This window comes from Chryseobacterium cupriresistens (assembly GCF_046614675.1).
Lineage (GTDB): Bacteria > Bacteroidota > Bacteroidia > Flavobacteriales > Weeksellaceae > Chryseobacterium > Chryseobacterium cupriresistens.
Genome location: NZ_JBKKJT010000002.1, coordinates 692057 through 749727, shown reverse-complemented (window position 1 = coordinate 749727; position 57671 = coordinate 692057). Strand labels below are relative to the sequence as shown.

Below are 57671 nucleotides of genomic sequence, written 5' to 3'. Positions count from 1 at the left end.
TTCTCTCAAGGCAGGGGTTTTAAATTTTCCTACATCTTCATTTTTATGGGTAACGATATATCTTCCCAGATCTTCATATGGTGTTCCATAATAAGTAAGCCCCAGATTGTGAAATTTCCGGTCAGAGAAATAAGGTGTATTGTGGCAGTTGATACAATTAGCTTTGGTTCTGAATAGATGAAGACCATTGATTTCGGAATCCGTTAAAGCATCTTTCTTTCCGGTAACAAACTGATCAAACCTCGAAGGCGGACTGGTCAGTGAACGTTCAAATGCGGCAATCGCTTTTGCAATCTTTTCTTCTGTTACGTCTTCGTTTCCGAAAGCTTTCAGAAAAAAAGGTTTATATTCTTTAATCTTACTGATGTTTTTTGTTGCCATAGACATATGAAGATTCATTTCTACCGGATTTTCAATAGGGGCTTTCACCTGCTCTTCCAACGTTGCGGAACGGCCATCCCAGAAAAGTGTTTTAGCATATCCTATATTTACCAAAGCAGGAGCATTTCTGGTTCCCGTCTGCCTGTTATGACCAAAAGAGACCCTGCTTCCGTCTGACCATCCTGTTTCGGGATTATGACAGCTGGCACAGGAAATTTGTCCGCTTCCTGACAATCTCGGATCAAAGAATAACATTTTTCCCAGTTCCGTTTTATCTTCGGAATAGGGATTATCTTCAGGAAAACTCATTTTTGGCAACGGTCCGATATCCTGAAACCCTTCTTTAGCTTCATCAAATAAATGAGGTGCCGGCCATTTACTCTGGTCCCCGCTGCTGTACAGTGTGCGAAGCTCTTCCACAGTATATCCTGCAGGATCATTAGAAGTATAACTTAGTAAACATAGTACTCCGGCAACTGCCAGAAAAGCAATATATCTTTCTTTCATTTATTTCAATAAAAATACTGAACCGTACAAAGATAGCTTTATTAGCATGCTCATTGCAAAAGTTTTTCAACGCTGCAACTATGGCGACTGAAAAACATGCTGAAAATTAAATGCATAAGAAGAGGAACCGTGTTCCTGCAAATATTCTAGCCGTTTCAATGCTTCATCTATACCAGGATATTCATTATTTTTAATCCACCACATCGCATAGTGAGCTTTTCCGTATTTTTGGAACCATTCTCTTCTTCTTCTCAGAAAATCAACGTGGAATGTTTTATAAGTAAAATGTTCCAGGGATTCTATGTTTTCCCACACCGATAAATTGATGATAACCTGTTCATCGTTTAGTGGATTAAAACTTGTAGCATTGTTTTCATCATCTTTGAGTCTCCAGATAAATCCGTCGCTTTTCTCTGCCAATTGGTTTACTGAATCCAAATGACTGACAAACTCATTCATCACCGGATCTTCTATGTTGGTTCCTATCATTCGGGCAACATTAATTTGGGCTAGCTGATACATTTTTTTATTTCTTTTATTCTGATTAATATTGTGTAAAAATAGCTCCTGTACTATTATCATAAAATAACTATCAATTTAGATACTATAGAAAAGATGGAAAAAAAATGTGAGTCCTTATTCGTTAATGTTGATCAGAAATCTTATCCCTGTGCTGTAAGTTTCGTCATGGATCTCATTGGAGGAAGATGGAAAGGGGTTATTCTCTGCCACTTAAAAAATGGGGATAAAAGGTTTGGCGAGCTCAAGAAAGACCTTTCTTTTATTACAGAAACAACTTTAAGTATTCAGTTGAGGCAATTGGAAAGAGATCAGCTGATAACACGAACGGTATTTGGAACAAAGCCTCCGGTAAAAGTTGTATATAGTCTTTCAGATTTGGGATTGTCATTTATTCCTTTATTGGATCACATCAATGATTGGGGTAAAATGATTCTGAAGGATAAAAAAGGTACTTAAAAACTGTAACCCTATTTCTGAGGGCAGTAAATATCCTGTAAATAAAACCCGGCAGCAAACTTTGTTTGCTGCCGGGTTGATTTATAATTAAATGTTAGTGTTTACATTTATTATTTTACTTCTTCGAAGTCTGCATCCTGTACATCTTCAGCTCCGGCGTTTCCACCAGCATTCTGAGCTCCTGCACCTGCATCAGCACCTGGCTGTTGACCCGCTGCGTATAATTCTTCAGAAGCGGCCATCCAGGCTGCATCTAACGCTTCAGTTTTAGCTTTTACGTCATCAGCATTTTTAGCTTCGAAAGCTGTTTTTAATTCTGCGTGAGCTGCTTCAATAGCTGCTTTTTTGTCAGCAGAAAGTTTCTCACCGAATTCTTTCAATTGTTTTTCAGTCTGGAAGATCAATCCGTCAGCTTTGTTGAAGATTTCAACTTCTTCTTTTCTCTTAGCATCAGCCGCAGAGTTTTCCTGAGCTTCTTTCTTCATTCTTTCGATTTCTTCGTCAGAAAGACCTGAAGAAGCCTGGATTTTGATAGACTGCTCTTTACCAGTTCCTTTATCTTTAGCAGATACGCTTAGGATACCGTTCGCATCAATATCGAATGTTACTTCAATCTGAGGAACTCCTCTTGGTGCTGGTGGAATATCTGTAAGGTCAAATCTACCGATTTCCTTGTTATCGTTGAACATTGGTCTTTCCCCCTGTCCTACTCTGATGCTTACAGCCGGCTGGTTGTCAGAAGCTGTAGAGAATACTTCAGATTTTTTTGTTGGGATCGTAGTGTTCGCTTCAATTAATTTTGTGAATACAGAACCCATTGTTTCGATACCTAAAGAAAGTGGCGTAACGTCAAGTAGTAATACGTCTTTTACATCTCCTGTCAATACACCTCCCTGAATAGCTGCACCAATGGCTACAACCTCATCCGGGTTTACTCCTTTGGATGGTTTTTTACCGAAGAATTTTTCTACTTCTTCCTGGATAATCGGGATTCTTGTAGAACCACCTACCAGGATTACTTCGTCGATATCAGAAGTTGATAAACCAGCATCTTTTAATGCTTTAGCAACAGGCTCCATAGATCTTCTTACAAGATCAGCAGATAATTGCTCGAATTTAGCTTTTGTTAAAGTCTTCACTAAGTGCTTAGGACCTGTAGCAGTAGCTGTGATATATGGTAAGTTGATTTCAGTCTGAGGAGAAGAAGATAATTCAATTTTAGCTTTTTCAGCTGCTTCTTTCAATCTTTGAAGAGCAATGGCATCAGCTTTCAAGTCTACCCCTTCTTCAGCTTTGAACTCGTCAGCCATCCAGTTGATGATCACATCATCAAAGTCATCACCTCCCAAGTGGGTATCACCGTTTGTAGACAATACTTCGAATACACCGTCTCCCAAATCAAGGATAGAGATATCGAAAGTACCACCACCAAGGTCATATACTGCGATTTTCTGATCTTTATGGTTTTTATCAAGACCATACGCTAACGCTGCAGCGGTAGGTTCGTTGATGATTCTTTCTACTTTAAGACCTGCAATTTCACCAGCTTCTTTAGTAGCTTGTCTTTGTGCATCGTTGAAGTATGCAGGAACAGTGATTACTGCTCTTGTTACTTCCTGACCAAGATAATCTTCAGCAGTTTTCTTCATTTTCTGAAGAGTCATTGCAGAAATTTCCTGTGGAGTATATTCTCTATCGTCGATTTTTACTTTTACTGTATCGTTTGGTCCGGCAACTACTTTATAAGGTACTCTTGTGATTTCAGAAGCATCATCTTTAAAGTGTGTTCCGATAAATCTTTTGATAGAGTAAACAGTTTTTGTTGGATTCGTTACAGCCTGTCTTTTTGCAGGATCACCTACTTTTCTTTCTCCATCTTCCGTAAAAGCTACGATAGAAGGAGTAGTTCTTTTACCTTCTGCGTTAGGAATAACAACAGGGTCTTTCCCCTCCATTACAGCAACACAAGAGTTGGTTGTTCCTAAGTCAATTCCAATTATTTTACTCATAATATTTTATATTTTTTCTATTTTTAATTTTAATTTACACTCTCAATTTCTCAATATCTGTACCATTCAAAAAAATATGACAAAATGACACAATAAAAATAAAAGCCCCGATAAAATCGAGGTTTTGAAATTATATTCAGGAAAAAAAATCATTTTTTATGTATGAAGATATGTCAACTTCTCCTTATGAGGTGAAAGATACTATTTACTTTCTTTTAAAACCCGGATTAAAAAATACCCAAGGTCAGGATCTACGGAATATATCCTTCCTGTATTAATGCCAACTCCCATTCCATTAGCTCCAAAACCTGCACCGTCTATTCCGATGCCTGAAAAGCTGTAGAATTTATTAAACTGCTCCGGCTTCCATTTTACCCATACTGCCATTCCTGTAATTCCTCCTTTTACTATTTTCACTTCTTCATTTTCCTTTAAAGTAATCGTTATAAATGTATTGTCTCTTATTTCTTTTTTCTCTCCGTTTAATTTAAACTTTGAAGTCTTTTCGCTGTTTATAACGGGCTCACCGATGATATAAATTTTATTTTTTTCAATAAGTGTACTTTGATGCCTGATGTCGGGATCCTGTATATAGTAAGTATCTATTACCAATTCGGATTCATTTTGATGATCTCCTTCTTTAAAACTCACAATGTGATAAGCATTAGCCCCTGTATTCTTTGCTTCATCAGCAATAGCTGTAAATAAATGTCCTAGATAAGTATTGGGATAATGCGCTTTGTACCTTCCTACAAATGCAGATTTATAGTTTTCCTGCTGCTGTAAAGGAATCATAAATTTCCGGGGAGACAGGTTGTCCAGATTTCCTTTTTCCAGAACCTCTACATATTGACTGCGCCCCCAACCAAATAACTGCAGCAGAAGTATGATTATCAATTTTTTCATGACTAAAAGTTTTTATAATTCCGGGAAATATTTTCAAATAATGAATAAATTTTTGATAATATCCTGATATAAATATAGCAAAAACAACTGATAACCAGATCTTTTACAAGAAGGCCCAATAAATAGAAGGAATTCTACATTCAATCTTCAAAAATTAATCAAAGTTTAACCTAAGAAATAGAGGCAGAATCTTTGTGAATTATTATTTTTGATAAAATATACACATTTAGAATGTCAATACACTTTAATCCCCGAGATATTACATGGCTTGCATTTAATGAAAGAGTTTTGCAGGAAGCCATGGATGAAAAAGTTCCCTTACATTTAAGAATACGTTTCCTCGGAATTTTCTCTAACAATTTAGATGAATTTTTCAGAGTGCGTGTTGCCGGATTAAAGCGCGCCATGGATTTTAAGGAAAAAGTGATTGCTGAATCTTTTTATCAGCCGCCATCCAAGATCCTTCAGAGAATCAATGAAGTTGTGATGAGACAACAGCTGAATTTCGATAAAACCTGGAAAAAAATCCAGACCGAAATGGCTGATCATAAAGTTTTTATTAAGAATGCCAAAAACCTGACAGCCAACCAAAAAGAATTTGTGAGACAATATTTCGATGAAGTGGTAGAATCCAATGTGATCCCGATTCTCCTTCACGAAAATACTCCTATGCCTTATTTGCGTGATAAAAGTCTTTATCTGGGAGTAGCCATGAGAAAAAAAGACTGGCAGTATTCCAGTAATTATGCCATTATTGAAATTCCTTCCCGTTTTGTAGGAAGATTCGTATTGCTGCCAACAGAAGATCCGGAAGAAAAAAATGTAATGCTTCTGGAGGATGTAATCGCCTTCAATCTTCCGCACATATTTTCTTATTTTGGATATGATGAATTTGCAGCCAATGCATTTAAAGTAACAAAGGATGCCGAACTGGATCTGGATAATGATATCAGAACCAACTTTGCAGAAAAAATAGAAAAAGGACTCAAAAACAGAAGAAAAGGAAAGCCTACCCGTTTTGTTTTTGATAAAGATATGGATAAAGCTCTGCTGGAACTCCTTATCAGAAAGCTGAACTTAACCAAGAAAGACAGCATCATTCCGGGAGGCAAAATTCATAATTTCAAGCATTTCATGGATTTTCCCGATGTTTTTGAAAAGTATGAAAGACCTGTAGAAAGAACCTCTTTTACGCATCAGGCGTTTGAGCATGGGGAAAGAGTGACAGATGTCATTTTAAAAGAAGATGTACTCCTTACCTTCCCTTATCACAAGTACAATCCGGTGATTGATCTTCTCCGTGAAGCCGCTATGGATCCGGATGTAAAATCCATACAAATTACAGCGTACCGTCTGGCAAGCAGTTCAAAAATTATCAATGCTCTGATTTACGCTGCCAGAAATGGTAAAGAAGTGACTGTGATGCTGGAGCTTCAGGCAAGATTTGATGAAGAATCCAACCTGGAATGGAAAGATATGCTGGAACCGGAAGGAATTACTGTGCTTGTAGGAATCCCTAATAAAAAAGTACATGCCAAACTTTGTGTCATCAAGAAGAGAGCCCACAATAAAACAATCCAGTATGGCTTCGTAAGTACCGGAAATTTCAACGAAAAAACAGCCAGAATATATGGTGATCATTTGCTGCTGACTGCTGACCGAGGCATCATGGCAGATATCAATAAAGTCTTCAATGTGTTGAAAAAACCGAAAGATGACTTTATTTCCATTTTGAAAACTTGTAAAAATTTATTAGTTTGCCCTCAGTTTATGCGTGAAAAGATTGTTCACCATATCGATAAGGAAATCGAAGAAGCTAAGGCAGGACGAAGAGCAGAAATCATTGTCAAAGTAAACTCAATGAGTGACCGCGCACTGATTGAAAAAATATATGAAGCTGCTAAAGCCGGAGTGGTAACCAGAATGATTGTAAGAGGTATCTATTGTGCCGTAAATCAAAAGGAATTCAAAGAAAAAATAAAAGCCATCAGTATTGTAGATGAATACCTGGAACACGCCAGAGTTATGTATTTTTACAATAAAGGGGCTGAAGACATGTACATTTCTTCCGCAGACTGGATGACAAGAAACCTTGACTACAGGATTGAAGCAGCCGCTAAAATCACTGATAAGAACCTTAAGAAGGAATTAAAGGATATTCTTGATATCCAGCTTAGAGATAACGTAAAAGCAAGGATTTTAGACAAAAAACTGAGCAATGAATACGTAAGAAATGATAAAAAAGAATGCCGATCACAAATAGAAACCTATAAATATTTAAAAGCTAAAACAAGCAAGAAATGAAGATAGCAGCGATAGACATAGGGAGTAATGCAGCCCGCCTTCTTATCAATGAGGTAAAGATCAATAACAGAAAGCCTGAATTTATTAAGCTGAACCTTCTCAGAATTCCTCTGAGACTGGGAATGGATGTTTTTACCATCGGAAAGATAGGTCCGGAAAGAGAAAAAATGGTCATTGATTCTATGAAAATCTTTAGTGACCTGATGAAAATATACAAAGTAGACCACTACAGAGCCTGTGCTACCAGTGCCATGCGTGATGCTGCCAACGGTAATGATATCATCAATCTGGTAAAAGACACATCAGGAATCAATATTGAAATTATTTCCGGTGATGAGGAAGCTACCCTGATTTATGAAAATCATGTTGCAGAAGGTCTTGATAAAGAATTTGCCTATTTATATATCGACGTGGGCGGAGGTTCTACAGAACTGACCTTCTACGAAAATGGCAAGATGGTTTACGAAAAATCTTTCAACATCGGAACAATCCGTCTTCTCAACAATCTTGTTACGATGGATAACTGGAAAGAAATGAAGGAGGAAATCAAGAAAAATATTGTCAGCAAAAAGCCAATTGTTGCCATCGGTTCGGGTGGAAATATCAACAAAGTATTCTCTATGAGCAAGACCAAAGATGGAAAACCAATGTCTCTGTCTCATCTGAAAAAGGTTTACAAAGAATTCAATGAACTTTCTGTGGAAGAAAGAATGACCAACTACAACCTTAGAGAGGATCGTGCCGATGTATTGGTACATGCCCTGGGAATTTTTAACAATGTCATGTCATGGTCTGATATCAATAAGATCTTTGTTCCTAAAATTTCCGTAGCAGACGGATTGATCCATAATATTTACAGTCAGCTGCGACATAAAAAGTAAAGCTTATAAAGATATTGAAGGCCAGCGCAAAAATGCGCTGGCTTTTATTTTAAAAGTTTTCCCCATTGTCATTGCGAGAAGCATAGCGACGAAGCAATCTGTATAATTAAGTTTTAGCTAAATCCAGTACAAGGCGGCTCATTTTTAAGGCGGGCTAAAGCCCATCCCTATTGAATTATTGAATCCAGACATTTAAGACAACATCTTTTATCTTTTATCTAAAATTTTAAAGTAAAACCCTATCCCTATCCGTCATATCCAATATCAATAGCAAAGCAATGAACCCAATCAAAATAATTCTTACAGGAGCTACGGGAATGGTAGGCGAAGGTGTTTTAATGGAATGTCTTGAAAACCCGGATGTTTCCGAAATCCTGAGCATAAGCAGAAAACCCTCCGGGAAAACGTATCCTAAGCTGAAAGAATATCTCGTCCCTGACTTTCTTTCGCTCGATCTGAATGATGAAAAACTAAAAGGTTATGATGCCTGCTTTTTCTGTGCAGGAATTAGCAGTATAGGCATGAACGAAGAAGAATACACCCAAATCACTTATGATACAACCCTTCATTTTGCAAAAGCTGTTTTGAACCAAAATCCTGAAATGGTGTTCAACTATGTTTCCGGGGCAGGTACAGACAGCACAGAGAGTGGAAAAATGATGTGGGCCCGTGTAAAAGGAAAAACAGAAAATGATCTGAAAAGAATGAATTTCAGAGGCGCTTATAATTTCCGTCCGGGATTTATGAAACCTGTTGAGGGTCAAATCAATGTAAAATGGTTTTTTAAACCTTTTATTTGGATTTTTCCTGTATTTTTTCAGTCAAAATCATTAACTTTACACGAAGTGGGTAGAGCAATGATCAATGTGACACAAAAGGGATACCCTACATCTACTTTAGAAATTAGAGATATTAAAAATTTAGCGCTATGAGAGACATGTTAAAAAGAATTGTTCTGGTTATTTTTGTACTCTTGCTTGTGACTGCTGTTTCAGGATATTTTTATATGCAGAAACATCCTTTGGAAGGAAATAAATCAGGTACAATTTTAAACTTTTCGGGAAAATCAGGAAAATAATTTCACTATAAAGTTTCTTATTCACATAATTTTTATCTTTTATTGGAAATAAACCTATTTTTTAAACATTTCTTAAAGTTCCATTAAAATAATTGCAAGGTATAAAGTTCATTTTTGTATTTATCTAATTGAAATAAAAAATGATCAACAACTACCTATTAAAAGGGTCTGTGATTGCCGCATTCTTCTTTCAGAGCGGTCTTTTCGGGCAGACACTGATTCATTACTGGAATTTTAATGATAATGCTTCTGCAGCCACAATTACGACCCCTACTTCTACGATGGTAAATGGTTCTCTTGCACCTATAACAGGAGGAACGAGTGTTATTGATTTTGCCGGAGGTACCGGACAAAATTTTAGTCTGCAAAATTTAAATGCAAGAAACGGTGATGGCTCCGGAGCCCATTTAAGATTCAACAATCCGATTGGAGGAGCTTTACAGTTTAATCTTCCTACAACGGGCTATAATAACATCATTGTTAAGTTCACCACCAGAAGATCCGGTCAGGGAGCAGGAACACAGACCTGGTCTTATTCAACAGACGGAACTACTTTTGTACAGTTTCAGACCGTGAATCCTCAGGATGCAGATCCCCAGCTGATAACACTCGATTTTTCTGCTGTACCGGGTGCTAATAACAACCCTAACTTTAAATTAAAGGTAGAATTTTCGGCAACAGGAGGAGGAACAGGCGGGAACAACCGTTTTGATAACTTTACAGTAGATGCCGTTCCTGCGGGAGGCCCTGATACTACTCCACCAACGGTTACTTATTTACCTGCTCACAATACCAATAATGCTTCGACGGCTTTAAATCCGACCTTATCTTTTAACGAAAATATAAGGCTAACAGATAATTCTGCGATCAACGATTCCAATGCACAGAACCTTATTGATTTCCGTCTGGGAAATTCTTCAGGTACCCCAATTCCTTTCACTACAACATTCACTAACAATACCATCACTGTAATTCCTGCTTCCGGACTTGTGCCGGGGCAGACCTATTATTTAGCTCTTAAGCCCAATGTGGTTGAAGATTTCAGTGATAACGGAATTACAACTGTCACTTCCACTACTTTTACTACTGCCGGAACAACAGTTGCTTTAGAAAAGAATTTTATTAAGGTTAATGAAAATGCGGGAAATCTTGCATTTAAAATCAATATTACCAATCCTTCGGCTTCTGCGGTAAACCTTGTTGTAAAACCCGCACCTTTCAGTACAGCTGACAACAATGATTTTACTTTAGCCAATCAGACTATTAACATTAGTCCATCTACAACGAGTTACACCGTCAATATTCCGATTATTGATGACACAGTGGCAGAACAGCAGGCTGAATATTTTGTAGTAAGTCTTGAAAATCCTGTGGGAGCTACTATTTCAGGAGACAATTCTGCAACCGTTTATATCGTAGACAATGATAAGCAGGCTCCGGTTCCTTCCCATCAGATTCAGCTGAATTATCTTCTAAGTTTTGACCCGTCAGGAAATAATAACAGTTCTACGGAAATTGTGGTTCATGATCCGTCAACACAACGCTTATTCACGATCAGTTCGATTACTGATGTATTTGATATTATTGATTTCAGTAATCCTTCAATACCTTCAGTCATAAAAACAGTGAATATGGCTCCTTATGGCGGTATCACAAGTATCGCTGTGAAAAACGGAATCATTGCAGCCGCCTCTCCCAATACTGATCCCCAGCAAAATGGATCTGTAGTATTTTTTGACATCAATGGAAATTTCCTGAAGCAGGTAACTGTAGGAGCTTTACCGGATATGGTGACATTCTCCCCTGACGGAACAAAAGTAGTTACCGCCAATGAAGGAGAACCTAATGATGCCTATACGGCAGATCCTGAAGGAACCATCAGCATCATTGATATTTCCGGAGGTATCGGAAATCTTACCCAAAGTAATGTAGCGACACTTAATTTTAATAGTTTTGATAATCAGGTAGCAGCATTAACCGCTACCGGTTTAAGAAAAGTAAGAACGAATAATACCCTTTCTCAGGATCTGGAACCGGAATATATAACCATCAGTGCCGACAGTCAGAAAGCATGGGTAACTCTTCAGGAAAACAATGCCATCGCTGAGATTAATCTGGTTACAAAAACCATCACAGGAATCTGGGGATTGGGAAAAAAAGACATGAGTATTCCGGGTAACGGTTTTGATGCCTCAGATAGTAATGGAGAGGTTTTAATTGCCAACTGGCCGGTAAAAGCTTACTATGTTCCGGACGCTGTACAGAATTATAAAATAGGAAACACCAATTATATTATAACCGCTAATGAAGGTGATGAAAAAGATCTTTCAGGATTCAGCGAAAGAACTACAGTAGGTGCTAACAGTTATACTTTAGATCCTGTATTGTTTCCGAATGCAGGTATTTTAAAAGCGGCTTATAATCTTGGCAGATTCAGGGTTTCATCTGCTACAGGAAATACGGATGGAGATTCGGAGTTTGAAGAAATGGCGGCTTTAGGAGCACGTTCTTTCTCTATTTTCAATGCTGATACTAAACAGATTGTCTACGACAGCGGAGATCAGTTTGAAAGATATATTTCAGCTTACCATCCTTTAATTTTCAATGCTGATAATGAGTCTAACGGTATTAAAAACAGAAGCCGCGCCAAAGGTCCGGAACCGGAAGGAGTTGCTTTAGGAAACATCAACGGACAGACGTATGCTTTCATCACACTGGAAAGAACCGGAGGTGTTATGGTTTATAATATTACGAACCCTAATAACCCTACGTTTACAGATTACAAACATTCCCGTTCTACTTCAGCATACGGAGGAGACAATGGTCCTGAAGGAATCATTTACATTGCCCCTGAAAATACAACAACCAATAAAGGGTATGTGATCGTTGCGAATGAGATCAGCGGAACTTTATCCATGTATGAAGTAGCCATGCCTGCTACGCTTGGAACAGGTGAGATAAAATCTGAACAGGCAACCTTCAATGTATTTCCAAACCCTGTCAACAAAGGAAATACACTTTATTTCAACAGAAAACAGGATTACGAATTGTACGATATGTCCGGAAAATTGATCGGAAAAGAAAAGAATGCTTTAACAATCAATACTTCTACGCTTTCTACCGGTGTTTATCTGGTAAAAACTTCAGAAGGACAGATCAAGAGAGTTATTGTAAAGTAAATATATATATTACAGCATACCATTCCATTGTAAAGCTTCGGATTTCCGGGGCTTTTTTGTTATTGGAATATACAATATGCCATATGAAGACTCTTTATTTAAGATGATTTAACTTTTGAAATACTTGGAAGAAAGCATTTTATATCTATATTTATCCCGAATAAAAAACCAATTCGCATGAAGAATATTAAAACCGCAGGAATTCTTACTTTCCTGTTGCTGGGAACAGCTACTGCTTTCTCACAATCAAGAAAAACAGAATCTACAAAAGGTGTGGAGAAAACCGAAGGCAATAAAGTGGTACATGTAGAAGGTGTAGGACATACACTCAATTATACACTCAGCGGAGGCGTTGTTGAGGTAGAAGGTGGTGATAACAAGCTTACGGTAAAAGGGAGTGCAAAAAAAGTTACAATCTCAGGAACAGGTAACAAAATATACATCGATAAAGTAGACAAAATATCCATGGAAGGTGGTGATAACACCGTTTACTACAGAACTTCAGGAACAAAATCAGGGAAACCGGATGTTTCTATTACTGGAGTGGGAAATAAGGTTGTAAAACAATAAAAAAACATTTTTCGGAATCTGAAAAATCTCATCCTAGACCTAAAGTATAAATTAATTAATAAACCTGACGGGTTTTAAAAACCCGTCAGGTTTGGTTCAGCTTGGTGAACCAAACTTCTTGCTATTAATACAAATAAAAGACAGTCCTTAAAAATTCCTGCTTATAAAGTATCTCCTTATGACCTTTTTCAAATAAAAATTTCAATCAAATTTATTATATTATTTGTATATTTAAATAACATTTTAATATTTAACAGTAAAACCATTTTACAGTTAAAAAACACAAAACCAAAAGAAATCATGAAAAAAGTACTATTGTTCTCATTAAGCTTATTTTTCAGCTTATATTTTGCTCAAGTAGGGATAAACACAAGCTCTCCCACTGCAACTCTTGATGTAAAAGCATTAACAACAGCCACAGCTCCTGCTATTGCTGAGGGATTAATCACTCCTAGATTATCAAGAGCTGACCTTATTGCTAAAGACGGGGCTTATAATTCCCCGCAAACAGGTACCTTAGTATATGTATTAGATACAACAGGTACCCTTACAGTAAAAACAAACAATGTTACTACACCCGGCTACTATTATTTTGATGGAACGATCTGGCAAAAAGTAATTACCTCTGTTCCCAGCGATACCAGTATATATAATACAGATGGTACGATACAAGCAAATCGTACTGTCGCCATGACTAATAAAACATTATCTTTTACGGCAAGTACCCCCAGTGTCAATCAATTTAATATTGACGGCACTACTTTTTCTGTAGATACACAAAATGACAGAATAGGAATCGGGACTTCCGCACCTACTACTAAATTGGATATTAATGGTAATGTGAGAATTGGGACTGCTGCAAGTTCCAATTCATCAACTAATGTTTCTACCCTTGTGAGAGACAACACAACAGGAGAAGTGAAAATTGCTGTTTCATCAACCGGAAATACATCACCGCTAAATTATATTGTTTATACAATTTCTAACGTTAATGGAGACTGGGTTGCTAATTATGACACTAAAATAAGCAGCACAGATTATACTGTGACAGTAGTAGGAAATAGTTTTAACACCTCTTTAAATACTAATACAGGAACAACACCTCCTACTTATGCTCCCGCAAATGTGTTTGCATTTACTTCTGCCGGAACATGGCGTTTATCAGCTGACTATTTAGCCACGGCTACTCCAGGTGGAGTGAATGGAACATGGACAATCTACTGCCTTGTTATCAATAATAGTGTACTTAAAACGCTTACACCAGTGTCTCAAAACTTAGGAGGATTAAATAGTGGAGCAGCAGCTGCACCTCCGGCAGGATTATAATTTTCATTTATTTCGTGAAAATATACCTAGAAATTAATAAACCTGACGGATTAAAAACACGTCAGGTTTGGTTCACCAAACTTATTGTTATTAATGCAAATAAAAAGACAGGCCTTAAAAAAAGCCTGTCTTTTTAAAAATATCTCAGATATAATTTACTCTACGTTGATTACCTTTTCGATTTCCGGAGCATGTTGTTTGATTGTATTTTCAACACCCAGTTTTAAGGTTGAAAAATTCAATGAACACCCGGAACAGTTACCTAACAGTTTTACAAACACCTGATTATCTTTCACATCAATAAGCTCAATATCACCTCCGTCTTTATTCAAAAACGGTCTGATGCTTTCCAGAGCTTCCATTACTCTTGTTACTGTATCTTCGTGCGTTATGTTTGTTTCCATATTTTTTCAGTTCAATTCGGTTTCTTCAAATTTTATTGAAATTATTATTATTTTGCTTTTGGCGAGCATCCTGCCATTGTGGAAATCTTCACTGCTTCAGTGGGAGGAAGATTTTTATTTCTTTCCACTAAGCTTTCTACCATTTTTCTGGCAGTTTCTGTGTAGATATCTTCAATTTTAGATCCTTCCTGAAGTGCTGCCGGTCTTCCAACGTCACCTGCTTCTCTGATGCTCTGGATTAGTGGAATTTCACCCAATACCGGAATTCCAAGATCTTCCGCTAAATATTGTGCTCCCTGGTTTCCAAAGATATAATATTTATTGTCAGGAAGTTCTTCCGGTGTAAAATACGCCATATTTTCGATCAAACCAAGCACAGGAATGTTAATACTTTCTATCTGGAACATGGCAATTCCTTTTCTTACGTCTGCCAATGCAACATGCTGAGGTGTACTTACGATGACCGCTCCTGTTACTGGTACTTCCTGGATAATTGACAAGTGAATGTCACCTGTTCCCGGAGGAAGGTCAATTAGAAGGAAATCCAGTTCTCCCCATGCTGCATCTCTGATCATCTGGTTCAAAGCTTTTGAAGCCATAGGACCTCTCCATACTACTGCCTGATTGGCTCCTGAGAAGTATCCTATTGAAAGCATTTTTACTCCATAATTTTCGATAGGCTTCATCAGATTCTTACCATTCACTTCTACAGAAATTGGTTTTTGTCCCTCTGTATCAAACATGGTAGGAACTGAAGGACCGTAGATATCAGCATCCAGTAATCCTACTTTAAAGCCCATTTTAGCTAATGTTACTGCCATATTTGCAGAAACTGTAGACTTCCCTACTCCTCCTTTACCGGAAGCAATAGCGATAATATTTTGAATTCCCGGAATTTGTTTTCCTTTGATCTGACTTTGCTGAATTTCACTAGGCTCCGGAGAAACGATTTTAAGTTTTAAATGAATGTCTTCTCCAAACTCACTGGCAAAAGCCTGTTTCATGGCAGCCTCCAGTTTTTTCTTTTCGTGCATTGCAGGCGAATGGGCAGTCATATCAATATAAACATCGTTACCCATAATCTGAAGATTATTCACCAAATCGTCTACTTCTATTTCTTTAAGGAAATCCTGAACCTTTTCTTTCGTCAACATATAAATATAAATTGTTTACAAATTTACGCATTTTTTCGGTAATTTAGAATCAATAAAATCTATAATATCAGGTGATAAATCAGATCGTTAAAAATTTCTTATTCTGTTTTTTTATTCTGATACCACGTCCAACCTCAGAAAGCAATTGATATGAAAACGACCTCCTATCCTTCCAAATATGCACAGCCAAAAGGAATTTTTATCGTTGGAAAAACAAAATTCAAATGGTATGACCTGGCCAATGATCCTGCAGAAGTTTTACAACAGGACATTGAAAATGCCCAAAAGTGTATTGAAAGTGCTGAAGAAAACTTTAAAAACATTGATGATCTTGGATTTGTCATTATGCACCGCTGCGGAGAAAACTATCTTTTACTGGTGTGTACATGGCGAAATGAAAACGAATTATGGGAAAGCGTGTATTATGATGGTTCCGGACAATTTGAAATATGGGACAGGAACAAAACCCACCGCCCGACGTATTGTGTCTGGGAAATGGGCATTGTATATCATGAATCTCAGTCCTGGAAAAAATATCTGGGCTCCGGAAGAGAAGACAAGGATAAAGAGACCTATCTCAATCATTTTTTTGAAGGAGAAGTGTAATTTTAATTGGCTCTGTCTTCTTAATGAATGAGATCGTTTTTAACAGGACAAACGGTAATGATCTTTTATTGCATCACTTTTACTGTTTTTCAATATCTTCGTCTGATAAAATCAGAACATGAAAAAAGGGCTTATTGCATTTTCTATATTTATTACTCAGATCATTTCTGCACAGAGCTATTCCCAATATGTCAATCCGTTTATAGGAACCGGAGGACATGGCCACACTTTTCCCGGGGCAATCGTTCCATTCGGAATGGTACAGCTTTCTCCCGATACAAGAATTGATGGAAGCTGGGACGGATGCAGCGGATATCATTATTCGGATTCTGTGATCTATGGTTTTTCTCATACCCATCTGAACGGAACGGGAGTTTCCGATTATGGAGATATCATGCTGATGCCTACGATGGGAAATCCCAGTCTGAACAGCAGGGATTATTCTTCAAGGTTTTCGCATAAAAATGAGAAAGCAGCAGCAGGATTCTACGCTGTCAAATTAGATAAGAATAATATTGATGTCCGCCTTACTACTACCAGAAGAGTCGGCTATCACGAATATACGTTCAACAACGCAGGCAATGCCAATATTATCTTAGACCTCAATCACAGAGACAAACTTCTGGAAGGGGAAGTAAAGATTATTGATGATAAAACCATTGAGGTTTTCAGAAGAAGTGAAGCATGGGCCACCAACCAGTATATTTACGCCAGAATTGAGTTTTCAAAACCCATGAAAATTTCAAAAGAAGAAGTTAACGGAAAGCAGGAAAACAATCTTTTTACCGGAACAAGACTTGCTCTGGCATTTTCAGCCACCGTTAAAAAAGGAGAAAAGATCGATATAAAAGTCTCTGTTTCTCCTACAGGCTACGAAGGAGCAGAAAAGAATATGCTGGCAGAAGGGCAGTCGAAAGATTTCGACGCGGTAAGAAAGCAGGCTCAATCTGACTGGGACAAAGAGCTTTCAAAAATTGAGGTGAAATCTGATGATAAAAACAAATTGGCCGTTTTTTACACTGCTCTATATCACGTTTTCACACAACCCAACATCAATATGGATGTAGATGGAAGATACAGAGGCAGAGATAATAAGCTTTATACCGCCAATGGCTTTGATTATTATACGGTATTTTCACTTTGGGATACCTTCAGAGGTGCTCATCCGCTGATGACTTTAATCGACAGAAAAAGAACTGCTGATTTTATCAATACTTTCATTAAACAATATGAACAGGGAGGAAAACTTCCGGTATGGGAACTGGCTTCCAATGAAACAGAATGCATGATTGGCTACCACTCCGTTTCTGTCATTGCAGACGCAATGGCAAAAGGAATTCAGGGATTTGATTATGAAAAGGCATTTCAGGCAGCAAAAAGTTCAGCCATGCAGGATATTTTTGGATTGAATGCTTATAAACAGAATAATTATATCAGCATAGACGACGAGCATGAAAGTGTTTCCAAAACAGTAGAATATGCCTATGACGACTGGTGTATTGCTCAGATGGCCAAAATTTTAGGCAAAAAAGAAGAGTATCAGGAGTTCATGAAGCGTTCTCAGAACTGGAAAAACCTTTACAATCCAAAAACAGGCTTTATGCAGCCGAGAAAAAACGGAAACTGGTATGAACCATTTGACCCGAGAGAAGTCAACAACAATTATACGGAAGGAAACTCATGGCATTATTCTTATTCTGTACAGCAGGACATTCCGGGACTTATTGCGGCTCATGGAGGAAAAGAAAAGTTTGAACAGTTCATTGATGCTATCTTTACTGCTCCTGATAAAACTACGGGAAGAGAACAAGTGGACATCACAGGATTGATGGGACAATATGCCCAGGGAAATGAGCCAAGCCATCATATTGCCTATCTGTACAATTTTGTGGATAAGCCGGAAAAAACAGATGCCAAAATCAAATACATCCTTGATAACTTCTATAAAAATACTCCTGACGGATTGATCGGAAATGAAGACTGCGGCCAGATGAGTGCCTGGTATGTTTTAAGCTCAATGGGAATTTATTCTGTAACCCCGGGATTACCGGAATGGGAAACCACCACTCCTTATTTTGACGAAATTAAAATTCACCTTGAAGACGGCACTACAAGAACGATTACAAAAACTACAGGCAGAGCAGAGCTCAAAAAATTAGGTTTCGAAAATGTAAAACCTGCTAAAGATTTTAAATATCCTGAACAGACAGCCTCTCCGGTAATTGCTGCCGACAGAATCTTCGACTTTTCTACCAAAGTTGAAATCACTCCATTAAACCCAAGCGACAAAGTATATTATATGACAATGGATGAGAGTGACAGCAATAAAAGAAAAACATTCTCTACTTATAAAGGCCCGATTTCCATCACCAAAACTACTCAGGTAATGGCTTATGCTGAAAGAAACGGCGAAAAAAGCTCTGTGACAACCGCTCATTTCAACAGAAGACCAAACTATTGGGATATTAATATTCTGTCAAAAGTGACTCCGCAGTACAGTGCTACCGGAAACTTGGCACTTATTGACGGAATCAGAGGAGATGTTAATTGGAGAAAGGGTGAATGGCATGGTTATCAGGGACAAAATTTTGAAGCTATTATTGATCTTAAATCCCCTCAAAACATTAAATATTTATCTTCAACGTACCTTCAGGACAGCAAAGCATGGATTCTGATGCCTAAAAAGGTGGAATATTACGCTTCCATGAACGGAAAAGATTTTGTCCTTCTGAAGACCGTTGACAATACTATTGATCCTAAGGATGAAAAAGTACAGATCAAAGATTTTTCTACAGAAATTCTTCCTACCGAAGCACGTTATATCAAAGTAAAAGCCTACTACTTCGGAAAACTTCCGGAATGGCATCAGGGAGCAGGCGGTGATGCTTATATCTTTATTGATGAGATTGCTGTGAAGTAAAAAAACAAAAACAACACCTATGAAAAAATTATCATTACTACTCTTTTTACTTTTAAGTATTATAAAAGTTTCAGCTTGTAAATGTGTATATGAAACCTTAGCACACAATTATCAAAATTCTGAATTTGTAGGTATTATCAAAATTTTGAAAGTATATGACGAAAATACTGAGCAAAGATCCTATAAAGCAGATATTGAAATTGAAAAAGTATATAAGGGAGCTAAAACATTCAAAACAATGAATGTGAGAGGACTCATTGGAAATTCCTATTCCGGAGCTTGTGAAATTGATGTCCTGGTCAATGAAAGATATCTGATCTTTTTAAACCAATACAATAACACCTATTCCATTTCATCCTGTACTCCAAAATCAAAACTGGAAAATAAACCAACAAAAGATGAAAAATCGTGGCTTAAAAATCTGGAAAAAGCCTTTACTTATTTAAATAATAATACATTCAGGTTTATAGGCTTACAGTTTACCCGTTGCTATGATGAATTCCAAACTGAATATAAATCTGATTTGTCAAAGATCAGTGGATTCAAGCCTAAGCAGCCTTTTGCTATCTATAAAATAAAAATAGATGATACATCAAAAATTCAGGAAATTACTCCTGTTACAACTTTTGGAAGTAAGGATAATATGATCGAAAATATACTGAAAACAAAGATGAAAGTCTCCACACCGACATCTTTCTGGAATGCCAACCCAAAAGAAGGTCTACTATTTCTCTCCTATCATAAAGAAAATATAGACAAGCCTTATGGTGAAGTCATCTCCTGTGATTAATACTAAAATAAACCCTTCTTCAGAATGTGAAGAAGGGTTTATTTATCAATTCATTCTTTCCGACCATTGCAGAACTTCCGGAAGTTCGATATCAGAAAATTCGATGTGTATGACTCTTCTTTTCTTTCCGTTCGTTGTTCTGTTAGAGCCGTGAAGCGTTAAAGGTTTCATCAGCATAATTCCCCCTTTTTCTACGTTGCAGATTTCTTCTGTTTCTACAGTCCAGTCGATGGTTTCCGGTCTGTAAATGCCTTTTGTGTGGGATTTTGGAACTACTTTCAATGCTCCGTTATTTTCATCGGTATCATCCAGATGGATTCTGATGGTATAGATATTTTCCAAAACGTTGAGTGGAGGCTGTACCGCAAACTGATTTTGTTTGGTGGTCCAAGGTCCGAAATTAGCGAGTTCCAACTTCTTATCCACAGAAATAGTAAGATCCTGATGATAGGCCACGTACCAGTTGGAGGTTTCAGGCTTATCAAAATAGATACTTTTAACCACAAAATATTTTTCACCGAAGATTTCTTTCACCACTTTCCGGATGTTTTCATTAAACACAAGATCTTTGATTTCCGGAACTTCTTTTAAGAACTGCCTGATAGCAAAAAGGTCTTCAGACTTTCTAAAATTTTCTTTTGAAGTGTCTATATTTTGCAGAACAAGGTTGATGTCTTCCAGTTCTTTCTGCGAAAACACATCATTGATAACAGCAAAGCCATATTTTTCAATATGGCTTTTATGATTTTCTAAGTTGTTTAAACTCATTGATATTTAAATTTTGTCTAATGGTTCAGTTAACTGTCCTTCCCATTTTGAAACTGCTGTGGTTGCCAGTGTATTTCCAAGTACGTTCGTCATACTTCTACCCATATCACAGAAATGGTCAATTGGTAAAATCAAAGCAATACCTTCCGGCGGGATACCAAACATTGAACATGTTGCCACAATAATTACCAGAGAAGCTCTTGGAACTCCTGCAATCCCTTTTGACGTAAGCATTAGTACCAAAAGCATAGTGATCTGCTGTCCAAGGGTCATTTCGATTCCGTAGATCTGTGCAATGAAGATTGAAGCAAATGTCATGTACATCATACTTCCGTCCAGGTTGAATGAATATCCTAAAGGTAAAATAAAAGATACTACTCTACTGTTACACCCAAATTTCTCCAGTTCTTCCACCAATTTCGGGAATACTGCTTCTGAACTTGTAGTAGAGAAAGCAATCAGTAATGGTTCTTTAATTCTTTTTAAAAGGTCAAAAAGACGGTTTCCTAGGATGAAATATCCTACCAGTAAAAGGACCAGCCAAAGAACTCCTATAGCAAAGAAGAAGTCTCTTAAATAAATAGCATATACTTTAAAAATTTCAAAACCATTGATGGCCACTACGGCTGCAATAGCTCCCAGTACTCCAAGAGGAGCAAACCACATGATATAGCCTACCATTTTAAGAATAGCATGCGCAATAATATCAAATAGTTTCACAACTGGTTTAGCATATTCTTCTCCCAGATTAGCCAAAGCAACTCCAAACATTACCGCAAATACAACAATCTGCAGTACTTCGTTGGTAGCGAAGGCTTCAAATAAACTTTTAGGAATCATGTGTTTTACGAAATCTTCCATGGAAAAACTTTTGCTGCTTTTAAGAAGTTCGTCAGCAGAAGCGACATCCTGAATTGGTAATTTGGTAACATGTCCTGGCTCCAGCCAGTTAACAAGGATCAACCCGATAAAAAGGGAAATCAGAGAAGCTGAAATAAACCAAAGCATGGCTTTTGTACCTACTCTTCCAATCATTTTGATATCACTCATTTTGGCAATCCCTACTACTAATGTCGTAAAAACCAATGGAGCAATAATCATCTGTACCAATCTGATAAAAACCGTTCCCAACAGTTTTATGTTTTTAGAAAAGGGTTCTGCACTATCCGGATAGCTCACGTGTACAATACCTCCGATTCCTACTCCCAGAAGAAGGGCAATGATAATTGCTATAAAAAGTTTATTCTGTCCTTTCATATATATAGTTCAATTTGCGCAAATATAATGGTTTTTCAATTGGCAGACGATTTTCTTCTATAGCGTTGAATTTTGCATTAAGTTTTTAATCCCTGAAAATTAAAACCCTGGTTTAGAAAATATTGTAAAAAAATTAAGAAACATTTATTGACTTTTTATTCTTTTGGTACAAATTTTATTATTACATTTGAGTGTATAACAACATTAATAAATATACAATATGAAAAAAACTATTGCAATGGCTGCATTAGCTGTAGCTGTATCTTTCGGTGCTATTTCTTGTAAAAAGAAAGTTTCTGATGCCGACCTTCAGACTCAGGCTACAACTATAGTAACTTCTAATCCCAATGCTTCTGTTGAAGTAAAAGAAGGTGTAGCTCACTTAAGTGGTACTTTCGCAGATCAACAGTCTAAAGACGCAATGATTGCTAAATTAAAAGCCATCAGCGGAGTAAAAGACGTAATGGATATGTCTACCGTAGCAGCTCCTGCACCTGCAGCACCAGTTGAAACGGCATCTGCTGTAGATCCTGCTGTTCAGAAAAAAGTTCAGGATGCAGTGAAGGATTTCCCTTCTGTAAAAGTAGAAGTTATAAACGGACAGCTTACGCTTACAGGAAATGTTTCTGCTCTACAGGCCAGAAAAATCAAAGAATCTGTAGATGCTTTGAAAATCGGAAAGTATAACAACAACCTAATCGTAAAATAATTAAAGATGAGCGAATTACAAGATAAATATTCAAGTGTAGTTTCAGCGGCACAGTCTGCAGGGATTTCCAATCTTCAGGTTCAGGAGCAGGACGGAATTCTTTATGTTTCCGGAAATGCTTCCAATACTGCGGCTAAAGATGCTGTATGGAATGCTTTAGGAGCTATTGATTCTACTTATTCTGCTTCAGATATCAATATTGATGTACAGGTTGCAGGTCTTGCTGCAGGAGCTTCTTTAACAGTGGCTACTGAAGAATCTAACCTTAATATCAGACAGGAACCTTCTACTGAAGCCGCCGTTGTAGGTAAAGCTGCAAAAGGTTCTTCTGTAACGCTTATTGAGCAGACTTCTGATGACTGGTGGAAAGTGAAAAATGCAGACGGCCAGGAAGGATATGCTTACTCAAGATATTTAAGAGCATAATTTTTATTAAAAAATAATAAATTTTCACAAAAAAAGCATAGAAACATCCCAACTTTGGGATGTTTTTATATTTTTACGGCTCTGAAAAAAAAACTAATGAAGAAAACTCTGTTGCTATTGACTTTGATGTTCACTGTCATTATTCTGCACGCCCAAAAGTTACACATTGACGGAAAAATATCCGATTCCGAAAAGAAAGCGATAGAAAATGCCACCGTCTATCTTTTGAAACAAAAAGATTCATCCATTATCAATTATACGGCAACCAATAGGGAAGGGAAATTCTCGCTGAAGATTGATGATATGAAAGAACCTTCCATTCTTAAAGTAGACGCTGATAAATTATCTTCCTATTCGAAAAAATTTGAAAAAATAAACCAGTCATTATCACTGGGGGATATTCAGCTCGAGAAACAAGGCATTGTGAATACGATTGATGAGGTAAAAATTACGGTTTCTCCGGTAAAAATTAAAAAAGATACGATTGAATTTAATGCAGCCGCTATCAAAGTACGGCCTGACAGTAAAATTGAAGAGCTTCTGAAGCAGATTCCCGGTGTAGAAATCAGCAATGAAGGAAAGATTACTGTGAATGGAAAAGAGGTGGATCAAATTATGATCAACGGAAAACCTTTCTTTGATAAAGATGGTAAAATCGCTCTTCAGAACTTACCGGCAGATATCATCAAGAATATCCAATTTACCACCACCAAAACAAAGGAGGAGGAACTGAGCGGAAAAGCAGCCAAATCTCAGAATACGACCATCAATTTTAATATTGATGAAAAGAAAAATAAAGGTTTACTGACAAGACTTACCGTCGGTTATGGATCAGACAAACGGTATGAAGCAAGCGGATTGGCCAGTTATTTTAAAGGGGATACGAAAATAAGTCTATTGGCTTCTTCCAATAATATCAATTCCCAGGGATTTTCCAGAGATGAGGTTTTTGACAGCATGGGTAATGGCCGGAATGCCTGGATGATGCAGGGAGGATCTGTCTCAACGGTAGGAAATGTAACTTACTTTAACCAGGGAGGTGGTACGAAAGGAATTCAAAGGTCTACGACCATTGGCTTAAACTACAGTGACAAACTGGGAAAAGATGCCGATCTGGATTCCTTCAGCCTAATGCATTCCGATTCCAATACGGAAACAAAATCCAAAGTCTCAAGGTCTACTCTTCTCCCTGCTTACACGCTTCAGACCAATTCTGAAAGTAACGGAGAAAATGAATCCAAACAATACAGTTTTGATACTTCAGCTAAAATCAAGCTGGATTCTATGACAAGTATCTACCTTTCTCCGAGATTTACAAAAAACAGCAGTTTCAGTTTCAATAACTCAAGATCCTCTTCTTTAAGGAATGGCAGTCTTCTGAATGAAAGTAATGCGTATTCCAGTAATGATTCGGAAAGCAATTCATTTAATCCATATCTCTATTTTTCAAGAAAATTCAGAAAAAAAGGCCGTTCAATTTCCGCCAATATGAACAGTTCCATTTCAGAATCCAGAAGGGATAATCTGAATCAATCTCAAAACACGTTCTATCAATCCAATGGAATATCAACAGACAATAGGGATCAATTAGCCAAAAATAAAAATCAGAACAGCAGTTTCAATTTCAATGCCGGATATACAGAACCTGTTTCCGATTCGTCCAGTGTAAGTTTTGAAGTGAAATATGAAACCCGATCTACTAGAGACTTGAGGAATGTAAATGATTTTGATAATACAACCGGAGATTACACTAAATACAATCAGCTTTTATCCAACAATATGAAGCAAAGAATCAATCAGATCTCTCCTGAGCTTACATATCAGATTAATAAAAAGAAACTGAATTTCTGGGCTTCCATGAATCTTGATATTTCAGATATGAATGTAAATTCTATCTATAACGGACAGCAATATGATCTGCAGAAAAATTTTGTACTCCCCCAATATAATGTCAATCTTTACTACCAGCTGAGTGAAGGAAAAACCTTAAACATTTACAACTATTCCAACTTCACCATTCCCACCGCAGAACAACTGACTCCTTATAAAGATGAATCCAATCCTCTGATTACCTATCAGGGAAACCCTAACTTAAAAAACACCTGGACCAACAATCTTTATCTGTATTTCAACAATTATAATAAAGTAAAAGATCTCAGCTACTATTTCAATATTGGCTTTACGTACAGAAATAATGATATTATCAATTTTTCCACCTATGATAATGCAGGGAAACAGGTGATTACTTATGACAACGTAAGCGGAAATAAAAGCATCAATGCCGGCGGAGGTTTCAGTAAAGTATTGAAATGGAAGAATAATAAACTTATTATCAATCCAAGACTCACCATGAATTATGCTTACAATAACGGTTTCATTGATGGACAATCTTTCACCAGCAATTCTTATAATCTAAACCCAGGCCTTAATCTTACCTATGAAATCAAGGATAAAATGACCATCAAACCTTCTTACAGACTTGGATACAGTTTTTCAAATTATACCAATTATAATATAACGAATGTAAATACAGCCAATCAATCCTTAAAACTGGAACTCACCAATTATATGCTGAAAGGCAATTTCGTATTTGGAAACGATTTTGAATACAATACCAATTCCAACATTGCTCCGGGCTTTAAAAAAGATTTCTACTTCTGGAATACCAGCCTTGGATATTCGTTCTATAAAAAACAGTTTACGGCAAAAGTAAAGGTCTATGATGTTTTAAATCAAAATCAAAGCGTAAGAAGAACGATCACCGATTCTTATTTTGAAGATCGTGAAGATCTCATCCTGAAACGATACATCATGTTTTCCATCAGCATGAAACTGAATAAGTTTGCAGGAAAAAAGAAGTAATAATCACACCATACTTTATATATAATTTTTGATAATGGCCGGATCTTTCCGGCTATTTTTATAGACAACCTGAAATATAATACTGAGCTCCATTACAAGTGAATACGTAATATTCCCCTCCTCCGGAGGGGTGGCGAAAATTCAAAGAATTTTTGACGGGGTGGTTTCCAAGAAATATCATCATATTACACAGATTAGTAGTAATCACAACAACCTTTTAAACAAGATTTACGAATAAACCTGTTTTTATTTTTAAATTAGCATCAAATTTTTTTTATGAAAATCCATATTTCAGTATTATGTATTCTTTTTTTCATTCTTGGAAAAGCTCAGAAAACGGAACAGAAAGATACTTTCGTTAAAGACAATTTCACCAAGAAAGAATTTTATATTCCAATGCGTGATGGCGTAAAACTTTTCACTGCGGTATATATCCCGAAAGATATATCGAACAAGAACAAATATCCGTTCCTGATGCAGAGAACCTGTTACAGTATCGCACCGTACGGAGAAAGTGAATATAAAACAAAGGTAGGTCCCAACACGTATCTTATGAAAGACAAGTATATTTTCGTGTATCAGGACGTACGCGGAAGATATATGAGTGAAGGCACTTTTACCAATATGACTCCGCAGGTGGAACGCAAGACCAAAAAAGATGTTGATGAAAGTACTGATACTTATGACACCATCGAATGGCTTTTGAAAAATGTGAAAGATAACAATGGTAAAGTAGGCCAATTCGGAACATCATACCCGGGATTCTATACTGCTGTAGGAACGTTGTCACAGCATCCTGCTTTGGTAGCTTCTTCACCACAGGCACCTATTTCTGATTTCTGGAATGACGACTTTCTTCACAACGGAAGATTTATGCTCGGCTATTTCAGAACATTCCCTGTTTTTGGGGTTCAAAAAACGCAGCCGGAGAAACAGGCCTGGTATATGGATTCTTTCATCAAACAGACTTCTGAAGACGGTTTGAAATTCTACAGAGATATGGGTACTCTGAAAGATGGATATGAAAAATATTACAAGAATAATTTCTTCATGACAGAGATTATGAATCATACCAACTATGATGAATTCTGGCAGAAAAGAGGTCTTCTTCCTCACTTAAAGAATATTAATCACGCTGTAATGACTGTCGGAGGATGGTTTGATGCAGAAGATCTTTCAGGACCATTGAATATTTATAAAACCATAGAAAAAACAAGCCCTAAAGCAAAAAATACTATCGTTATGGGACCTTTCTCCCATGGCGGCTGGTCTCAGGAGCAGGGAAAACATTTCCACAGTGAAACGTATTTTGGTGACAGCATTGCTACATACTATCAGAAAAATATTGAAACAAGGTTTTTCAATCATTATCTGAAAGGCAATACCAAAGAAGATGCAGGACTTCCTGAAGCACTGATGTATGACACCGGTGCTAAAGCATGGAAGGAATTCGCTTCTTACCCACCGAAAAATGCTCAGAAAGTGAATTTCTATCTTTCTGATAAAACCCTGAAAAAATCATCCGGACAAGGCTATTCTGAATATTATAGTGATCCTAACAATCCTGTTCTAAGCTCAGATCATTTAAAAGACTTTAACGGTTTCACTCCAAAAAATTATATGTCGGAAGACCAGAGATTTGCTGTAGGAAGACCAGATGTATTAACATTCACTACCGATGTATTGACTGATGATATTACATTTGCAGGAGAGATTGTGGCTAAACTGAATATTGCATCCACGTCTACAGATGCCGATTTTGCAGTAAAACTGATTGATGTTTATCCTGAAGATTTCAAACCTGCAGAAAAGAAAGAAGGCGTTATCTATGGCAACTACCACCAGATGGTAAGAAGTGAGATCATGCCTGCAAGATTCAGAAATACCAAAGAAAAGGGAGAAGCTTTGGTTCCGAACCAGAAGACGGCTGTTAACTTCAGACTTCAGGATGTAGTTCATACGTTCAAAAAGGGACACAAAATCCAGATTCAGATCAGCAGCACATGGTTCCCGCTTTTCGCCATCAATCCACAGAAATTTATGGATAACCCGAATTTTGCCAGCAAAGAAGATTACACCAAAGCATTCATCAAAGTGTATGGTGACAGCTCCATTGAAGCTGATGTTTTAAAATAAATTGGAAAAGCTGTTCGTTTGAACAGCTTTTTATTTTTTGAAGATCTGAAGTTTTATTCTAGGTTTTGGCTAAGCCGGATGATTTTGTTCTTTTGGTTTAAGTGGGCTAAAGCCCACTTCTATTGATAGAGATGATAAGCGTAATCCTCTAAAGTCTGCATAAACAGCTTGCATTAGATAAAGCATCATTGGGACTCCTTCGGAGTGACAAACGTTATGGATAAAATTTCTCTTAAAAACTATTCTTCAATGGTTCTGAAAGTCAGGTTGACTCTTGGAGTTTTCACTTTTGTAGTGGGTGGAAGCCTGTGAAGCCAGTTGTCCTGAGTAGTTCCTTTCATAATTAATAAACTTCCGTTTTCGAGGAATATCTCAACTTTTTCTTTGGTTACTTTATGTTTAAATAAAAATTTTCTTTCGGCTCCGAAGGTCAGAGAAGCAATGGCTCCATGTTTTTTCAGATCTGTCTCGCCATCGCTATGGTAGGCCATTCCTTCACTTCCGTCGTGGTACAAATTAAGCAGACAGGAATTGTAGGTTTCTCCCGACGCTTCTTCACATTTTTTCTTCAGTTCCAGTAATTCGGGAGTCCAGAATTTTGCATATTTTGTCCTTTTTGAATAAGTGTATTCAAATGCTTTTTCTCCAAACCAGGCCACTTTTCTTTTGGTTAAAATCAGTTTTCCAAAGATTACCGCCTCATCATTTTCCCACGGAATCTGATTAAGCAGATATTCATAGTAAAAATCTGATTGTTCTTTGGAGAAAACTTTTCCGTAGTAGTGAACGGTTCCATCGTGTGGAAGGATATTCAGTGGATAATCTGATATTTCTTCGAAAAGACTCATCATCGTTTTAATTTTTTTTAATTAAACACTAATTACACTAATATTTTTCACAAATAACACGAATTTTTATATCAATAGGAATGGACTTTAGTCCGTTTTATTAATATGGCCCTTTATAAAATCTTTTGTGGTAAAAATACGCTACGAGTACACCTGTGATCCTTCCCAGCCTACTATCAGCTGTTTCCTGTCACTTCCCCAGCGATAACCACCGAGATGTCCTGAAGACTGAATGACACGGTGGCATGGGATAAGAAATGCAACCGGATTACTTCCCACAGCTGTTCCCACAGCTCTGGAGGCTTTAGGATTTCCTATTTTTTCGGCTAAAGTGCCATAAGTAGACAGTTTACCCATCGGAATAGTCAGCAGACTTTCCCATACTTTCAACTGAAAATCGGTTCCTTTTAAGTGTAATTTTATTGTGTTGAGTTTTGTCCAGTCTTTATCAAATATGGACAGTGCGTTCTTTTGAAGGGCATCCTGTTTTTCAATAAAAGAAGCATTGGGGAATTTTTGTTTCAATTCCCCGAATGCTTTTTCTTTATCGTCTTCAAAAGCCATATAGCAGATTCCTTTTTCTGTAGAAGCTACTAAGATATTTCCGAAAGGACTTCCGGAAAAACTGTAATGAATACTAAGGCTTTTTCCTCCGTTTTTATATTCTGCCGGAGACATTCCTTCAATCTTTACAAACAGGTCATGAAGCCTGCTTGTACTGGAAAGTCCTGTCTCATAAGCTGTATCAAACAAACTTGCTTTTTCTTCCTTCAATAAATTTTTAGCATGTTCAAGACTGATGAACTGTAAAAATTTTTTCGGACTTGTTCCTGCCCAATCTGTAAAGATTTTCTGGAAATGAGCCGGACTTAAGTGAATATTCTCTGCCACTTCCTCCAAACTTGGCTGAAGCCTGAAATTGCTCCGGATATATTCTATCGCCTTGGCAATTCTGTTATAATCTATCTGACTTTGTGTGGACATCATATTATTGTTTTTACCTCACAAATTTCCAAAGAATATACGGCAGAAAAAATCCGATTCTTGCGGAATATTAGTTGTTGTTATAAATATCGTAGTAAGCAAGCATTTTGTAATATAACTTTGCAGACAGGAAAGCTGTTGGCTTAGCCATTGGTGAATCCATTAATTCTACAATGTCAAATGCTACAACGTTACATTTTTCAAATACTTTTCTTAATAATTCCAACGTTGGATACCATTGTAATCCACCCGGCTCAGGAGTTCCTGTAGATGGGGCAATAGAAGGATCAAAAGCATCTAAATCAATCGTGATATACACATTTCCCGATACTTTTTCCAATACATCATTGATCCAGTTTTCGTTGTTGGCAATTTCGTGCGCAAAAAATACTCTTCCTTCAGGTAAATATTGCGCTTCTTCAATATCCATAGAACGGATTCCCACCTGTACCAGATTATGCTTTTGATTGGCTTCAAAAACAGCACAAGCGTGGTTGGAAGTAGAACCGTGAAACTCTGGACGTAAGTCTGTATGAGCGTCTAATTGAAGTACCGTTAAATTTTCAAATTTTTCTCCTACTGCACGGATAGAACCGATAGAAACAGAGTGCTCTCCACCGAAAAGAGTAAATAATTTACCGTCATTGTTCAAAAGCTCTTTTGTTTTCTGATAAACGGCTTCCGTCATTGCTTCCGGACTAGAGTTTTCAGACACTTCTCCTGCTAAGTAAACTCCCTGAAGGTATGGTTCTGTCTGCGTTTCAATATCATAAAGCTCCATGTTTTCAGAAGCGTTTAAGAATAATTCCGGACCTTTATCAGCTCCTTTCCCCCATGTTGAAGTTCCGTCATAAGGAACAGTTACCAACATTACTTTCGAATTCTCTAACGTTGCGTTTTCTTCGGGAATTCCTGCGTATGTTCTCATGCTTTATTTAAAAATTTTAATGTTTTAAAATTGAAATATTGACCACAAAGATACAAAGAGTTTATGAGTTGGAGAGTAAGAGTGTAGGAGAGTTTATGAGGATCAGAATTTACCACTCGCAGTCTATTACCTGCTACCTAAAACCTATCATCTGTTACCTCTTCCCTTTCCACTCTCAACTCAAATAACTATTTTTGTATAAAACTCATTATATGCCTTTAAAAGCTGTACTTTTCGATATGGATGGTGTTATTGTAGATACGGAACCATTACATAGAAAAGCTTATTTCAAAACTTTTGACGAACTGGAAATCGTAGTTTCCGAGGAGCTGTACACTTCTTTTACTGGTGCTTCCACCAAAAGAGTCTCTGAAACATTGATTAATGAATTTAATTTAGATCAGACTTATGAAGCCATTGCTGGAATCAAAAGATCTCATTTCAAGGATTATTTTTACAATGATGATGAGTTTGATTTAATTCCGGGAGTAAGAAAACTGATCGAGCATTATCACGAAAACGGAGTCAAGCTGATTCTGGCTTCTTCTGCAACAATGGTAACCATCAATATGGTTTTTGAAAAATTCGGACTGGAGCAATATTTCAGCGGAAAGATCAGCGGTGCGGATTTAAAAGAATCAAAACCTCATCCTGAAGTTTTTTTACTGGCCGCAGAAATGGCAGGAGAACCTGTTGAAAACTGTATGGTGATTGAGGATTCTACCAACGGAATTCTGGCAGCTCACAGAGCAAAAATTTTCTGTGCCGCATACAGAAGTCCACATTCTAAAAATCAAGATTACACGTTAGCAGATACAGTAGTTTCTGATTATGAAGATCTGGAACTGGACAAAATTTCAAAATATTTTTAGATAAAAAAGCTCTCAGAATCTGAGAGCTTTTGTTTTCTATAAGTTTTGGCTAAAGCCAAATTGATTTTTCTATTGATTGTAAACGGGCTAAAGCCCATTTCTATTGATCATAAAATTATTTATAACCAAGAAGTTTCAATACATCTTCAGGTTCCTGTTTCTCACGGAAAATCTCATATTGTAATTCGCCGTTTTCATCTTTCTGAATCAGGACGTGTCTCGGCTGAGGCATCAGACAGTGGTGTACTCCGCCATATCCTCCGATTGTTTCCTGGTAAGCTCCGGTATGGAAGAATCCGATATACAAAGGTTTTGTATCACTGAAAACAGGTAAATAAATGGCATTGGTATGCTGTTCAGAGTTATAATAGTCATCCGAATCACAAGTCAGTCCTCCCAAGAATACTCTTTCATACGTATCTTCCCAACGGTTAAGCGGAAGCATGATAAAGTGTCTTGAAATAGCCCATGTATCAGGAAGAGTGGTCATGAAAGAAGAATCAATCATATTCCATTTTTCTCTGTCGTTCTGACGTTTCTGAGAAATGATTTTATAAAGGTTGGCCCCACTTTCTCCTACGGTAAAGCTTCCGAACTCAGTATAGATATTAGGTTCTTCTACTCCTTCCTCTTCACAGAATTTTTTGATCTGAGAAACGATTTCTTCCACCATATACTGATAATCATAATCAAAATTCAAAGAAGTTTTGATTGGGAAACCACCTCCGATGTTCAGTGAATCCACCTCCGGAGCGATTTTTTTCAGACGTGCATATACACGAAGACATTTATACAATTCATTCCAGTAATATGCTGTATCCTTAATCCCTGTATTGATAAAGAAATGAAGCATTTTCAGTCTTGCGTTCGGATGTTCCGCGATCTTCTGGCTGTAATAAGGAATAATATCTTTATATCCGATTCCTAATCTTGAGGTATAGAATTCGAACTTCGGTTCTTCCTCTGATGCAATTCTGATCCCGATATCAAAAGTGGAATCAATACTTTCAGTAAGCTTATCCAACTCTCTGTAATTATCAAGAATCGGCGTAATATTTTCAAATCCGCTATTGATCATATCTGAAATCTTTGCCAGATAATCATCGGTTTTAAAACCATTACAGATCACTTCGATATTCTTATCTACCTTACCCTTCTCATAAAGAGATTTTACGATATCCATATCATAAGCTGAAGATGTTTCTATTGAAATATCATTCTTCAGAGCTTCTTCCAATACAAAATTAAAATGACTGGATTTTGTACAATAGCAGTAGGTATAATTCTTTTTATATTCGGTTTTCTCAAAAGCTTCTTTAAACCAGCCTTTCGCTTTCTGAATATTTTGAGAAATTCTCGGCAGGTAGCTAATCTTTAGCGGGGTGCCAAATTGTTCAACAACATCCATTAACGGAATATCGTGAAACAACAAATTGTTCTCAGAAACATTAAATTCCTCCGTAGGAAAATATAATGTCTGATCAATAAGTTCCGAGTACTTTATTTTCATTTCTAAACAAGTGAATTAAGAAATGCAAAATTGCTAAAAAAGTTTCATTTTTAGGTGTTAAAATTATTATAATTTTAAATTAACACCCGATATTGAATCTCAGAAAAATTTATCTCTGATAATCAATACGTAAACTTCTGAATGTATTCTTTTCTTTTGGCATCTGAAATCCCTAATACCTGCTGAATATAGACATCTGTAGAGCCATACTTTTTATTGATCTCCTCAAAAGCTGCATCAAGATATCTTTTTTCTACCCAGCTGAGTTTTTCCAGCACCTGTAAATCCATCTTCGGATAGAGGAAATGTAAAGTATGGGCAAGGCGTAATCTTTTTTGAACAAGATTTTTTCTGTAGTTATTGGATAAAAGATATTCATTATAAACAGTCTCTTTATCAAACTTCAGAATGGTAAGAATTAATGCGGTGGTAATTCCGGTTCTGTCTTTTCCTGCAGTGCAATGGTAAAGGATAGGATCTTTGGATTCCAGTATTTCCGTAATAATCCTTTTTATCATTTCCGGATTTTTAGTAACATACTCACGGTAGAAATCGATCATTCTTTTATCAGCATCGGAAGCATTTACTTTACCTTTAAGAACAAGTTTTTTGGCCTGAGCCAGCTGGTCTCCTTCATCTTCAAATGCTGAGAAGTTTTTGTAAACATTTTCCGAAGGCAGCTGATCGGGCTTTTGAACAATTTCCCTGGAGTTTCTGAGATCAATAATTTCTTTGATTCCCAGTTTTTCAAAATCGTCGAAAGATTTCCTTTTAAGCTTATGAAGATGGGCACTCCGGTAAAATTTCCCTTCTTTTAAAGTTCTTCCATCTGCATTTTTGATATTTCCTACCGTACGGAAATTGGTTACTTTCCTGATCGGGATCACTTTTTCAGTTTCATTTTTACCATATTCAGGTGTTTCAAAATGCTGTGTTTTACATGAGAAAATACAGCATAATGAAATGGTGAAAACTGATATTCTGATTAGTTTATTCAATGGTTTTTAATAAGTTTTGGCTGAAGCCAATGGATTCTTGTATTTTATTAAACGGGCTTCCTTCGTCTAAGCTCAGGATTATTGCCCGTTTCTATTGATGTAAAAATTCGTGCCACTTGTGAAAAACATTGGTGTAATTTGTGTTTAATGACAGTCTTTTTTTACAATAGGTAAGGTCCATTTCTATTGATAATAATCACTCTAATAAATTGCCGGATATTCAATCTCCTTGATCCCTACAAAAAACAAGACATCTCCTGATTCATACTCTATAGAAACCTCATCTTCAACGGCAAAATTCCGGGTTCCTATTCTTGAAGTAATGCTAAGGCTTTCATTAGTCAAAGGCCAATTGAGACCTTTTGTCGTGATATTATTCACTGATGGAAACGGATAAAGAGAAATCATCCTGTTTTTCACTCCTCTCAATGTAAAATGATTGGGAATAAAATAATATTCTGAAAACTCATCATAAAATTTAATATTCATCAGGTCTTTGAATGCAAAAGCAACGGTAAGATTTCCAAGAAAATGATCCTGCTCACCACCGCTTCCTCCAAAAACATCAACTGCTGAAAAACCTTTTTCCTGAATAATTTCCAGAGCCTTATGAAAGTCTGTTTTTTCCTGATCTAATGTAAGGATAAATTTTTCCTCATACATATCTTCATCTGATCCGGAGTGCGAATCAAAATCGCCGGATATAAAATCCAGCTTATCCAAAGGAAATCCCATTCTTTTTAAATAATGAAAGGCACCGTCTGTGCAGGCAATCAATTCATAATTTTCAGGGCTGGGTAATGATTTTGGAGCATCTCCGTTGATGAAAAGTACTGCTTTATCTTTCATTCGGATTCCAGTATTCTTCCGGTTCGTTGTTCAGTTTTGATATGTATCTGGCCAATACAAAAAGATAATCTGAAAGCCTGTTTAAATATTTAATTAATTCGGGACGTACTTCTTCTGATTCATTCAGAAATACCAGTGAACGTTCTGCTCTTCTGCAGATGGTTCTTGCTGCGTGTAAAAAAGTTGCCGATTTTCCTCCACCTGGCAAAATAAAATACTGAAGCGGCTCCAGTTTTTCATCAAAAGCATCCATCCATTGTTCCAGTTCCTCAATTTCTGTTTCTGAAATAATGATCGGAAGGCGGGATTTCCCATTGGCAAGCATCAGCTTATCCACAGGTGTTGCCGCTTCTGAACCTACAGTGAACAAATCAAACTGGATTTTCTTCAGCTGTCTCAGCACTTCTTCATCTTCGATATGGCTTTTTGCAATCCCTATGAATGAATTCAGCTCGTCTATATTTCCATAACTGTCTACTCTTGCACTGGCTTTGGAAACTCTTGTTCCGCCGTACAATGCAGTCTGACCTTTATCTCCTGTCTTTGTATAAATTTTCATAGTACTAAAATACCTTTTTTTATACAATGTAAAAAGTAAAATGTAGTAATAACTGCCTGTTCTATCTGAAAAAAAATTGCCTGACATTAATTCATGCCAGGCAAATTTCACATAGGTTGGTTGTATATCTTTTGAAATTGCTTCCTCATTATTAAGTATGACCAGCAAATTTCAATTCCTTATTGATGAGTTAAAAAGTGTAATTAACATTAAGCTGAAAAGTGGTTCCGTTAAATCCAAACTGGTTGACCTCCCATGGATACTTGAATCTTCCTCCAAGATCTGTCACTACATCTCCTTTGCTGTCTATGACGTCCGGGTAAACATTAAATAAATTATTTACAACTCCGGAAACTTTAAGGTCATTCGTAATTTTATAGGTTAAAACTATATCTGTAACCACCTTACCGGAAAATGTCTGATCTTTGGCAGGATCAGTGGCATGCTGCCATGTAACAGAACCAAAGTAAGTATTATTAAGGTTAAAATTAAACTTTGTAATGTCATAAGACAGACTAAGGATTGTTTTTGTTTTTGGCCTTGCAGAAGTAATTCTGGATTGTTCCTTTCTGTCAAAAAAGTTTTCTGAATAGCCATTTTGCGCCAAAATAGACGGAACGGCAATATTATCTACTATTTTAGTCTCGTTATAATTGAAGGCAGCAATAACGCCTAATCTTCCTTTTCCAATAGCAGAAGTATAATAATTCGCGACAAAGTCTACTCCCTGAGTAACTGTATTGACAGCATTGGTGAAAAACTTCAGGGAAGTTATTTTATTATTGTTTAATATGACTTCCACAGGGTTTGACAGGTCCGGACTTCCGGGAGCTCCGGTTTTGTATCCAATATCTCCTGAAAAAAGTACACGGTCTTCAATTTTTATTCTGTAATAATCTGCTGTAATAGTAAGGTTTTTAAAAGGTTTTACGGCCAATCCCCCGGTAATGTTAAAGGCTTTTTCAGCATTTAATTTTGGAACACCAAGATCAGATCTTACAATTTGAGAGTCATTATTAAAGGTACCTTGATTGGCTACCGTATTCCCTGTAATTTTGGTCTGAACATTGGAATAATATATCTGGTGTAAGGAAGGTGCACGGAATCCTGTAGAAACAGATCCACGGAAAACCAATTTATCATCCAGCAATTTATATCTTGCATTTCCTTTCCAGGAAACATTATTTCCGAAATCACTGAAGTTTTCATATCTCACCGTTCCTCCAACTAATAAGTTTTTTGTAACATCCCATTCAGCATTGAAATAGGCTCCGATATTCTGACGGTTTTTATTGACTTCATTTTGAGGCTGCAGTCCCGGAAATGATTCTGCGCCACTTCCCATATAAGAGGCTTCTTCTCCTGCCCTAGCCTGATAGTTTTCATTGCGCACTTCAACTCCGGCTCCTAAAACAAGCGCACCAAAATCCCGGCTGACATCTATGTTTCCTATAATATTACTGAACTGATGACCACCTGCCTTAAAACTTGTTGGTGACTTTGCACCCAAAGATGTATTAATGGTATTTCCTACTACATAATCTACTGCATTAGAGCCAAAGGTGGCACTCCCGTCAAAACTCCATTTTCCAAACATTCCTTTCCATCCGGAGGTTAAATTATAATCATAAACATCTGTTTTAAATTCCGGCTGAAATCCATTGTAAGGTTGTCCTTTTGGAGTTAATAAACCAAAATCTGACGGTACCCAATAGGGTGTTCTATACAAAGCGAAACTGGTCCCATTTCTATAAGTTGTACCCCCAAAAGCATAAAATTTACCCGTCTCACCTGTTGGCAATTCAAAATTTACAAACATATTGCCCACTTTGGTCTCCGGTTGCCCGATGATCATTCCTAAACCGGGATTGGCCTGAGTCCAGGCATTATCTACACCAAAAAGTTCATCTTTTGTAACAGAACCTGCGCGGTTCGTTTTATTTTGGGAAGAAAATCCTAAGGTAATATTCAGGCTTCCTGTTTTTGCAACCCTGATTCCTGTATTAAAATCTGCACCGATATTAAAACCGTCTCCTTTTGAAGTAATTCCGGAAAAGAGATTCACTGTGCTTTTCCCAACACCATTCTTAAGGATAATATTGATCACTCCTGCAATAGCATCAGATCCGTATTGTGCAGATGCTCCATCCCTCAGGACCTCTACGTTTTGTAAGGCTGCTGAAGGAATACTTTTCAGGTCTGTACCTACTTCACCTTTTCCCGGTGTATCATTTACGTAAATGAGAGCACTTTGATTTTTTCTTTTATTATTAACTAAAACTAATGTTCTGGAAGGTCCCAAACCCCTTAAGTCTGCCGGATCAAAATGGGCCGTGGCATCAGAAACAGTTTGTTGTGATGAATTAAAAGAGGGAACAGCATAGGTTAAAGCTTTGTCAAAAGTAACCTGTCCTGTAGATTTTAGCTGCGCTGCTGAAATATTGTCTATAGGAATTGCTGAGGTAATGATGGTTCTGGGCTTAGTTCTCCCCGTGGTCACCACCACTTCGTCTATTTTATTTTGTTTTATGCTGTCCTGAGCATATCCCATAACACCAGCTCCGCTTAATACTAAGACATAGATTTTTCTATTCAATAAATTTTCCTTCATGTCGATTGTTAATTATTTAATAAAACTAGTAAAAAAATTAACATTAAACATTAAAATAAAAAATATAATAACAATTCTATTTCATATTTGCGAAAACTATGCCATTTAATAAAAACAGGAATTAATACTCGAAACGTAAAGTGAATTATTAATAACATGAAAAAATATAAATCAACAACATCATATTTGTATAAAAAAATTAATTAGTTAACATCACAAATAAACATGATTTTATTCGTTCTGAAAGGTAATTTTCAATGAGTTAAGATGGGTTCGCTTTGGCTCGCAATGACCGGAAAATGAATGGAAATAAAAAAATGGCCGGGAGAAACCGGCCATATCCAAATTATTTATTTACCTCTACGTATTGTATGATGGTCTGATTTTTTGGGTTGTAGATAATGGTACTACTGTTCGGAAATCTTTTCAGCTTATAATACTGAATATTTTTATCGGATTTAATATCTTCGAGAATACTGGTGTCAAATGTATTATCAGGAAGAAATTTTGATAAAAAGCTTATTTTGTCAATAATGTTCTGGCCATCAATCTTTCTGGTAGTTTTATCAGATTTATTTTCATCAGACGTTGGCTGACTTTCCAAAAATGGCAGCAACACTGCAATGTCGGCTTTATATTTAAAGATATATCCTTCTGGTATTCCCGGAATTTTAATTTTCTTTCCTTTTTCTTCAGAAACAATGGAAGCCCCTGTACCAGGGAAAACGGTATTAAACTTTACGTCTTCGGCGTTGGTTAAAGAATTTATAGATTCATTGACTGTTTTCTTTACTGTTTCTTCTACAGCCTGCTGTGTTTTTTGTTGTACTGCTTCGGTTGTTTTCTGGACAGTCTGGTCAATTTTTTCCTCAATCTTATTGCATGATACTAATAAAAAACCAGTAATAACAGGCAAAATATACTTCTTCATAATTCTAATAATAACGTTTTTTTTATTAATATCCTCTTTTCTAACGTAAAAACGGGCCAGGATATTTTAGCAAAGAAAAAATATTTTTTCAATATGAAAAATCCTGCTGACAAACTGTTGTCATAACCCTCTCTTACCTTTGTATCAACAACAAACAAAAAAAACAAAACATTATGACAACTACAGCAACAGCTACAAAACAATTCATGACATCTGAACAGCTATTAGAAGATTGGCAAGGACACAGAAATCTTACAAGAAGAGTGATTGAATCTTTTCCTGAAAAAGAGCTATTTGAATTTTCTGTAGGCGGAATGAGACCATTTGCAAAACTGGCAGTAGAACTGATCAGCATTGGCGGGCCTGCTTTAAAAGGAATTGTGGAAGGAAATATGGAAGCTTACAGTGAAGAAGCTTTTAATCCGAAAACCAAGGAAGAAATTTTGAAAAAATGGGATGAAGAAACGGAAGTGATCAACCATTATTTCAATCAGATTTCTGAAGAACGTTTTCAGGAGACTTTCAATTTATTCGGACAATATGAATTTCCGGTATATCAGAACATTCTTTATTTTGTAGATAATGAAGTTCATCACCGTGGACAAGGATACGTTTATCTGAGAGCTTTAGGAATTGAACCCCCTTTCTTCTGGGAGAGATTTTAATGCACTGAGAAGGTAAAATTGCAGAAAGGGTAACCAAAACTTATATCTTTTTTTGCGACACAACAAATTGACTTTTTTGCAATTCTGCCTTTCCTTAAACCATTTCATTTATTTGCCTCAATTAAGTCTTTAAACCTCAACAGTCTTGTTGGGGTTTTATTATTGATGTCTTTCAACCATTTTTACAAGCAGTTCATTCAAACGGATGCGAAGACTTTCCGGCTCCAGAACTGTAGCATAATCTGCAAAAGTGATCAACCAGCGGGGAAATCCATCACTGATCCATTCTGTTTCAAAAGTGAGTTCCATCCCCCGTTCGGTTTCTACTTCTTCTATCAATCCATAGTATTTTTTAGAATTTACCAAATGATTCATGATCTTTTTATCAACCAGCAGTTTGGCTATAACCTTATTTCCATTTGATTTTTTACGGTAATCATTCACTTGTCCGTATTCCTGTAAAAACGGATTCTGTGTTTTTGAGATTTCCAGAATTCTGTCGATACGAAACTGCCTGAAATCTTTTCTCAAGATACAGTAGGCCATGATATACCAGAAATTAAATTCGAAAAACATACCAACTGTTTCAATCGTTCTGTTGCTTACTCTTTCATCTACCGTTTTATACCTGATATTGAGCTGGGTTTTCTCCGCAATGCTTTCGAGAATGATAGGAATTACGTTTTTCAGTGAATCTCCGGAATCTGTATGAAAGCTGAAAACATCTATTTGCTTCTCGATATTTTTAATCAGATTTTTATCAGAATATTTCAGTACTGAACGTACTTTTTCCATGGCAGCCTGATAATGATTTCCCAAGCTTTGGTGGGAAAATTTCTGCATCAGCTTTTCAGCAGTAATGAAACTTAACACTTCTTCTTTGGTAAACATAATGGGAGGAAGTTTGTAACCATCCATTAAAGAGTAACCATTTCCAGCTTCTCCAACAATAGGAATACCCGCATTTTCCAGGGTTTTTACATCACGGTAAATAGTTCTGATACTTACATCAAACTTTTCAGCCAGATCCTGAGCGCGTACAACAGGTTTCGACTGCAACTGGGTAAGGATAGCCGTTACCCTATCGAGCTTTTTTAAATAGTGATCGTTCATGATGGAACAAAGCTAAAATTCTTTTTTGAGGTATGACTTATAAATGAGATGGCTTTTTGACTTTAATTTTCTTTAAAAGTATTCACCAGTTTATCGAGATTAAGACTGCGGGCTGAGGCATCAAAAATCTCACGGTATGTTCCTTCTTTATTGTATAATTCATCATGAGTTCCATTTTCCACCACTCTGCCTTTTTTCATCACATAAATCGTATCTGAATCCAGAATCTGTGAAAGAGAATGGGAAATGATGATCACCGTTCTTCCTTCTTTAATAGCATCCAGAGAATTTTTGATCTGTTCTGTAGCAATGGCATCAAGGCTGGCTGTCGGTTCATCCAGAAAAATAATCGGTGGATTTTTAAGGAACAGTCTGGCAATGGCAATTCTCTGCTGCTGTCCTCCTGAAAGCTGAGTAGCATCATGCTGATATTTTTCAGGAAGATCCATGATCTGATCGTGCAGATAAGCTTTTTTTGCAGCCTCCTGAATTTTTTCAAAACCGGCATTCATATCTCCGTAACGGATATTATCTTCTATGCTTCCCTGAAAGATATGATTTTTTTGAAGTACCAACCCAAGATCACTTCTCAGGAAAGTATTTTCATATTCATTAAGGTTGACTCCATCCAAAAGAATCTCCCCGGAATCCGGAAGATAGAATTTACACAAAAGATTGATAACCGTTGACTTTCCTGCACCGCTCAATCCTACCAAAGCAGTCGTTTTTCCGTTTTCAATTTTCATGGAAACATTATGTAACGCTTTTGTACCGTTGGGATAGGTGAAATCAACATTCTTCAATTCAAAAGTTCCTTTGATTTCTTTTTCTACAAAAGTACCGTTTGATTCTGTCTCACTATCTGCATTTAAAATATCGAAATATCCTTCGGCATAGATCATGGCATCGTTCATATCATCATAAATCCTGTGAAGCTGCCGGATCGGTGCCGAAACATTGTTGAAAAGCATAATATGAAGCATAATTGCTCCAATGGTCATTTGCTGGTCAAGTACAAGATAAACGGTTAAAAGGATAATCAAAACAACACCGAACTGCTCAATAAAAGTTTTTAAACCATCATAAATAAAATTGGTTCTTCTTGTGATCATCTGGCTTTCCATCAGCTCCATCTGAAGGTCATATTGTTTTTTCCCTTCAAATTTTTCCCGGACAAAACTTTTAATGACCATAATAGAATTGATCAGGTTCAAAAGTCCGGAGGTCTTTTTTTCTCTCTGATTTCTAAGCTGGCGTCTCACTCCACCCAGTTTTTTGGCCTGCAGAGAACTAATGTAGAAATAAATCGGAACAATGATTGTAGAAACGAGCCCTACATACACATTCTGCATATACATAATGATGAGTGCAATAATGGCATTGGAAAAAAGAGGAAGGATATCAATAAAAAAGTTCTGAACCAATCTTGTCAGACTTTCTATTCCGCGGTCTATTCTGATCTGTAATTTTCCGGACTCATGGTTTTCATCATTAAAATAAGCAACTCTGTAGGTCAAAATCTTATCAATGGCTGATTGTGCCAGCACGGAGCTCACATTGATCCTTATTTTTTCGCCATAAAATTTCTGTCCGAAGTTGATAAAGATGTTCAACAATTCTTTCCCCAGTAAAATAATGGAAATAATAATGAGAATATGAATTCCCTCCGACATCGGATGCGGAAGATGCGTAAGTTTAGTGACTTCATCCACCGTGTATTTCAGAACAATCGGGTTCACCTGTGCTGCCAGAGCACCCAGAAAAGTAAGAAACAAGGTTCCGTAAATCATAGGTCTGTAAGGTCTGATGAACGGGACAAGCTGTTTATAGATTCCGAATAAGGTGACAGTTCTGTTAAAAGGTTTAGCCATAGAAATCATTTTAAATGAAAAACGTACCGCTTTCAAGAGAAAAAGGTACGTTTTATTATCATGTTCAGCAAGTGAATGCTTATATTTTATCCTTCAAATACATAAGTTGTAAGGTAGTGCAGCTCTTTTCTGCTGGCTTCTTTAGACTCTGCTTCTGCCTGTTCCAGAGAATATTGGGAATTGATTTCTTTTTTCTGCAAAACAAATGAGTTGTTGGCATTTTTATCCACTACATCATTAAAAATATGTTCAATTTCAGAGTTCGCTAAGGTTGCAAAGCTGACTTCTTCAAAGCCATGTAACAATCTAAGATCATCAAACTGACTGAAATTTTCATTCACAAATCCTTGCAGCTGTGATTTTGAATCAAAATTACCAGCCCAGATATTGTAAGCGTATTTCTTCTTTTTAGGCTTATCTAAAATACTCTGATACACGAAGTTTTCACCCAGATAGGCTTCTCTTACCTGCGGATCATTGGCAAGATCTTCCGGAAGTCCTTCTTTAAGGATCTTTCCTTCAAACATAATATAGGTTTTATTGGTAATCGCCAGGGTTTGCTGTACGTTGTGGTCGGTAATCAGAATTCCGATATTTTTATCAACAAGACTTCTTACAATTTTCTGAATATCTTCTACGGCAATCGGGTCTACCCCTGCGAAAGGCTCATCCAGAAGAATGAAGTTCGGGCTTGTGGCAAGACAGCGTGCAATCTCGGTTCTACGTCTTTCTCCCCCGGAAAGAAGATCACCTCTGTTTTTACGAACGTGCTGTAAAGAAAACTCTTCAATCAGTTCATCACATTTGATCTGCTGCTCACGTTTTGAAAGTTTGGTCAGCTGTAATACGCCCATGATATTTTCCTCTACAGACAGTTTTCTGAAAACCGAAGCTTCCTGAGCCAGATATCCGATTCCCTTCTGGGCTCTTCGGTACATGGCATCGGTAGTAATCTCCTGCTTATCCAGAAAAATTTTTCCTGAAGTAGGCTTAACCAACCCTACAATCATATAAAACGATGTGGTTTTTCCTGCCCCGTTCGGACCCAGCAAACCAACAATTTCTCCCTGTTGAACCTGTACAGAAACGCCTTTTACAACTTTTTTAGGACCGTATTCCTTGATTAAGTTTTCTCCTCGTAAAATCATAGGGCAAATATATCAAAAATATAAACTTCACTTATAGGTTAATCTAAACTTGTTTACGTTAAATCTAAACTTGTTCATTTACAACCTATTGTAACTTTTCACTACTTTAATCTACTTATCGTAAAACATCAATCAATTATAAATAGTAAGAAATGGAAAACTACGGGTATACAAAAACAGAAAATGTGCACAACCAGCAAAGCAATGTTCCTTACCGTTCAGAAAAGAAAATCCCTGCCGCTATATTGGGAATTCTTGTGGGATGGCTGGCTTTAAATAAATTTTATCTTGGATATACGAAGGAGGGAATTATTCAGCTGCTTCTGAATATCGTTACTTTTGGTGCTGCCTCTGTTATTCCTTTTATCGAAGGTATTTTATATCTTTTTATGAGCGATAAACAATTCGATGATACGTATGTCTATGGAAAAAAAGGATGGTTGTAAAAAATTATCATCACCTCATTAGAAATAAAAAGAGACTACCGATTGAGTAGTCTCTTTTTTATTGGAATGAATTTAATCATTATTTATTTAAAAGAATAGCTGCTTCTTTTGCAAAATAAGTAAAGATCATATCTGCACCAGCTCTTTTAAAACAAGTCAAACTTTCAATGATTGTTTTGTCGTTATCCAGCCAGCCGTTTTGAGCCGCTGCTTTTACCATGGCATATTCTCCACTTACATTGTATACTGCAATCGGAAGATCGATGGCTTCACGTACTTTGGAAACGATATCCAGGTACGGAAGTCCTGGTTTAATCATAATTACATCAGCTCCTTCATCTATATCTTTAAATACCTCATTCAGGGCTTCGCGTGAGTTGTGGAAATCCATCTGATATGTTTTTTTATCTTTCGGAATTTCCATATCATCTTTCGGAGCACTGTCTAAAGCACTTCTGAAAGGGCCGTAGAAAGAACTTGCATATTTGGCAGCATAACTTACAATTCCTACATCTGTAAATCCGCTTTCTTCCAAAGCTTCACGAATGACCATTACTCTGCCATCCATCATATCACTTGGTGCTACAAGATCAGCTCCTGCTTCTGCATGAGATACCGACATTCTTGCCAGTGCATCATTGGTAGCATCATTTACAACTTTTCCGTTTTCAATAATTCCATCGTGTCCGTAGATTGAATAAGGATCTAAAGCTACATCCGGCATTACAATCATTCCCGGAACGGCATCTTTGATGGCTTTGATGGTGTTCTGCATCAATCCGTCTTTGTTCCAGGCTTCTTTTCCTGTATTGTCTTTCAGATGTTCTGACACTTTCATGTACAAATTGACAGCTTTTACCCCCAAAGAAAATAATTCCTTACATTCCTTCACTGTTAAATCTATACTGCGCCTGAAAATTCCCGGCATAGACGGGATTGCCTCCTGCTTGTTTTCGCCCTCCATTACGAAGATCGGCATTACAAAATCATCAGTTGTAAGCACATTTTCTCTTACCAAACCTCTGATAGATTCATTAACTCTAAGTCTTCTATTTCTTGAATGTATCATTTTGGAATACTTTTTGAATAAGTTTCTACAAATTTAATATAAGTTCTGCAAAAAACTATTGTACGAAATTGCAGAATGTATTACATTTGTTATATATATTCGAGAAATTATAAATTTGATGAAAAAACTTTTACTTTTATTTCTATTTGTAGGCACTTTTGTTGGATTTTCCAACAATTTCAAAGCTCAGCTTAGAGAGCCGGGTTCCACCACTCAAAAGGCGGATGACGGTGTATTGCTTGCCTATCCAAATCCTGCAAAGGATTTCCTTATTATTAAGGCAAAAGATTCTTCTTTAAGAATCAAAAGCGTGACTTTTTATTCAATTTTGGGTATGCAGGTCGCTAGTTATACGGTAAATATGAATTCCGGAGAGATTAATATTGAAAAATTGAAGCCCGGAAAATATATGATCCGATATATTTTAAGTGACAACACACAGAAAGTTACTCAAATCGTGAAACAATAAATTAAAATCCTGATAATCATCAGGATTTTTTCTTTTTACATTAATTCTGTTTTAATATTTCCGTAACTTTCGGGACTTTTTCATACTAATAGTAAAAAGAAACGATTTAATGCTAAAAGCTGAACATATTAAAAAGACCTATAATGCCGGAAAAAAGGTCGCCCTGGATGATTTCAGCATCCATGTCCCGAAAGGCAGTATTTATGGCCTTTTAGGTCCTAACGGAGCCGGAAAGACTTCTTTTATCCGTATCATTAACCAAATTACTCAGGCAGATTCCGGAGAAATCCATATCAATGGCCAAAAGCTTAATCCAGGTCATATTAAAGATATTGGCTATATGCCTGAAGAAAGAGGACTGTACAAAAACATGACGGTTGGTGACCAGATTCTCTATTTCGGGGAACTGAAAGGCATGAAAAAAAGTGATGCCTTGAATGAAGCCAAAAAATGGTTTGAAAAGCTGAACATCGACCAATGGTGGAAGAAAAAGCTTTCTGAACTTTCTAAAGGAATGGCTCAAAAAATCCAGTTTGTAGTTACTGTTCTTCACAGGCCTCATCTTTTAATTCTTGATGAGCCGTTTTCAGGTTTTGATCCGGTGAATGCCAACTTAATTAAAGATCAGATCATTGACCTTAAAAATAACGGAACGACCATCATTCTTTCTACCCACAGAATGGAAAGTGTGGAGGAAATGTGTGATTATGTTGCGTTGATCAACAATTCAAAGAAGATTATTGACGGAAGGGTTTTTGACGTAAGGGAAAAATTCAAGAAAAATATTTTTGGGATTACGCTTTCTGAAGTAAGCAATGATCAGTTTGAAAATTTCAGAAACAAATATGAGATCTTCAATTTATCCAATGAAAATAATCTTGTTTCTTTTGACCTGAAAAATGAGCAGAGCCAGAATAATGTTCTTCTTGATCTTGTACAGGTAGGTAAAGTGAGATCATTCGACGAAAGAATACCAAGTATGAATGAAGTGTTTATTAATGCTGTAAGTAACCATTCTTAATTTTATGAATAATATTTTTTTAATTACCAAGAGAGAGTTTCTTACCCAGGTTAAGAAAAAATCCTTTATCATATTGACTCTGCTTGCCCCTGTCCTGATTATTGCTTTCGGAGCAGTGGTAGGGCTAATGTTTAAGGCGAATGAATCGCATAGTATCATAGAAGTGGTTGATAAGAGCGGCTTGTTTACCAATCAGCTTCAATCAAATGATAAATTAAGCTATGTTTTTGTTTCTGCAGCGGATGAAAAGTCCAAGATTAACAATCTAAAAGGGAATGAATCTCTCGATGGCATCCTGATTCTTCCACAGCTGAAAAACCAGAATTTTGATGAGCTTGAAAAGGAAACCAGACTGATTATCAACAGTAAAATCGGGTTTGACACAAAACAGAGAATTGTATCTGATATCAGTAATGTTGTCCGAAAAGAAAAGATCAAGCAGCTGGGTATTCAGGAAACTCAATTAAACGATCTTGATAAAAACTTCAGCTTAAAAACCATCAACGTTACGGATAATAACAAAGAGGACTCGGATCTTGTTTTCGGGGTGAAATCCGGATTGAGTATGGTACTGATGTATGTTACTTTTATGTTCATCATTATTTACGGGGTAAGGGTGATGAAAAGTGTACTTGAAGAAAAAAACAACCGTGTTGTAGAGATCATCATTTCTTCTGTAAAACCTTTTGAACTGATGATGGGTAAAATTCTGGGAGTAACCATGGTTGCACTGACCCAGTTTCTGATCTGGATTACCATGTCTGTTATTGGTGCATTGGTACTCAATACAGGGTTCTCTCCTCTTCAAAAGAATATTCCGGGGGGAAATGAGGAGATGGCAAGTAAACTGGATATGGGACAGCTTGCTACCCAGATTTCTCACAGTTTACTGGAGTTGAACTTCCCGCTCATCATTTTTGTATTCATCGTATTTTTCCTTTTAGGGTATATCTTCTATAGTTCTATTTATGCAGCTATTGGTTCTGCAGTGGATAACGAAACAGAAACCCAGCAGTTTACTTTATTTGCTATTTTACCGCTGACATTAGGAATGTATGGAAGCTTCACATTGATGAACAATCCGGAAGGTCCTTTAGGCTTCTGGCTATCCATCATCCCGTTTACTTCACCGGTTGCTATGATTGCCCGAATTCCGTTTGGAGTTCCTGCATGGCAGATTGCATTGTCTATTACATTATTGCTGGTAACCACTATTTTCATGATCTTCCTTGCCGGCAAAATCTATCGTGTAGGAATTTTAATGTATGGAAATAAAGCTACGTTAAAAGAGCTTTGGAAGTGGATTAAAGGGTAATGGCTAAATAACGGAAAAGCTGAAAACGCTGATTGATTTGCCAACAGATAAAAAAAAAAATCCCGGAAACTGCGTTTCCGGGATTTTTTATATTCTGAAATATTCTATTTGAATATATAGCTTAAAGTAAGTGCAATTACCTGTTCTGATTTTTTCTTATCAGTACCTTTGGTTTCTTTAGCAAGACCAGGATAAGTATCGCTTAGACCTAAGTCATATTTTACCGCTACTTCAAGTTGTCTTTTGTAGCTATATCCTACGCCCAGACCAAGTCCCCAGTTAAAACTGTTGGCCTTACCGTTTACGCCTGCCGGCTGGTTAGGATCAGTAACATCGGGATCATAATAAGGTCTGCTTACTGGAGCGTCTTTAACGTTCTGGCTCAGCAAGAAGTTAAATCTAGGTCCTATCAATCCAAAGAATTCTGATTCTGCTTCAGAAAAATATCCTTTAAAATAAAGAGGTACACTCAGGTAGTTATTAGCATATAATGCGTCATAACCACTTACCCCTTTAGCATCTTTATCTTTTCCTGTTTCTCCTGCACCATAATACAGAACTTCAGGTTGAATAAAGAATTGGTTTGCCTTTCCTACGGGAATCAATGCCAAAGCTCCAGCCTGGAAAGTATATCTTGGGCCTGAAGGATTATGGGCGTTAGATACTCTGGAGTAGTTTAAACCTCCTGTCACTCCAAATCTTGTGCTTTTCCACTGCACCTGTGCAAATGATAAAGCAGAAAGCGTTAAAGCTGAGGCTAATAAAAGTTTTTTCATATGTTTGGTTTTATATTATCCTAGAATTTTAGCTACAGTAGCACCAATATCAGCAGGAGAATCAACAACGTTGATACCGTTTTCTCTCATGATTTCCATTTTTGCCTGAGCTGTATCTTCAGCACCACCTACGATAGCACCTGCGTGTCCCATTGTTCTTCCTTTCGGAGCGGTCTGTCCGGCGATGAAACCTACAACCGGTTTAGTAGATCCGCTTGCTTTGTACCATCTTGCAGCTTCAGCTTCAAGACCTCCACCGATTTCACCGATCATTACAACAGCTTCAGTTTCAGGATCGTTAATGAATAGCTCTAATGCTTCTCTTGTAGTTGTTCCGATGATTGGGTCACCACCGATTCCGATTGCAGTAGAGATACCGTAACCTGCTCTTACTACCTGGTCAGCAGCTTCATAAGTAAGCGTTCCTGATTTTGAAACGATACCTACTTTTCCTTTTTTGAAAACGAAACCTGGCATAATACCAATTTTAGCTTCTTCAGAAGTAATGATTCCAGGGCAGTTTGGTCCGATTAATCTGCAGTCTCTGTCAGCGATGTAAGATTTTACTTTTACCATATCAGCTACAGGAATACCTTCAGTAATACATACAATTACTTTGATTCCTGCTTCAGCAGCTTCCATGATAGCGTCTGCTGCGAATGCCGGTGGTACGAAAATGATACTTACGTTTGCTCCTGCTTTTTCAACAGCGTCAGCTACTGTATTAAATACCGGTTTTCCTAAGTGCTCGCTACCTCCTTTTCCTGGGGTAACACCACCTACTACGTTTGTTCCGTATTCAATCATCTGACCAGCGTGGAAAGTTCCTTCGTTCCCTGTAAATCCTTGTACAATTACTTTAGAATCTTTGTTTACTAAAATTGACATTTTATTGTTGTTTTAATTTATTTATTATTTTATTAATGCTCACAAATTTACTCAAATTTCTTTGATTTTGGATAAAACCTTTGGAATTGTTTATTTGAGATTTCTCAGTTTTACTTCTTTTTTCAGATAAGTTTTAAAATCTTCTGCAAACATCCCGATATAGGTTCCTTTTTCAAGATCTCTGTTGACTCCTGTTTTTCCCAGAAGCACGGATCCCGACTCAATTTTATTGCCGGAAGCAATTCCTACCTGTCCCCATAATGTCACTTCATCACCAATGATACAGCATCCTGCAATTCCTACCTGAGAAGCAATCAGGCATTTTTTTCCGATAACGGTATCATGTCCGATCTGAATCTGGTTATCCAAAACGGATCCTTCTCCAATGATGGTAGAGTCTGTAACTCCTCTGTCAATGGTACACCCGTTTCCGATCTCCACATTGTTTTCAATAACAACATTTCCAACAGAAATCAGACGGTCAAAATTTCCATTTAATTTTCTGTAATAAAATGCATCACCTCCCAGAACTGTATTGGACTGGATGATGACATTATCACCAATTTCCGTACGGTCACCAATGACAACATTAGGAAAGATTAAGGTATTTTTCCCGATTTTCACGTTGTTCCCGATTACTGCCGAAGAATGGATTTTGGTTCCTTCTCCTATTTCAACATCGTGTAGTTCTTCTGTGAAATTATAGATTCTGGTAAAATGGGTATTGATTTTATTAAAGTCTCTGAAAGGATCATCAGAAACCAAAAGCGCTTTGCCTTCCGGGCAATCTACTTCTTTATCAATTAAAATAATAGTAGCTGCAGAGTTTAACGCTTTGTCGTAATATTTAGGGTGATTCACAAAAACAATATCACCTGGTTTTACCATGTGAATTTCATTGGTGCCCAATACTTCGAAATCTTCAGGGCCTACAAATGCTGAGCCTATTAAATCTGCAATGGTTTTAAGCTTTTGCGGAGAATGGAATCTCATAACAATAGATTTTCTTATAAAACAAAATTCGGAGTGCTGATGCAAACCGAATTTATGTACATTTTATTTATTCTTTTACTCTTTCTAAGTAGCTGCCGTCTTCAGTGCTTACTTTAATTCTGTCTCCCGGTTCAATGAACAAAGGAACCATTACTCTTGCTCCTGTTTCAACGATTGCGTTTTTAAGAGCATTGGTTGCTGTGTTTCCTTTTACACCCGGATCAGCTTCGATAACATCAAGGTATACGGATTGTGGAAGTTCAGCAGAAAGTGGAGTTTCATCAGCTTCTTTCAAAATGATAGTCACTTCTTCACCCGCTTTCATAAACTGAGAGTTCTCAATCATTTCTTTGTTGATGTATAACTGAGAGAAATCATCATTGTTCATGAAGTGGAATCCGTTCTCATCATCATACAGATACTGGAATTTTCTGGTGATTACTTTTACTTCATCAATTTTGTGTCCTGCAGAGAAAGTATTATCAATTACTTTACCGTTCGTCACTGACTTTAATTTTGTTCTTACGAAAGCAGGTCCTTTTCCCGGTTTTACGTGGAGGAACTCGATTACTTTATAAATATCATTGCTATATTCGATGCATAGCCCTTTTCTGATATCGTTACTTGTTGCCATTAATATATTATATTCTTTTATTTATTATTCTCTTTGTTCACCAAATCAATTATATCCTCTAAGTAATACTGATTGGTCTTTAGTTTTGAAATGACTTCAGGATCATTATCTGTGAGCTTCACAATAAGTTTTGTATCTACTACCAATCCGAAGCTGACATCTCTTTTATCAGAGGTATTATTTGATTTTTCAATATCAATCAAAAGAACCTTGTAAGAATTTCCTTTTTTATCCTTCCATGCAAACTTAGGAGTCAGCCCTGCATTTAAAGCACCTCCCAGCAAACCTCCTCCATAAGGATTATTGTATGAAATTGCTTTTTTATCTTTTACTTCATCAAGATAGACCAGAAAATATTTCTTCCCAATTACATTGACTCTTGCAAATGTATCAAAAGAATAGATATACGCTGCATAGGTCATACTAAAATACAGATTATCCTGATATTTCATCAGCCATGCTCTATTCTCCTTCTTTGCTTTTTTATCCGTATCTGTATATCTGAATGGAGATATTTTGATGTAATCTTCATTCTGACTTTTTACTTCTGCATAAACACTGGGTTTAGCAAGGCTGTCTTTTTTATAGTCCGAGAAGCCGTAATAGAACTCCATACCTGTTATTCTCTGGTTCTGGGACAGATAAAAATGGGAAATCGCCAGTACAAAAAGGAAAGACAATTTTTTCATCAGTTACTCTCTTTACCGGTTCCGTATCCTTTTACGATACCTCTTGGTGAGTTTTGAATAAACTGTAAGATCTCATCTCTCTCAGCCGTTGGAAGCATTTCTTTTTCAATATGGGAAATAGCCTGTGAAACGTTCATCTTCATCTGGAAGATGGCTCTGTAGATTTTCTGGATTTCAAAGATTTTCTCATTGGTAAATCCTCTTCTTCTTAAACCCACAGAATTGATACCGGCATAAGACATAGGCTCTCTTGCAACTTTTACGTAAGGCGGAATATCTTTTCTTACCAGAGTACCTCCGGAAATCATGACATGTTTTCCGATTTTACCGAATTGGTGAACTGCTGATAAACCTCCCATTACAGTATAATCTCCAATCTCCACATGTCCTGCAATACCACAACCGTTTACAATGATAACGTGATCTCCGATAACACAATCATGGGCAATATGCGAGGTAGCCATAATAAGGCAGTTCGCTCCTATTTTAGTATATCCCAAAGCCTTTGTCCCTCTGTTTACGGTAACACATTCTCTGATTGTTGTATCATCACCGATAATTACCTGGGTATCTTCACCATCAAATTTCAGATCCTGAGGAATTGCAGAGATTACAGTACCCGGAAAAATCCTACAGTTTTTTCCTATTCTTGCGCCATCCATAATGGTTACATTAGGACCAATCCATGTTCCTTCTCCAATTTCTACATCCCCTGCAATGGTAGTGAAAGGTTCTACGATTACATTTTTGCTGATTTTCGCACGTTTATCTACGGCTGCTAATTGATGAATCATTTAATCAACTTTATTTTTTGCAACTTGAGCCATAAGCTCTGCTTCTACTGCTACAGTGTCTCCTACATATCCATACCCCTGCATATGAACAATTCCTCTTCTGATAGGCTCTATCAATTCAATTTTGAATATAAGTGTATCTCCCGGAATTACTTTTCTCTTGAATTTCACCTTATCAATTTTGATGAAATAAGTAGAATAGTTTTCAGGATCCGGAACGCTGGCCAATACAAGAATTCCTCCTGTCTGTGCCAATGCTTCTACCTGAAGAACTCCAGGCATTACAGGTTCTTTAGGGAAGTGTCCCACGAAGAAAGGTTCGTTCATGGTTACGTTTTTCAAACCTACTACGTGAGAGTCTGAAAGTTCAAGAACTTTATCGATCAATAAGAACGGAGGTCTGTGAGGCATAAGCTTCATAATTCCGTTGATATCGAATACTGGTTCTTTTGTCAGGTCAAAATCCGGAACGTTTTTCTTTTTCTGCAATTTCCACTGGCGGTTTAGTTTTTTCGCAAACTGAGTATTCACAAAGTGTCCCGGTTTGTTAGCAATAACTTTACCTTTTATTTTTACTCCTGCCAAAGCAAGGTCACCGATTACATCCAGTAATTTGTGTCTCGCCGCTTCGTTAGGATAGTTTAAGTTAAGATTGTCAAGAATACCGTTGGGTCTTATCGATACATTATCTTTCCCAAAGGCTTTCTTTAATTTTTCTGTAGTTTCAGGAGTAAGATCTTTATCTACATATACAATGGCATTGGAAATATCTCCACCTTTGATCAAACCATGATCTAAAAGCATTTCCAATTCATGCAGGAAGCTGAATGTTCTTGCTGATGAGATTTCGTCTTTAAATTCTGAAATATTTTTAAGAGTAGCATTCTGAGTACCTAATACTTTAGTCCCAAAATCTACCATAGTAGTTACCTCGTAAGTATCCGAAGGAATGATTGTGATTTCCGAACCAGTAGCCGGATCACTGTAGGTAAGAACCTCTTTTACAACAAGATATTCTCTTGCAATGGCTTGTTCTGCTACTCCCACACTTTCGATAGCTTCCACAAAGTATTTTGAGGATCCATCCAAAATTGGTGGTTCAGAGGCATCCATTTCTAAAATTGCGTTATCAATATCACAGCCAACAAGGGCTGCCAGAAGATGTTCGCAAGTGGTAATTTTTACCCCTAATTTTTCTAATGTAGTTCCTCTTTCGGTTGCTACCACATAATTTACATCAGCTTCTACCTGAGGATGTCCCTCCAAGTCTGTTCTTACAAATACAAAACCTGTATTTTCTTTAGCAGGTTTAATGGTAAGTTTTACTTCTTTACCTGTATGAAGGCCAATTCCAGAAAGAGTTACCTCTTGCTGAAGTGTTTTTTGCATATCACTCATTAGTATTATCTTTTGAGTTATTCTCAAGATTATTTATTCTATTTACAATTCCAGGTAAGTTCCTGAAATGAACATAACTCCTTAAATAGTCATTGTAACTGATTGCTGGTGAACCGTACAAAGTTTCTCTGTCATTAACACTGGAATTCACTCCACTCTGAGCCTGAATTTTCACCTGGTTTCCTATTTTGATATGTCCTACGACACCTACCTGGCCACCAATCTGATTCCAGTCTCCGATAGTGGTGGAACCTGCAATTCCTGCCTGTGCAGCAATTACGTTGTTCTGACCAATTTTCACGTTGTGGGCAATCTGAATCAGATTATCAATCTTGGTCCCTTTACCTATTATTGTAGAACCTATCGTGGCTCTGTCAATACTACAGTTTGACCCGATTTCTACATCGTCTTCAATGATTACATTTCCAAGCTGCGGAATTTTCTTGAAGCCTTCAGCCGTTGGCTGGAAACCAAAACCGTCTCCTCCGATTACCGTGTTGGAATGAATCACACAGTTATCTCCAATAATACAGTAGTCGTAAATTCTGGCACCACTGTCTATCTTACAGTTTTTACCAATTTTCACTCCTTTCCCTATATATACATGTGGATAGATCTGTGATCCTTCCCCGATCTTAGCTTTCTCGGAAACATAAGTAAATGCCCCGATATACGCTTTATCTCCTATGACAGCGGTATCATGAATAGATGAACCGTTCTCAATACCTTCTTTTCTTCCCTGCATTTCCTGATATAAATTCATCAGAATCTGAAAAGAAAGATAGGCATCTTTTACAACGATTAAGGTAGGGTTATAATGATTTTTCTCCAGAAGTTTTTCCGAAACGATGATAACAGAGCATTTTGAGCTATCCAAAAAATGAGAAAACCGATCTTGTGCTATAAAAGAAAGATGTCCCGATTCCCCATTTTCAATTGGTGAAACTCCCGTAATAAGTGCATTCTCGTCACCTATTATTTTTCCGTCAATAAAACTTGCAATTTGCGAAGCTGTAAATTCCATATTCTGCAAAGATAAGAAATTCTATAATTTGCAAACATGTTTTAGTTTCAGATCGTAAATTTTAATATTCTTTAAGAGTCCAGTCTGGAGATATCTCTTGGAAACATAAGGATATAGCGGGTCGTCTTATTTACGATTAATCCTGATAAAAGCTGATCTTCCGACTCATGCAGCCTTGTTCTTTTTCCATTTTTATGCAGTAAATAAATGGGCTGTTTCTCTGCATGATAAGGCAATAATTTTCTTTTAATTTCATGAACCAATTCATCACCATTATCGATTCCGAAAAGTTCGTTACTCTTTTTTATTTTTTCCTCAATTATTTCCTGGCCAAAAGGATGTGATGAAATAATTGTTTTAGGCAAATTTCTCTGAATTACACATTTACACCAGTATGACAATACAAAATCTTCTGAATTCTGCCATTCTTTCATGGCCTGAATTACATCATTATCATCAAGCTGAGTAAATCTTTCTATATCTTCATCTGTGGCACCGCTCTTTTCACGGTATAAAAAATATTTCAGATTGTCTGTTGCCGGAAGTTCTACCCCCTGGGAAATCAGATATTTTGCCCTTTCAAGGATTTTAACCAAAAGAAACTCTGCCAAGGCTGAAGTTTTATGATAATACACCTGCCAATACATAAACATTCTGGCAGTAAGGAAATTTTCAATGGAATAAATTCCTTTTGCATCAATCACCAGTTCGCCTTCTTCGCAGACATTCATCATAGAGATAATTCTCTGGGTATTAATATTTCCTTCGGAAACACCTGTAAAAAAACTGTCTCTTTTAAGATAATCCAAACGGTCAACATCCAGTTGGGAAGAGATCAGCTGATTAAAAAACTTTCTGTGATACTTCCCCTGAAACATTTCAATAGCCATGGATAGTTGGCCCTGGAATTCCTCATTAAGCTTATTCATCAGCAGCAAAGAAAGATTCTCATGATGCCAGTCATCCATCAGCATACTTTCCAATGCGTGTGAAAACGGACCATGACCGATATCATGCATCAAAATGGCCAGCATCGCTCCTTTTTCTTCTTCCTCAGAAATTTTCACTCCTTTCTGCTTCAATGTTTCTAAAGCTGTAAACATCAAATGCATCGCTCCAAGAGCATGATGAAATCTTGTATGGGTAGCACCGGGAAATATCAGGTTCAGAAGTCCGGTCTGCCCGATTCTCCTTAATCTCTGAAAGTAAGGATGCTCAATGATATCAAATAAAATTTCGTGTGGAATTTTGATAAACCCGTGAACAGGATCGTTGATGATTTTTAGCTTATTCTGCATTGAAACTTCAGTATTAGTAAACAAAGTTAGGCATTTTAAAATTTAGCCTTTTATTAAATTACTATTAAGATTTTGGGATAACATAATTATACACCAAATATTTTTCATCAAAAACATCTTCATATCAACTTCAGAAATTCCTAAATATCTATTTATTATCAATTCGAGATTTTTTGAAAACCTTTTGCGTCTGTTATATTAAAGGATTATCTTTGAGAGAAAACACAGCAACCTTTAATGAGACGCTTCCCGCTTTTCCTCTTTTTACTTTTAAGTTTGAACATTTCCGCACAGATCATCACTGAGACCCAAAAGCTGGAATCTCTTTGCAGGATTTGGGGATTTTTAAAATATTACCATCCCCGTGTGGCAAAAGGAAATCTTAACTGGGATAAGCAGCTTTTTCAAAAAATCAATGAACTTGAAAATATTAATGATAAGCAGTCTCTCAATAATTTTTATTCTGAATGGATTGAGAGCCTGGGAGAAGTTCCGCCATGTAAAGAATGTTCAGTTAAAGATCAGAAGGTGTATTTCCTTAAAAATTTTGATCTACGCTGGATGGACAATTCACAAATTTTCTCTGATGATGTATCTCAAAAGCTTCGTTACATCGAAAAAAACAGAAATCTTGGAGACAATCACTATGTGGGAAAAGGGGGAAGAAAAATATATTTCAGGAATGAAAAATCCTATGGTTCTCAATTCACTTCCACAGCCATTAGTTTACTGGAGCTATTCAGATACTGGAATTACGTGGAATATTTCTTTCCTTATAAATATGAAACCGATCAGAACTGGAATGATGTACTTACAGAA

Annotated in this window: 51 protein-coding genes and 1 pseudogene (2 of these 52 running past the window's edge); 22 read left to right on the top strand and 30 right to left on the bottom strand. The window is 36.9% G+C overall.

All coding sequences use genetic code 11. From position 1 onward, the window contains the following. Both ACLI50_RS08605 and ACLI50_RS08600 read right to left on the bottom strand, forming a co-directional pair. Positions 1 to 888, bottom strand: partial view of a cytochrome-c peroxidase gene (locus ACLI50_RS08605; RefSeq protein WP_202838820.1) — the 5' portion only. The gene continues 255 nt to the left of window position 1, outside the view; the window shows 888 of its 1143 coding nt (coding positions 1-888); its start codon is at positions 886 to 888; its stop codon lies off the left edge, out of view. 78 nt (positions 889 to 966) lie between these two features. Then, positions 967 to 1410 (bottom strand): DUF3291 domain-containing protein, encoded by a 444-nt coding sequence (locus tag ACLI50_RS08600; RefSeq protein WP_238349589.1) that lies wholly within the window; start codon positions 1408 to 1410, stop codon positions 967 to 969. A 93-nt stretch (positions 1411 to 1503) separates the two neighbouring features. On the opposite strand from ACLI50_RS08600, the gene ACLI50_RS08595 reads away from it, so the two are divergent. Beyond that, positions 1504 to 1866, top strand: a complete 363-nt coding sequence (locus tag ACLI50_RS08595; RefSeq protein ID WP_202838818.1) for a winged helix-turn-helix transcriptional regulator — start codon at positions 1504 to 1506, stop codon at positions 1864 to 1866. A 110-nt stretch (positions 1867 to 1976) separates the two neighbouring features. Here the strand turns inward: ACLI50_RS08595 and dnaK are convergent, their stop codons facing one another. Both dnaK and ACLI50_RS08585 read right to left on the bottom strand, forming a co-directional pair. Further along, a complete protein-coding gene (gene dnaK, locus ACLI50_RS08590) occupies positions 1977 to 3875 on the bottom strand; it encodes a molecular chaperone DnaK (protein ID WP_202838817.1) in 1899 nt (632 codons plus the stop codon). A 201-nt stretch (positions 3876 to 4076) separates the two neighbouring features. Beyond that, a complete protein-coding gene (locus ACLI50_RS08585; protein ID WP_411413571.1) occupies positions 4077 to 4781 on the bottom strand; it encodes a hypothetical protein in 705 nt (234 codons plus the stop codon). Between the two features lie 231 nt (positions 4782 to 5012). On the opposite strand from ACLI50_RS08585, the gene ppk1 reads away from it, so the two are divergent. From ppk1 to ACLI50_RS08550, 7 genes are all read left to right on the top strand, one after another. After that, positions 5013 to 7085 (top strand): polyphosphate kinase 1, encoded by a 2073-nt coding sequence (gene ppk1, locus ACLI50_RS08580; RefSeq protein WP_330747403.1) that lies wholly within the window; start codon positions 5013 to 5015, stop codon positions 7083 to 7085. Beyond that, positions 7082 to 7966, top strand: coding sequence for a Ppx/GppA phosphatase family protein (locus ACLI50_RS08575; protein WP_202838815.1), 885 nt, complete (start codon positions 7082 to 7084; stop codon positions 7964 to 7966). Before ppk1 ends, ACLI50_RS08575 begins: the two co-directional genes overlap by 4 nt. Before the next feature lie 278 nt (positions 7967 to 8244). Then, complete coding sequence (locus ACLI50_RS08570) at positions 8245 to 8898, top strand: NAD-dependent epimerase/dehydratase family protein (protein WP_202838814.1); 654 nt, start codon at positions 8245 to 8247, stop codon at positions 8896 to 8898. Beyond that, a complete protein-coding gene (locus ACLI50_RS08565) occupies positions 8895 to 9044 on the top strand; it encodes a hypothetical protein (RefSeq protein ID WP_156106575.1) in 150 nt (49 codons plus the stop codon). The genes ACLI50_RS08570 and ACLI50_RS08565 overlap by 4 nt, the downstream gene beginning before the upstream one ends. A 140-nt stretch (positions 9045 to 9184) precedes the next feature. Continuing rightward, positions 9185 to 12223, top strand: a complete 3039-nt coding sequence (locus ACLI50_RS08560) for a choice-of-anchor I family protein (protein WP_411413570.1) — start codon at positions 9185 to 9187, stop codon at positions 12221 to 12223. A 177-nt stretch (positions 12224 to 12400) separates the two neighbouring features. Beyond that, the gene (locus ACLI50_RS08555) at positions 12401 to 12793 is read left to right on the top strand and encodes a DUF3060 domain-containing protein (protein ID WP_110009976.1); all 393 of its coding nucleotides are present in this window, start codon (positions 12401 to 12403) and stop codon (positions 12791 to 12793) included. 300 nt (positions 12794 to 13093) lie between these two features. Then, positions 13094 to 14119, top strand: a complete 1026-nt coding sequence (locus ACLI50_RS08550) for a phage tail-like protein (protein ID WP_343643228.1) — start codon at positions 13094 to 13096, stop codon at positions 14117 to 14119. Positions 14120 to 14274: 155 nt separating this feature from the next. On the opposite strand, the gene ACLI50_RS08545 is transcribed toward ACLI50_RS08550, so the two are convergent. Together ACLI50_RS08545 and ACLI50_RS08540 are read right to left on the bottom strand one after the other, a co-directional pair. Then, positions 14275 to 14523 carry a NifU family protein gene (locus ACLI50_RS08545; RefSeq protein ID WP_002977212.1) on the bottom strand — a complete coding sequence of 83 codons (249 nt, stop codon included), beginning with the start codon at positions 14521 to 14523 and terminating at the stop codon, positions 14275 to 14277. 47 nt (positions 14524 to 14570) lie between these two features. Continuing rightward, on the bottom strand, positions 14571 to 15677 hold the full coding sequence (locus ACLI50_RS08540; protein WP_411413569.1) for an Mrp/NBP35 family ATP-binding protein: 1107 nt from the start codon (positions 15675 to 15677) through the stop codon (positions 14571 to 14573). A gap of 150 nt (positions 15678 to 15827) precedes the next feature. Here ACLI50_RS08540 and ACLI50_RS08535 point away from each other — a divergent pair, with 150 nt between their 5' ends. The 3 genes from ACLI50_RS08535 (at position 15828) to ACLI50_RS08525 (ending at position 19993) form a co-directional block, all read left to right on the top strand. Continuing rightward, positions 15828 to 16283, top strand: a complete 456-nt coding sequence (locus ACLI50_RS08535; protein WP_411413568.1) for a hypothetical protein — start codon at positions 15828 to 15830, stop codon at positions 16281 to 16283. A gap of 118 nt (positions 16284 to 16401) precedes the next feature. Next, positions 16402 to 19203, top strand: a complete 2802-nt coding sequence (locus ACLI50_RS08530; protein ID WP_411413567.1) for a GH92 family glycosyl hydrolase — start codon at positions 16402 to 16404, stop codon at positions 19201 to 19203. Between the two features lie 19 nt (positions 19204 to 19222). Next, the gene (locus ACLI50_RS08525) at positions 19223 to 19993 is read left to right on the top strand and encodes a hypothetical protein (RefSeq protein WP_202838811.1); all 771 of its coding nucleotides are present in this window, start codon (positions 19223 to 19225) and stop codon (positions 19991 to 19993) included. A 45-nt stretch (positions 19994 to 20038) separates the two neighbouring features. Here ACLI50_RS08525 and ACLI50_RS08520 read toward each other — a convergent pair whose 3' ends face one another. Together ACLI50_RS08520 and ACLI50_RS08515 are read right to left on the bottom strand one after the other, a co-directional pair. Further along, positions 20039 to 20761 (bottom strand): phytanoyl-CoA dioxygenase family protein, encoded by a 723-nt coding sequence (locus ACLI50_RS08520; protein WP_202838810.1) that lies wholly within the window; start codon positions 20759 to 20761, stop codon positions 20039 to 20041. Between the two features lie 6 nt (positions 20762 to 20767). Then, complete coding sequence (locus tag ACLI50_RS08515; RefSeq protein WP_343643224.1) at positions 20768 to 22018, bottom strand: dicarboxylate/amino acid:cation symporter; 1251 nt, start codon at positions 22016 to 22018, stop codon at positions 20768 to 20770. 220 nt (positions 22019 to 22238) lie between these two features. Between ACLI50_RS08515 and ACLI50_RS08510 the strand changes: the two genes are divergently transcribed. From ACLI50_RS08510 to ACLI50_RS08495, 4 genes are all read left to right on the top strand, one after another. Then, positions 22239 to 22727, top strand: a complete 489-nt coding sequence (locus ACLI50_RS08510; protein WP_411413566.1) for a BON domain-containing protein — start codon at positions 22239 to 22241, stop codon at positions 22725 to 22727. A 6-nt stretch (positions 22728 to 22733) separates the two neighbouring features. Then, the gene (locus tag ACLI50_RS08505) at positions 22734 to 23153 is read left to right on the top strand and encodes an SH3 domain-containing protein (RefSeq protein WP_202838807.1); all 420 of its coding nucleotides are present in this window, start codon (positions 22734 to 22736) and stop codon (positions 23151 to 23153) included. 96 nt (positions 23154 to 23249) lie between these two features. Continuing rightward, entirely contained in the window at positions 23250 to 26015 is a 2766-nt protein-coding gene (locus ACLI50_RS08500) for an outer membrane beta-barrel protein (protein WP_411413565.1), read from the top strand. Positions 26016 to 26291: 276 nt separating this feature from the next. Beyond that, positions 26292 to 28151, top strand: coding sequence for a CocE/NonD family hydrolase (locus ACLI50_RS08495; protein WP_411413564.1), 1860 nt, complete (start codon positions 26292 to 26294; stop codon positions 28149 to 28151). Positions 28152 to 28390: 239 nt separating this feature from the next. Here ACLI50_RS08495 and ACLI50_RS08490 read toward each other — a convergent pair whose 3' ends face one another. From ACLI50_RS08490 to speB, 3 genes are all read right to left on the bottom strand, one after another. Then, complete coding sequence (locus ACLI50_RS08490; RefSeq protein ID WP_202844134.1) at positions 28391 to 28999, bottom strand: alpha-ketoglutarate-dependent dioxygenase AlkB family protein; 609 nt, start codon at positions 28997 to 28999, stop codon at positions 28391 to 28393. Positions 29000 to 29140: 141 nt separating this feature from the next. Continuing rightward, positions 29141 to 29983: a bifunctional helix-turn-helix domain-containing protein/methylated-DNA--[protein]-cysteine S-methyltransferase gene (locus tag ACLI50_RS08485; RefSeq protein ID WP_411413597.1), complete on the bottom strand. Its 843-nt coding sequence runs from the start codon at positions 29981 to 29983 to the stop codon at positions 29141 to 29143. Between the two features lie 70 nt (positions 29984 to 30053). Next, a complete protein-coding gene (gene speB / locus ACLI50_RS08480) occupies positions 30054 to 30911 on the bottom strand; it encodes an agmatinase (protein WP_062674087.1) in 858 nt (285 codons plus the stop codon). Positions 30912 to 31123: 212 nt separating this feature from the next. On the opposite strand from speB, the gene ACLI50_RS08475 reads away from it, so the two are divergent. Continuing rightward, the gene (locus tag ACLI50_RS08475) at positions 31124 to 31783 is read left to right on the top strand and encodes an HAD family hydrolase (RefSeq protein WP_227943024.1); all 660 of its coding nucleotides are present in this window, start codon (positions 31124 to 31126) and stop codon (positions 31781 to 31783) included. A 115-nt stretch (positions 31784 to 31898) separates the two neighbouring features. Here ACLI50_RS08475 and ACLI50_RS08470 read toward each other — a convergent pair whose 3' ends face one another. The 6 genes from ACLI50_RS08470 to ACLI50_RS08445 form a co-directional block, all read right to left on the bottom strand. Further along, positions 31899 to 33293 carry a type III PLP-dependent enzyme domain-containing protein gene (locus ACLI50_RS08470; RefSeq protein ID WP_002977177.1) on the bottom strand — a complete coding sequence of 465 codons (1395 nt, stop codon included), beginning with the start codon at positions 33291 to 33293 and terminating at the stop codon, positions 31899 to 31901. A 122-nt stretch (positions 33294 to 33415) separates the two neighbouring features. Beyond that, on the bottom strand, positions 33416 to 34291 hold the full coding sequence (locus ACLI50_RS08465; protein ID WP_411413563.1) for a tyrosine-protein phosphatase: 876 nt from the start codon (positions 34289 to 34291) through the stop codon (positions 33416 to 33418). Between the two features lie 201 nt (positions 34292 to 34492). After that, positions 34493 to 35140 (bottom strand): thiamine diphosphokinase, encoded by a 648-nt coding sequence (locus ACLI50_RS08460; protein ID WP_411413562.1) that lies wholly within the window; start codon positions 35138 to 35140, stop codon positions 34493 to 34495. Further along, positions 35130 to 35699 carry a cob(I)yrinic acid a,c-diamide adenosyltransferase gene (locus ACLI50_RS08455; RefSeq protein ID WP_034699206.1) on the bottom strand — a complete coding sequence of 190 codons (570 nt, stop codon included), beginning with the start codon at positions 35697 to 35699 and terminating at the stop codon, positions 35130 to 35132. Before ACLI50_RS08455 ends, ACLI50_RS08460 begins: the two co-directional genes overlap by 11 nt. Positions 35700 to 35889: 190 nt before the next feature. Beyond that, positions 35890 to 38310: a TonB-dependent receptor plug domain-containing protein gene (locus tag ACLI50_RS08450; RefSeq protein WP_343643218.1), complete on the bottom strand. Its 2421-nt coding sequence runs from the start codon at positions 38308 to 38310 to the stop codon at positions 35890 to 35892. A gap of 346 nt (positions 38311 to 38656) precedes the next feature. Further along, a complete protein-coding gene (locus tag ACLI50_RS08445; protein ID WP_411413561.1) occupies positions 38657 to 39241 on the bottom strand; it encodes a hypothetical protein in 585 nt (194 codons plus the stop codon). 173 nt (positions 39242 to 39414) lie between these two features. Between ACLI50_RS08445 and ACLI50_RS08440 the strand changes: the two genes are divergently transcribed. Beyond that, positions 39415 to 39906: a DinB family protein gene (locus ACLI50_RS08440; protein ID WP_062674075.1), complete on the top strand. Its 492-nt coding sequence runs from the start codon at positions 39415 to 39417 to the stop codon at positions 39904 to 39906. Between the two features lie 159 nt (positions 39907 to 40065). On the opposite strand, the gene ACLI50_RS08435 is transcribed toward ACLI50_RS08440, so the two are convergent. From ACLI50_RS08435 to lptB, 3 genes and pseudogenes are all read right to left on the bottom strand, one after another. Next, a complete protein-coding gene (locus ACLI50_RS08435) occupies positions 40066 to 41019 on the bottom strand; it encodes a helix-turn-helix transcriptional regulator (RefSeq protein WP_411413560.1) in 954 nt (317 codons plus the stop codon). A gap of 62 nt (positions 41020 to 41081) precedes the next feature. After that, the gene (locus tag ACLI50_RS08430) at positions 41082 to 42809 is read right to left on the bottom strand and encodes an ABC transporter ATP-binding protein (protein ID WP_395974892.1); all 1728 of its coding nucleotides are present in this window, start codon (positions 42807 to 42809) and stop codon (positions 41082 to 41084) included. Between the two features lie 503 nt (positions 42810 to 43312). Next, positions 43313 to 44038, bottom strand: a pseudogene (gene lptB, locus ACLI50_RS08425) (LPS export ABC transporter ATP-binding protein); the annotation flags it as partial. 152 nt (positions 44039 to 44190) lie between these two features. Here lptB and ACLI50_RS08420 point away from each other — a divergent pair. After that, a complete protein-coding gene (locus ACLI50_RS08420; RefSeq protein WP_411413559.1) occupies positions 44191 to 44484 on the top strand; it encodes a TM2 domain-containing protein in 294 nt (97 codons plus the stop codon). A 79-nt stretch (positions 44485 to 44563) separates the two neighbouring features. Here the strand turns inward: ACLI50_RS08420 and hemB are convergent, their stop codons facing one another. Continuing rightward, positions 44564 to 45553: a porphobilinogen synthase gene (gene hemB / locus ACLI50_RS08415; protein ID WP_343643215.1), complete on the bottom strand. Its 990-nt coding sequence runs from the start codon at positions 45551 to 45553 to the stop codon at positions 44564 to 44566. A gap of 118 nt (positions 45554 to 45671) precedes the next feature. Here hemB and ACLI50_RS08410 point away from each other — a divergent pair, with 118 nt between their 5' ends. The 3 genes from ACLI50_RS08410 (at position 45672) to ACLI50_RS08400 (ending at position 48358) form a co-directional block, all read left to right on the top strand. After that, on the top strand, positions 45672 to 46022 hold the full coding sequence (locus ACLI50_RS08410; protein WP_343643214.1) for a T9SS type A sorting domain-containing protein: 351 nt from the start codon (positions 45672 to 45674) through the stop codon (positions 46020 to 46022). 109 nt (positions 46023 to 46131) lie between these two features. Next, the gene (locus tag ACLI50_RS08405; RefSeq protein WP_202840987.1) at positions 46132 to 47043 is read left to right on the top strand and encodes an ABC transporter ATP-binding protein; all 912 of its coding nucleotides are present in this window, start codon (positions 46132 to 46134) and stop codon (positions 47041 to 47043) included. A 4-nt stretch (positions 47044 to 47047) separates the two neighbouring features. After that, the gene (locus ACLI50_RS08400) at positions 47048 to 48358 is read left to right on the top strand and encodes an ABC transporter permease (RefSeq protein ID WP_411413558.1); all 1311 of its coding nucleotides are present in this window, start codon (positions 47048 to 47050) and stop codon (positions 48356 to 48358) included. 104 nt (positions 48359 to 48462) lie between these two features. On the opposite strand, the gene ACLI50_RS08395 is transcribed toward ACLI50_RS08400, so the two are convergent. The 9 genes from ACLI50_RS08395 to ACLI50_RS08355 form a co-directional block, all read right to left on the bottom strand. Further along, the gene (locus tag ACLI50_RS08395) at positions 48463 to 49134 is read right to left on the bottom strand and encodes a porin family protein (RefSeq protein WP_343643213.1); all 672 of its coding nucleotides are present in this window, start codon (positions 49132 to 49134) and stop codon (positions 48463 to 48465) included. A gap of 15 nt (positions 49135 to 49149) precedes the next feature. Further along, positions 49150 to 50022, bottom strand: a complete 873-nt coding sequence (sucD, locus tag ACLI50_RS08390) for a succinate--CoA ligase subunit alpha (RefSeq protein WP_002977143.1) — start codon at positions 50020 to 50022, stop codon at positions 49150 to 49152. Positions 50023 to 50112: 90 nt separating this feature from the next. Further along, positions 50113 to 51015: a UDP-3-O-(3-hydroxymyristoyl)glucosamine N-acyltransferase gene (locus ACLI50_RS08385; protein WP_062674061.1), complete on the bottom strand. Its 903-nt coding sequence runs from the start codon at positions 51013 to 51015 to the stop codon at positions 50113 to 50115. A gap of 67 nt (positions 51016 to 51082) precedes the next feature. Continuing rightward, entirely contained in the window at positions 51083 to 51649 is a 567-nt protein-coding gene (gene efp, locus ACLI50_RS08380) for an elongation factor P (protein WP_002977139.1), read from the bottom strand. 17 nt (positions 51650 to 51666) lie between these two features. After that, positions 51667 to 52338 carry a hypothetical protein gene (locus tag ACLI50_RS08375; protein WP_137905072.1) on the bottom strand — a complete coding sequence of 224 codons (672 nt, stop codon included), beginning with the start codon at positions 52336 to 52338 and terminating at the stop codon, positions 51667 to 51669. Next, entirely contained in the window at positions 52338 to 53132 is a 795-nt protein-coding gene (lpxA, locus tag ACLI50_RS08370) for an acyl-ACP--UDP-N-acetylglucosamine O-acyltransferase (protein ID WP_076596575.1), read from the bottom strand. The genes ACLI50_RS08375 and lpxA overlap by 1 nt, the downstream gene beginning before the upstream one ends. Beyond that, positions 53133 to 54530, bottom strand: a complete 1398-nt coding sequence (locus ACLI50_RS08365) for a bifunctional UDP-3-O-[3-hydroxymyristoyl] N-acetylglucosamine deacetylase/3-hydroxyacyl-ACP dehydratase (RefSeq protein WP_110010003.1) — start codon at positions 54528 to 54530, stop codon at positions 53133 to 53135. Further along, positions 54523 to 55554, bottom strand: a complete 1032-nt coding sequence (gene lpxD, locus ACLI50_RS08360; RefSeq protein WP_110010004.1) for a UDP-3-O-(3-hydroxymyristoyl)glucosamine N-acyltransferase — start codon at positions 55552 to 55554, stop codon at positions 54523 to 54525. The genes ACLI50_RS08365 and lpxD overlap by 8 nt, the downstream gene beginning before the upstream one ends. 71 nt (positions 55555 to 55625) lie before the next feature. Next, entirely contained in the window at positions 55626 to 56852 is a 1227-nt protein-coding gene (locus tag ACLI50_RS08355; protein ID WP_202840995.1) for an HD domain-containing protein, read from the bottom strand. A 237-nt stretch (positions 56853 to 57089) separates the two neighbouring features. Between ACLI50_RS08355 and ACLI50_RS08350 the strand changes: the two genes are divergently transcribed. Then, positions 57090 to 57671, top strand: partial view of a S41 family peptidase gene (locus ACLI50_RS08350; RefSeq protein ID WP_411413557.1) — the start only. It continues 1059 nt past the right edge of the window; only the first 582 of its 1641 coding nucleotides appear in the window; the start codon lies at positions 57090 to 57092; the stop codon falls past the right edge of the window.

Excerpts from the sequence above, each read along its gene's own strand:
- ACLI50_RS08355 (WP_202840995.1), bottom strand. The coding sequence starts at position 56,852 with ATGCAGAATAAGCTAAAAATCATCAACGATCCTGTTCACGGGTTTATC.
- ACLI50_RS08545 (WP_002977212.1), bottom strand. The coding sequence starts at position 14,523 with ATGGAAACAAACATAACGCACGAAGATACAGTAACAAGAGTAATGGAA.
- ACLI50_RS08405 (WP_202840987.1), top strand. The coding sequence starts at position 46,132 with ATGCTAAAAGCTGAACATATTAAAAAGACCTATAATGCCGGAAAAAAG.
- ACLI50_RS08565 (WP_156106575.1), top strand. The coding sequence starts at position 8,895 with ATGAGAGACATGTTAAAAAGAATTGTTCTGGTTATTTTTGTACTCTTG.
- ACLI50_RS08400 (WP_411413558.1), top strand. The coding sequence starts at position 47,048 with ATGAATAATATTTTTTTAATTACCAAGAGAGAGTTTCTTACCCAGGTT.
- ACLI50_RS08520 (WP_202838810.1), bottom strand. The coding sequence starts at position 20,761 with ATGAGTTTAAACAACTTAGAAAATCATAAAAGCCATATTGAAAAATAT.
- ACLI50_RS08485 (WP_411413597.1), bottom strand. The coding sequence starts at position 29,983 with ATGTCCACACAAAGTCAGATAGATTATAACAGAATTGCCAAGGCGATA.
- ACLI50_RS08570 (WP_202838814.1), top strand. The coding sequence starts at position 8,245 with ATGAACCCAATCAAAATAATTCTTACAGGAGCTACGGGAATGGTAGGC.
- ACLI50_RS08525 (WP_202838811.1), top strand. The coding sequence starts at position 19,223 with ATGAAAAAATTATCATTACTACTCTTTTTACTTTTAAGTATTATAAAA.
- ACLI50_RS08505 (WP_202838807.1), top strand. The coding sequence starts at position 22,734 with ATGAGCGAATTACAAGATAAATATTCAAGTGTAGTTTCAGCGGCACAG.
- ACLI50_RS08375 (WP_137905072.1), bottom strand. The coding sequence starts at position 52,338 with ATGAAAAAATTGTCTTTCCTTTTTGTACTGGCGATTTCCCATTTTTAT.
- ACLI50_RS08450 (WP_343643218.1), bottom strand. The coding sequence starts at position 38,310 with ATGAAGGAAAATTTATTGAATAGAAAAATCTATGTCTTAGTATTAAGC.
- ACLI50_RS08540 (WP_411413569.1), bottom strand. The coding sequence starts at position 15,677 with ATGTTGACGAAAGAAAAGGTTCAGGATTTCCTTAAAGAAATAGAAGTA.
- ACLI50_RS08490 (WP_202844134.1), bottom strand. The coding sequence starts at position 28,999 with ATGAGTCTTTTCGAAGAAATATCAGATTATCCACTGAATATCCTTCCA.
- ACLI50_RS08435 (WP_411413560.1), bottom strand. The coding sequence starts at position 41,019 with ATGAACGATCACTATTTAAAAAAGCTCGATAGGGTAACGGCTATCCTT.
- ACLI50_RS08445 (WP_411413561.1), bottom strand. The coding sequence starts at position 39,241 with ATGAAGAAGTATATTTTGCCTGTTATTACTGGTTTTTTATTAGTATCA.
- ACLI50_RS08495 (WP_411413564.1), top strand. The coding sequence starts at position 26,292 with ATGAAAATCCATATTTCAGTATTATGTATTCTTTTTTTCATTCTTGGA.
- ACLI50_RS08600 (WP_238349589.1), bottom strand. The coding sequence starts at position 1,410 with ATGTATCAGCTAGCCCAAATTAATGTTGCCCGAATGATAGGAACCAAC.
- ACLI50_RS08515 (WP_343643224.1), bottom strand. The coding sequence starts at position 22,018 with ATGAAAGGACAGAATAAACTTTTTATAGCAATTATCATTGCCCTTCTT.
- ACLI50_RS08440 (WP_062674075.1), top strand. The coding sequence starts at position 39,415 with ATGACAACTACAGCAACAGCTACAAAACAATTCATGACATCTGAACAG.
- ACLI50_RS08585 (WP_411413571.1), bottom strand. The coding sequence starts at position 4,781 with ATGAAAAAATTGATAATCATACTTCTGCTGCAGTTATTTGGTTGGGGG.
- ACLI50_RS08395 (WP_343643213.1), bottom strand. The coding sequence starts at position 49,134 with ATGAAAAAACTTTTATTAGCCTCAGCTTTAACGCTTTCTGCTTTATCA.
- ACLI50_RS08460 (WP_411413562.1), bottom strand. The coding sequence starts at position 35,140 with ATGAAAGATAAAGCAGTACTTTTCATCAACGGAGATGCTCCAAAATCA.
- ACLI50_RS08365 (WP_110010003.1), bottom strand. The coding sequence starts at position 54,530 with ATGAGTGATATGCAAAAAACACTTCAGCAAGAGGTAACTCTTTCTGGA.
- efp (WP_002977139.1), bottom strand. The coding sequence starts at position 51,649 with ATGGCAACAAGTAACGATATCAGAAAAGGGCTATGCATCGAATATAGC.
- sucD (WP_002977143.1), bottom strand. The coding sequence starts at position 50,022 with ATGTCAATTTTAGTAAACAAAGATTCTAAAGTAATTGTACAAGGATTT.
- lpxA (WP_076596575.1), bottom strand. The coding sequence starts at position 53,132 with ATGATTCATCAATTAGCAGCCGTAGATAAACGTGCGAAAATCAGCAAA.
- ACLI50_RS08595 (WP_202838818.1), top strand. The coding sequence starts at position 1,504 with ATGGAAAAAAAATGTGAGTCCTTATTCGTTAATGTTGATCAGAAATCT.
- ACLI50_RS08555 (WP_110009976.1), top strand. The coding sequence starts at position 12,401 with ATGAAGAATATTAAAACCGCAGGAATTCTTACTTTCCTGTTGCTGGGA.
- ACLI50_RS08385 (WP_062674061.1), bottom strand. The coding sequence starts at position 51,015 with ATGAGATTCCATTCTCCGCAAAAGCTTAAAACCATTGCAGATTTAATA.
- dnaK (WP_202838817.1), bottom strand. The coding sequence starts at position 3,875 with ATGAGTAAAATAATTGGAATTGACTTAGGAACAACCAACTCTTGTGTT.
- ACLI50_RS08410 (WP_343643214.1), top strand. The coding sequence starts at position 45,672 with ATGAAAAAACTTTTACTTTTATTTCTATTTGTAGGCACTTTTGTTGGA.
- ACLI50_RS08420 (WP_411413559.1), top strand. The coding sequence starts at position 44,191 with ATGGAAAACTACGGGTATACAAAAACAGAAAATGTGCACAACCAGCAA.
- ACLI50_RS08530 (WP_411413567.1), top strand. The coding sequence starts at position 16,402 with ATGAAAAAAGGGCTTATTGCATTTTCTATATTTATTACTCAGATCATT.
- ACLI50_RS08430 (WP_395974892.1), bottom strand. The coding sequence starts at position 42,809 with ATGATTTACGGAACCTTGTTTCTTACTTTTCTGGGTGCTCTGGCAGCA.
- ACLI50_RS08550 (WP_343643228.1), top strand. The coding sequence starts at position 13,094 with ATGAAAAAAGTACTATTGTTCTCATTAAGCTTATTTTTCAGCTTATAT.
- ACLI50_RS08560 (WP_411413570.1), top strand. The coding sequence starts at position 9,185 with ATGATCAACAACTACCTATTAAAAGGGTCTGTGATTGCCGCATTCTTC.
- ACLI50_RS08470 (WP_002977177.1), bottom strand. The coding sequence starts at position 33,293 with ATGAAAATAAAGTACTCGGAACTTATTGATCAGACATTATATTTTCCT.
- ACLI50_RS08575 (WP_202838815.1), top strand. The coding sequence starts at position 7,082 with ATGAAGATAGCAGCGATAGACATAGGGAGTAATGCAGCCCGCCTTCTT.
- hemB (WP_343643215.1), bottom strand. The coding sequence starts at position 45,553 with ATGATACATTCAAGAAATAGAAGACTTAGAGTTAATGAATCTATCAGA.
- ACLI50_RS08500 (WP_411413565.1), top strand. The coding sequence starts at position 23,250 with ATGAAGAAAACTCTGTTGCTATTGACTTTGATGTTCACTGTCATTATT.
- speB (WP_062674087.1), bottom strand. The coding sequence starts at position 30,911 with ATGAGAACATACGCAGGAATTCCCGAAGAAAACGCAACGTTAGAGAAT.
- ACLI50_RS08510 (WP_411413566.1), top strand. The coding sequence starts at position 22,239 with ATGAAAAAAACTATTGCAATGGCTGCATTAGCTGTAGCTGTATCTTTC.
- ppk1 (WP_330747403.1), top strand. The coding sequence starts at position 5,013 with ATGTCAATACACTTTAATCCCCGAGATATTACATGGCTTGCATTTAAT.
- lpxD (WP_110010004.1), bottom strand. The coding sequence starts at position 55,554 with ATGGAATTTACAGCTTCGCAAATTGCAAGTTTTATTGACGGAAAAATA.
- ACLI50_RS08475 (WP_227943024.1), top strand. The coding sequence starts at position 31,124 with ATGCCTTTAAAAGCTGTACTTTTCGATATGGATGGTGTTATTGTAGAT.
- ACLI50_RS08535 (WP_411413568.1), top strand. The coding sequence starts at position 15,828 with ATGAAAACGACCTCCTATCCTTCCAAATATGCACAGCCAAAAGGAATT.
- ACLI50_RS08455 (WP_034699206.1), bottom strand. The coding sequence starts at position 35,699 with ATGAAAATTTATACAAAGACAGGAGATAAAGGTCAGACTGCATTGTAC.